Here is a 57,671-nt window from a genome sequence, read left to right on the forward strand (position 1 = left end):
TGGAATACGGTCGCCCCTTGCGTCCGGGTCGTGCAATGCGCACCTTCGGGTGACACACCTTTCTTGCCCCGGTGGCAAGGCGGAACTCTCTGGGCCATGACGCGCAAGGGGGCATCCGTCCGGCAGCGGCGGGTTTCTACGGAATTGCGGGCGTTGCGCTTGGCCAGGGGCCTGAGCTGCGCCGAGGTGGCCACCGCGATCGGCTGCTCGGAGAGCAAGATCAGCCGCATGGAGACCGGGCACCGCGGGCTCTACGCGGACGAGGTGGCGGCGATACTGGGGTTCCTGCGAGCGCCCGCGAGGTTGCGGCAAGACCTGGTCGCGCTGGTGCGGGCCGGAGAGGACCGGAACTGGCACGCCATTCATGGCAAGTTGCCGGGGAATTGGAAGAACCTGATCGACTTCGAGGGCCAGGCAAGTGCTCTGTACAACTATGAGCCACTGGTGATTCCAGGGTTGGCCCAGACGGCGGACTACGCACGCACGGTGATCCGGGGTACCGATGGGTCATTGACCGATGGCGAACTCGATGCGCTGGTGGCCGTCCGGATGAGCAGGCAGATGATCCTGGGCAGAGCTGAAGTCCACTTGCTCATAGATGAGATGGTGCTGCGCCGCTGCTTCGGCGACCCACCGATGATGCGTGCCCAACTGCTGCACTTGGCCGCGATGGCGGATCGAAGGACGGTGACGGTCCAGGTCGTCCCCTTCGACACGATCGCCCACCCCGGTGTCGAAGGTTCGTTCCTCCGGTTGGACTTCGTCGATCAGCCGAGTTTGCTCTACGTGGAGAGCCGGAACACGAGCACTTTCCTCGAAGAGGAGGTCCACCTGGAAGGGGCTAGAGACGCCTGGCAGAAGCTGCTTACCTTGGCGTTGTCACCGGAGGAGTCGGTCGCCCTGATCGCCGGACTGGCCGGCAAGTCGACACCGAGCAAGGAGAACAGCCGATGACTTGGCGGAAGAGCACCTACAGCACGAGCCAGGCCAACTGCGTCGAGATCAGGCACCTCAACGGCACCGTCGCCGTCCGCGACTCCAAGAACCCCGACGGGCCGGTGCTCGTCTTCCCGACGATCGACTGGCGCAGGGTCGTCCGTTAGTCCGACTTGGTCGTCAAACGGGCGTCGCCCTCCTAAACTCACCCTGGTGAGTGACGAGTTGGTGCCGGACCCCAGTCGGATGCGCGCCTCGGACGCCGATCGCGAGAAGGTCGCGCGGCTGCTCCAGCAGGCGCACGGCGAAGGCCGACTGGACCTGCACGAACTGGACGAGCGGTTGGGCGCGGTGTACGCCGCGAAGACCTACGGCGAGTTGGCCCCGCTGACCGCCGACCTCGGGATGCCCACCGCCACGCTGCCGTCGCCCGTGGCGCAGCACCTGCCGAGCAACCGGATCGGCGGGGTCGCGGGCCCGACGACGTCCATCGCCTTCTGGTCGGGCGTCGACCGCAAGGGCGAGTGGGTGGTGCCCGCCACCCACTCCGTGGTCGCGATCATGGGCGGGGTGGCGCTCGACCTGTCCCGCGCGCGGTTCGTGGAGGCCGAGACGACGATCAACGTGTTCGCGCTCTGGGGCGGCGTGGAAATCCGCGTGCCCGAGGACGTGACGGTGCGGGTCGACGGCGCCGGGATCATGGGCGCGTTCGAGGACAACACGCACGACACGCCGACCGTGCCGGGCGGCCCGGTCGTGCGGATCACCGGCGTGGCCCTCATGGCGGGCGTCGAGGTGCGGCGGCCCAAGCGCAAGAAGCTCAAGGGCTCCAAGCACGGCGAAATCGAGGGCTGAACAACCCGCGCACACCCGTCCTGACCTGCGCGGACCCCTTCGCTTAGGCCGCGCCTCCCGGTCCGCCTAGACTCGGCGGCATGGCCTCCACACCGACTGCCGCACCGACTGCGCCGTCGCTGCCGCCGGCGCTCGCGGACGCGGTGCGCGACGACGCGTCGCTGCGCCGCTTCCTGCACGGACTGCCCGGTGTCGACCAGGTCGGGGTGGAGCAGCGCGCGGCCGGCCTGGCCACCCGCAGCATCAAGAAGGCCGCCAAGCTGTGGGCCATCGACACCGCGATCTCGATGGTGGACCTGACGACGCTGGAGGGCGCGGACACGGCGGGCAAGGTCCGGTCGCTGTCGGCCAAGGCCCGCCGGCCCGACCCGGAGCGCCCGGAGGTGCCGACGGTCGCGGCGGTGTGCGTCTACCCGGACATGGTGGCGACCGCGGTCGAGGAGCTGCGCGGCACGGGCATCGGCGTGGCGTCCGTGGCGACCGCGTTCCCGTCCGGGCGGTCGTCGTTGAAGGTGAAGCTGGAGGACACGGCGTTCGCGGTGGACGCGGGCGCGACCGAGATCGACATGGTGATCGACCGGGGCGCGTTCCTGTCCGGCCGGTACGGGCAGGTGTTCGACGAGATCGTGCAGGTCAAGCACGCCTGCGGCGACGCGCACCTGAAGGTCATCCTGGAGACCGGCGAACTCGCCACCTACGACAACGTGCGGCGCGCGTCCTGGCTGGCGCTGCTCGCGGGCGGCGACTTCATCAAGACGTCCACCGGCAAGGTGTCGCCCGCCGCGACGCTGCCGGTGACGCACGTGATGCTCCAGGCCGTGCGCGACTGGCACGCCCGGACCGGGCAGCGGCGCGGGGTGAAGCCCGCCGGCGGCATCCGCAGCACCAAGGACGCGATCAAGTACCTGGTGGCGGTGCACGAGGTGGCCGGCCCGGAGTGGCTGACGCCGGACCTGTTCCGGTTCGGCGCGTCGACGCTGCTCAACGACCTGCTCATGCAGCGGCGCACCCAGTTGGACGGCCACTACAGCGGCCCCGATTACGTGACGGTGGACTGACATGTGGGAATACGCGCCCGCGCCCGAGTCGCGCGATATCGCGAACCTGAAGCCGACCTACCGGATGTTCGTGGACGGCGAGTTCACCGAGGGCTCCGGCGAACCGCTGAAGACGGTCAACCCCGGCACGGAGGAGGTGCTGGCGGAGGTCTCCACCGCCGGGCCCGCCGACGTCGACCGGGCCGTGGCGGCGGCCCGCCGGGCCTACGACGGGGTGTGGGGCCGGATGCCCGGCGCGGAGCGCGCCAAGTACCTGTTCCGCATCGCCCGGCTGGTGCAGGAGCGCGCGCGTGAGCTGGCCGTGCTCGAATCGCTCGACAACGGCAAGCCCATCAAGGAATCGCGCGACGTCGACGTGCCGACGGCGGCGGCCCACTTCTTCTACCACGCGGGCTGGGCGGACAAGCTCGCCTACGCGGGCCACGGGCCGGACCCCCGGCCGCTGGGCGTCGCCGGCCAGGTGATCCCGTGGAACTTCCCGCTGCTGATGGCGGCGTGGAAGATCGCGCCCGCGCTGGCGTGCGGCAACACGGTCGTGCTCAAGCCCGCCGAGACGACGCCGCTGTCGGCGCTGGTGCTGGCGGAGATCATCCAGCAGGCCGACCTGCCGCCGGGCGTGGTGAACGTCCTGCCGGGCGCGGGTGACGTCGGCGCGGCCGTGGTGTCGCACCCCGGCGTGGACAAGGTGGCGTTCACCGGGTCCACCGAGGTCGGCAAGGTCATCCAGCGGCAACTGGCGGGCACCGGCCGGAAGCTCACCCTGGAGCTGGGCGGCAAGGCGGCGAACATCGTGTTCGACGACGCGCCCCTGGACCAGGCGGTCGAGGGCATCGTGAACGGCATCTTCTTCAACCAGGGCCACGTGTGCTGCGCCGGGTCGCGCCTGCTGGTGCAGGAGTCGGTGGCCGACGAGCTGCTGGAGAAGCTGCGGGTGCGGGTGTCGACGCTGCGCGTCGGCGACCCGCTGGACAAGAACACCGACGTGGGCGCGATCAACTCGCGCGAGCAGCTCGCGAAGATCCAGGAGCTGACCGCGTCCGGCGAGGCCGAGGGCGCGCAACGGTGGACGTCGTCGTGCCCGTTGCCGGACAAGGGCTTCTACTTCGCGCCGACGGTGTTCTCCAACGTGTCGCAGGCGATGCGGATCGCGCGCGAGGAGATCTTCGGCCCGGTGCTGTCGGTGCTGACGTTCCGCACGCCCGACGAGGCCGTGGCGAAGGCGAACAACACGCCGTACGGGCTGTCCGCGGGCATCTGGACCGAGAAGGGCTCCCGCATCCTGTGGGCGGCGCAGAAGATGCGCGCCGGCGTGGTGTGGGCGAACACGTTCAACCGATTCGACCCGACCGCGCCGTTCGGCGGGTACCAGGAGTCGGGATTCGGCCGCGAGGGCGGTCGCACGGGGCTGGAGGCGTACCTCGATGTCTGAGCAGTCCGAGCAGTCCGAGCAGGCGACCACCGGCCGGGCCGGGCACCGGGTCGCGGTGGCGAAGACCTACAAGCTCTACGTCGGCGGCGCGTTCCCGCGCTCCGAGTCCGGGCGGTCGTACCCGGTGACGGACGCGCGGGGCGCGTTCCTCGCCAACGCCGCGCAGGGCTCGCGCAAGGACGCGCGGGACGCCGTCGCGGCGGCGCGGAAGGCGTTCGCCGGGTGGTCCGGTGCGACGGCGTACAACCGGGGGCAGGTGCTCTACCGGGTGGCCGAGGTGCTGGAGGGCAGGCGCGACCAGTTCACCGCCGAGGTCGGCGCGGCCGAGGGCGTCGCGGTGGACGAGGCGCGGGCGCTGGTGGACGCGGCGATCGACCGGTGGGTCTGGTACGCCGGGTGGACGGACAAGGTCGCCACCGTGCTGGGCGCGTCGAACCCGGTCGCGGGGCCGTACTTCTCGTTCTCGGTGCCGGAGCCGACCGGGGTGGTCGCGGTGCTCGCGCCGCGGGAGTCGTCGCTGCTCGGGCTGGTCAGCGCGCTCGCGCCGGTGATCGCGACCGGCAACACCGCCGTGGTGGTGGCGTCGCAGGACCGGCCGCTGCCCGCGATCACGCTGTCGGAGGTGTTGGCGACGTCCGACGTGCCGGGCGGGGTGGTCAACGTGCTCACCGGCCGGACGGCGGAGATCGCGCCCTGGCTGGCGACGCACGCGGACGTCAACGCGCTGGACCTGACCGGCGCGCCGGAGTCCCTGCGCGCGGACCTGGAGCGGTCGGCGGCGGGCACCGTGAAGCGGGTGCTGCGGGCGCGGCCGGCGGAGGACTTCACGCGCGAGCCGGACCTGGCGCGGATGCGGGCGTTCCTGGAGTCGAAGACGGTCTGGCACCCGGTCGGGGTGTAGCCGCGGCCCGCGGACGGGGTGCCGGGTCAGCGGCTCCGGGTCGGGGGCTCCGGGTCGGGGGCTCCGGCTCGGAGGCTCCGGGTCAGGGGCTCCGGGTCAGGGGCTGCGGCGCTCCCGCGCGGGCGCGAGGTCGGGTGCGCCCAGGCACTTCGCGGCCTGGGCCGCGCCGGCCGCCAGCGCGGCGGGCACGTCCGCGCCGGCGAGGTGCGCCACCAGGAACCCGGCGAAGAACGCGTCGCCCGCCCCGTTGGTGTCCACGACCCGCTCGACCGGCGCGGCCGGGACGTGGTGCGACCCGCCGGGGACCACCGCCAGCGCGCCCCGTGCGCCGAGGGTCGCCACGGCCGTGCGCGTGCCGTCCGCGACCCGTGCGGCGAGGAACGCGCGCAGGTCGTCCTCGGGCATCCCGTCGTCGTTGAGGAACAGGTGGTCGGCCGCCCGGACGAAGTCCCGGTGGTACTCGGCCACGCCGTCGTAGTCGTGCACGTCGCACCACACCGGGACGCCGGCCCGCCGGGCGGCGGCGAGCAGCGGCCGGGCGTGCTCGGCCAGGTCGACCACGGCGGCGTCGGCGTCGGCGAGCGCGGCGAGGGCCCGGTCGTCGTGCCGCGGTCGCGCCAGGTCGGGCAGTTCGAGGTAGATCGACACCCGGCCGCCGTCCGGCGCCATGAGGTTGAGGTGCTGCTCGCTCGGGCCCGGCACGACCTCGGCGACCAGGTCCACCCCGGCGGCGGTCAGGGCGTCGGTGATCGCGCGCCCCGCCTCGTCGTCGCCGACGACCGTGCGCAGGGTGACGTCCGCGCCGAGGTGGGCGAGGTTGAGCGCCTTGCCCGCCGACGTGCCGCCCAGCGCGGTCCGGTGCCCGCGCGCGAACACCGTGCGCGGGGTCGGCTCGGGCAGGCGGTCCAGGTACACCAGGCGGTTCCACGACGCCGGCCCCGCGACGAACACCTTCGGCATGGGCACAGTGTGCGGCACCGGGGACCGCCCGGCCGGGTCGGCGGTGGCTCGCGCCGCCGACCCGGCCGGGGTTCCGGTCAGCCGCGCGCGGCCGGCGAACCGTCGAGGGAAATGGTGTACCAGCCGATCGGGCCGCAATCCGTCACCCACGGGCACCGTTCTTTCACCACGGCGAACCGGGCGTCGTCGGAGACCGTGGGGTGAATGACGAAAGCGGTCCCCTTGCGCGGTTCGGGGAGCTGGACCTCCACGCCGGTGGACTGGTCCTGGACATGGGCTTTGGATGCCGCGAAGTTCCGCTGGTCGCGGCTCAACCAGTAATAGCCGACCAAACTGCCGGCGCGGTCGACGGAATCCACACCCACGTCCAACGTCCGGCTGTCCTCCTCCCACGTCCGCAGCACCACCGGGGCGGCGCCCGGTCGGGTGGAGACCTTCTTGAGCTGGAACCGGTGTTCGACGGGCCGCACGACGTAGAACAGCCACTGGCCGTCGCCGCTGATCCGGTAGCCCGACCCTTCGGCCAGGGCGCGCCGCTCGCCGGTGGCGGTGTCGAAGAGCGTCGTCCGGAACGGCTGGTCGTGGCTCGCCCGGTAGTAGGACAGGAACCTGGTGCCGCTGTCGTCGGACCTCACCGAGCCGGGGTACCGCCAGCAGCCGCGCGCCCAATCGGTGCACTCCTCCAGCAACTCGGTCGTGCCGGCGTGGATGTCGTGGCGGTTGAGCCTGGTCTCCCCGTACTCGCCGAGGTCGGCCCAGGTCAGCCTGCGGCCGTCGGCGGACAGGGCGATCGACTCGATGAACCACCGCCACGGCAGGGTCGTCACGCGTCGGACGCCGGACGCCAGGTCGCGGTAGAACAGGGACGGCGTCTCGGTGTCGCCGCTGGAGTAGGCGAAGGTGGTGCCGTCCGCTCCGATCGCGGCATAGCGCCAGTCGGCCACCTGCGGGCTGCCGTCCTCCTTGACGCTCACCAGGAACGTCTCACCGGACCTCAGGTCCTTGCGCACCAGGTACATGCCGAGGTTGTACGGCGTCCGGTAGCGCTCGGGGACCATGTTGCTGTGCGTGCGCACCGTGAAAAGCGCATACCGGTTGTCGTTGGACAGCGCGATGAAACCCGCCTCCTGCGAACCCGCGGATTCGCCGACGCCGGTGCTGTCGGTGTCGATCCGGGCGAACCGCTGTCCCGCGTCGGCGGTGTGCGGCGATGCGGCGGCGGCCGGCGCGACGCTTGCCGACGCGATTCCCACCGCGACCGCCGCCACTGCCACGAGGATTTTCCGCAAACTTTTCATCGCGCCTCCTCCGGAGTCGGATCGTGCCTGAAATCGTGCCAGGATTCGACGTCCCGAAAGGGCACACTTACCGACCGGAAACACCCTGCGAACCCGGATGGGAGCAGCACTGCCGACGTTCAGGGCAGTGCGCCGACACCATTCGCGTCAAAGCGATCACCGGGCCGGTGCGCGGGTCAGGCCGGGGTGATCACGGCGGCCAGCAGCGCCCGCAGGTCGTCGACGGAGGCGGCCATGCTCACCCGGCACGCCTCGTTGAACGCGGTCGGGTCGAGGTCGTGGAAGGCGACCCGCCACCCCGCTTCCCGCGCCAACTGGCGGAAGAAGGCCCGCTGCGTGCGCCCGTTGCCCTCCCGGAACGGGTGCAGCGCGTTGACCTCGGCGAAGTAGTGGGTGAACCGGTCCAGGAACGGCTCGCGGGCCACGTCCCGGAGGAACCGCTCCTTGCGCAGCTCCTCGAACAGCCACGCGCCGTAGGGCTCGATCTGCCGCCAGGCGGCGAACATCGCCGACCGGCGGATGTCGACCCGCCGCAGGTCGCCGGCCCACTCGTAGAAGTCGCCGAAGATGTGGCGGTGGAACGCCTGGAGGTGCGCCAGGTCGTACAGGCCGGGCAGGGGCTGCACCGCGAGCTGCTCGACGCGCAGGGTGCTCAGCCGGGTCTCGGCCGCGTCGCACGCGGACTTGTCGGTCAGGCCGAAGCGGTTGCGGAGCACACCGGTGACGGGGTCCGCGTACGGGTCCTCGAAGGTCACGACCGCCGCAGGGCCTCGATCTCCCTGGCGATCGCCTCGTCCATCGACAGCTCGCCCGCCGCGACCGACCGCAGCGTGGCCACCAGGTCGTCCGGCACGTCGCGCCCCTCCAGGCGGGCGCTCCCGACCGCCTCCGCGACCGCCTCGTCGCCGTCGCTGGTCAACCGGCGGAAGTAGCGGGCCATCACCTCGTTGGACAGCGGGGCGCTGCTCGGCTCCGACTCCGCCAGGCCGCCGCGCGCGGCCCGCCACGGCTCCTCGTCGTGGGCCATGTCGCTCAACTCGTGCCGGCTGAACTTGCCGTACCGCTCGACCACGTCCCGCACGACCGAGCGCTCCCGCTCCGACAGCCCGCGCGGGTCGCCCTCCTGCCACGAACAGACCTCGGTCCGGCCGCGGTGGCGGTGGTAGACCTCCGGCACTACCGGACCCCGCCGCCACGCCTCGATCCGGGCGGCGAACATCGGCTCGTCGTACCGGGCCAGGTGCCACGCCTGCGCGTAGTACAGCAGCTTCTGCAACTTCATCGGCGATTCCGGCCCGGTCGCGTCCAGCACCGCCGCGGCCACGTCGTGCACGTCCGCCATACCCGCTCCATTACCGCTGACCTGCGAAAACCCGTGACACCCAGGATACCGGAACCCGGCCGGGAAGTCAGTCGGTCCGCCAACCCAGGCGGCCGTCGGTGGTGACGAGCGGTTCGCAGTGGCCGAGCCTGCCCCGGTGCTCCAGCACCGTCGCGACCTGGTCGAGCATCTCGTCCAGGCTGGTCCACTCGGGCTTGAGCATCTCGCCGCGCTCGCGGTCCCACTCGACCACGCAGCCGCAGAGCACACCGGGGCGCAGGTCGACGGCCAGCGCGTCGCCGCAGCCGTCGAAGGCGATCGGCAGCCACCTCGGGTGGAACCCGGACGTGGGCGTGCCCGCCTCGGAGTCGAGGTCCGCCGGCCAGAACCGCTCCTTGAGCCGCCACGACCGCAGGGCGTTCGACGGGCCCAGCGGCGTGTAGAACGGCGGCAGCACCTCCGCGAACGCCAAGTCGGCGGTGCCGCCGCAGACGGCCCACCACGTGCGGAGGTCGTCGGGCGGCTCCAGCCCGCTCGCGTGCGCCAGCGCCTCGACCGCCGCCCGGTCCTCACTGGGTACGAAGGCCGAGCCGGTCGAGGGGGCGTGGTCCTGGAGCCACGCCACGATCCGTGCCCAATGGCGCAGAACACCCACGCCTCCATGATCACCCGGCGCGGGCGCTCGCGGTACCGCCCATCAGGGGAGGATCTGCGGCAAAGCCCGCACGTCCGGGCCGCCGATGGGGCAGGATCGCCGGAGTCAGGGCACCAGAGGGGGAATGCGGTGGAACGGGGTTTCGGCGTCGACCTCGCCGCGCTGTCGACCTACAGCGGCACGGCGTCCGGTCTCGCCGGCGAGGTGGGCGCGGTCGGCACGTCGACGTTGGCCGGCACCACGTCGCTCGCGGCGGGCAGTTTCGGTCGGCTCGGCGACGAGGTCGGGCTGGGCGCGGCGTTCCAGCAGGCGGCGCAGGCCCAAGTGGACGGAGTCGCGGCGGCTTCCGCCGGGCTGTCGGCGTTCGCCTCGGCCGTGTCGAGGGCGGGCGCGGCCTACGCGGAGCAGGAGGCGCAGCACGGCGCCGACTTCAACCGGGCGTACCGGGTCTAGCGATGGACGTCGCGGGATTCCTGGCCGGCCTCGTCCGGCCGATGAAGGACGACCTGGCCCAGCTGGAGGGCGACACCGGCGGCGCGACGAGCGCGGCGGACGCCTTCGGGCGGGCCTCCTCGGCGCTGACCGGGATCGACGGTCGGCACACCGGCGCGGCCAACGCGGCGCTCGGCACCTGGTACGGCGAGCGCGCGAACGCGTTCCAGCAGCGCGTGGCGGCCTTCTCCGGCGGGGTGGCGACGCTGGCGCGCAACGCGACCACCACCCAGAGCGCCGCGACGACCGCCGTGGGCGCGGTCGAGGGCGGGCGCAAAGCCATCCAGGGCCTGATCGACGACTTCACCGGGTGGGCGGAGCCCCGGCTGGCCGCCGCGGTCGCGGCGGGCGTGTTCGGCGGTCCCGGCGCGGTGCTCGCGGTCGCCGCCGACGTCACCGCCAAGGCGCGCGAGTACGAGGACCGGTCGCGGCGGGAGCTGGACAAGGTCCGCACCGAGCTGACGGCCGTCGTGGCGCGGCTGAAGGGCTTGGAGAAGCCCGACTTCGCGGGTCTCGGCGACCCGCTGGGCGACGATTCCGGTGGCACCACGTCGACTTCGAGCGCCGGCGACGACGGCAGGCGCGATCCCTCGTCGCCCGGCGGGCCCGGCGGCGGTGGCGGCGGTTCCGGCTCCGGTGGCGGCGGTTCCGGTGGCGGCGGCGGTGGTTCGGGCGGCGGTTCGGGCGGCGGGGGTGGCGGCGCTTCCGGGCCCCGGCTGCCGGTCGCGATCCCGCCCCAGCCGGGCACCGGCGTCGGCGTGAACCTGCCGGACGGCAGCACGGCGGAAGCGCCCAACGAGACCGCCGCGCGTGCCGTGCGCAACGCGCTGTCCGCCCTGGGCACCCCGTACGTGTGGGGTGGCGCGAACCCGCCGCAGGGCACGGACTGCTCCGGCCTCACGCAGTGGGCGTACAAGGGCGCGGGGTTCGACATCCCGCGACCGGCGTCGTCGCAGGCGATGGGCGCGTCCGTGCCGCCAAACCAGTTGCTGCCCGGCGACCTCGTGGTGTGGGACGGGCACGTGGCGATGGTGATCGGCAACGGGCAGATGGTGGAGGCGGGCGACCCGGTCCAGGTGAACCCGATCCGCACGGACAACATCGGCATGGGCTTCATGGGCTTCTACCGACCGACGGGCTGAGGGCGTGGACGAGACGACACGGGCGGCCCGGCGGGTCGCGGAGGTAGCGGACCGGGCGTCCGACCTGTTGGCGCGCACCGGGCCGGTGCTCGGGCGGGCGTCCTCTTCGGACGGCGCGGTCACCGTGGTGTGCGCGCCGGGCGCGCCGCCGCGCGAGATCCGCGTCTCGCCCGCGGCGCTGAACATGGGCGCGGACGCGCTGGGCGACGAGATCGTGCGGGTCGCCGCGCGGGCCGCGGCCGACGCGGCGGCGCGGCTGCACCGGTCGCTGGAGCGGGTGGTCGACCCGGCGACGGAGCGGGCGCTGACCGAGATCGGGTTCCCGGCGGGCGGCGACGAGGACGACTTCGGCGATCCGTACCCGAGGTGGTCGCGATGAGCGCGCGGGAGGAGCGGATCGCCGCCGCCGACCGGCTGACCGAGGTGCTGTCGCGGGTCACCGGCACGGCCACGCACCACACCGGGCTGGTGACCGTGACGGCGACGGCGGTGGGCGCGCTGACCTCCGTGCGGCTGCACCCGTCGGCGCTCGCGCACGGCCCGGACGCGGTGGGCGGGCTGGTCGCCGAGACCGCCCGGCTGGCCACCGACGCCGCCGTGCAGACGAGCTACAACGAGGTGGCCAAGGGCCTGGGCGACAGCGTGGCGATGGCCATCGAGGACTTCGCCGGGCCGCCGCCGTACCGGCAGGGGTCGGTCGGCGGGCGCCCCGGCACCGCACCGGACCAGGCCGGTCCGGCGGGGCACCCCGGTCCGGCGGGGCGGTCGACCGCGCCGGGGCGGCCGTTCCCGCCTGGCGGCGCGGCGGGCCGGCCGTTCGCGCCGGGCCGACCGACCGCGCCGGGGCAGCCGTTCCCGCCCGGCGCCGGGCAGCCGTTCCCGCCCGGCGGTCCGGCGGTGCGACCGCCCGTGACCGGTGGCGCGCCGGGGCACCGCCCGCCGCCCGCGACCGCCCGCCCGTGGTCGGCGCAGCCGCCGCAAGCCCCGCAGCGCGCCCGCCCGCCGGTCGACGACGATGACGACGACTACTTCGCGGACCCTTTCCGTGGTCAACGGCGGTAGCCGGAGATCCACCCCGTAGTCTTCCCCCAGCATCGCAAAGGGGCATGGCGTGACCGGGAGGTCGGATGGCACAGGACATCGTCCCGATCGAGCTGGGGCTCACCCAGGGTGATGTCGTCACCCTGTGGGCCCCGCGCTGGCGGGAAGAGGGCGAGGAGTGGGAGGCATTCCTCGGCCACGAGGAGGACCTGTACGCCTTCCCGGACGCCGCGCACCTCGCGGCGTTCGTGCGCAAGGCCGAGGAGCACGACCTGACCGACCACCCCGCGTGGCACGTCGTGCCGGGGCTGTCCGTCGGCGAGCTGTCCCCGGACGACAACCACCAGTTCGACCTGGTTGGCGTGCCGGAGCTGGTCGCCGAGGAGCCCGACACCTGGGTCATCGGCGAACTCGCCGACGTGGTGTCGATCGTGCGCTCGCTGGCCGACGTGTGCGACCTGGAGAAGGTGCACGAGGTGCTGGACTCGGCGGAGGGCTTCGCCCTGCTGCCGCAGGGCACGCTGCCGTTCACCGGGCGCGAGGGCCAGGCGCTGTGGACCGAGATCGCCCAGGTCGTCGCCGACAAGTGGGACGACGTGCTGGACGCGATCGACGAGGTCGTCACCACGCCGGACGTGGACGAGGCGGCGCTGGAGGTCGCGCGCGAGGAGCTGGCCGCCTTCGAGAGCGAGACCGCGGCGGCCTCCGCCGACGACGAGGCCGAGGACGCGGACGACGAGGACGGCGCGGAGCCGGCCGGCTTCTGGGCCGAGGTCGGCATCGACCCCATCAAGATCATCACGGGCGCGGGCGAGTACTACACGCTGCGCTGCTACCTGGACGACCAGCCGCTGTTCCTGGGCCGCAAGGGCCGGATCGACGTGTTCGGCTCGCCGCGCGCGCTGTCCCGGTTCATCGTGGAGGCCGACGACAACGACCTCGCCGAGGTGGCCACCTGGGGCGAGCTGGTGGTCAAGGCGACCGGCGGCGACCTGGAGGTCGAGGTCGACCCGGACAACGTCTACGTGCTCACCGGCCTGGACGAGGACATCGCCGACGGGCCCGACGCCGTCGACCCGGCGCAGCTCGACCTCGCGGTGGAGCTGCTGGAGGACGCCGGCGAGTGGGCGGGCGACGACGCGGTGAAGGTCGCGCTCGACCAGTCCGAGTCGCTGGGCTGGCTGGTGTCCTACGTGCTGAAGCCGAACCCGACGCGGCTCGCGCCCAGCGCGCCGTTCGACGCCGAGGTGGCGGCGTGGCGGACGCTGGTCGCGGCGTTCGAGGACCGGCTGAAGGTCCACTAGCGCCGACGCCGAAGGGGGCGTCCCGGTCCGCCGGGGCGCCCCCTTCCGCCGTGCCGCGGCCTACTCGGCGAGCGCGGCGTAACCCGGCTCGACGACGTCCCGGATCAGGGCGCGGCGCTCGTCCAGCGGCAGGAACGCGGCCTTGGCGGCGTTCACCGTGAAGCGGCGCAGGTCGTCCCAGCCGAACCCGAACCGCTCGACCACGGTCGCGAACTCGCCGGACATGGAGCAGTCGCTCATCAGCCGGTTGTCGGTGTTCACCGTGACCCGGAAGCCGAGCGCGTCCAGGCGCTTGATCGGGTGCTCGGCGAGCGAGGCGACCGCGCCGGTCTGCACGTTGGAGGTCGGGCACATCTCCAGCGCGATCCGCCGGTCCCGCACGTACGCGGCGAGGTGGCCGACCTTGTCGCCCTCGATGTCCTCGGTGAGGCGCACGCCGTGGCCCAGCCGCTCCGCGCCGCAGAACTGCACCGCGCGCCAGATCGACTCGGCGCCGTCCGCCTCGCCCGCGTGGATGGTGAAGTGGGCGTTCTGCTGCCGCAGGTACTCGAACGCGGGCAGCTCGCGGGTCGCCGGGAAGCCCAGCTCCGGACCGGCGATGTCGAACCCGACCACGCCCGCGTCCCGGTAGCGGACCACCAGGTCGGCGATGCGCTGCCAGCCGTCGTTCTGGCGCATCGCGCACAGCAGCGTGCCGACCTTGATCCGGTTGCCCGCGGCGGCCTCGCCCTGGCGGAAGCCCTCCTGCACGGCCTCGACGGCCTGCTCCAGGGTCAGGCCCCGCTCGGTGAACAGCTCCGGCGCGTACCGGACCTCCGCGTACACGACGCCGTCCGCCGCGAGGTCCTGCGCGGCCTCCGACGCGACGCGGACGAGCGCGGCCTCGTCCTGCATGACACCGCAGGTGTGCGCGAAACCCTCCAGGTAGCGCACCAGCGAGCCCGAGTTGGCGTTGTCGCGGAACCAGTTGCCCAGCGCGACCGGGTCGGTGGTGGGCAGGCCCTGGTGGCCGCAGGCTTCGGCGAGTTCGATCACCGTCTGGGGGCGGAGTCCACCGTCGAGGTGGTCGTGCAGCAGCACCTTCGGCGCGCTGCGGATGGCCTCCGGGGAGAGCGGGGTAGGCATGGCCTTCACCGTATACCGGCGACACGCCGGGTCAGGTCCGCAAGTGGATGATCTTGCGGGGTAAGGTCCTCGCGGAGGCGTCCCACGCATCGGAGTACACCCGGTCGGATGGGCCGGGTGCCGTTGTCCACTCGTGATGCGCGACTTTCCGCTACCGCCCACCCCGCAGCCATCACCCGCCCGGCGGATGGTCACCCGGAGCATTCGGGGGTGTCCTCGCCGTTACGTTCGAGTAGGGTCGTTCGGTGTGACCTGAACGGAGTAGAGGCGGGCTCAGGACGGGCGCGGTGCGCCGGGGGGTGGTACGGGCCCGGCCCCCGACGGGATTAGGCTGCCGGAGGTCTCCCCTCCCCTGGACGAAGGCACTCAAGCCGTGAACGAGAACAACAACTCCACGATGTCCTTCGATCGGATGCGCAACATGCTGACGCGCGCCGCGGAGATCCGTGAGAGCGAACAGCAGCAGATCTTCGATGCACTGGACGAGATCCACGCGCGGATGTCCCCGCTGGAGTCGCTGGGTTCCGTTCGCAAGCGTTTGTCCGAGCTGCCCGACCGGACCGAGGTCGGCGCGCTGGCCGAGCGGCTGGAAGAGGCGCTGACCCGACTGGAGGCGCAGGACACCGCGGTCCAGGGCATCGGCCGCGCGGTCGACGGCCTGGTCGACCGGCTCGCCACGCCGTTCGCGCAGCTCGACGGCAGGCTGGACGGCGTCGCCGGCCGGTTCGAGGGCGTGGCCGGGCGGATGGACGGGCTGGAGGACAAGCTCTCCCACATCCACAAGCGGCTGGACGACCTCGAACTGCACCTGGACAAGCAGGACGGCAAGGTCGACGCCGTGCCCGCCGCGGTGACCGCGCCGCTGCGGGAGCGCATCGAGGCGCTGGAGGCCGCCCTGCGCGGTCGCCTCGACGAGGTGGACGAGGGCGTGCACGAGCACCTCGACGGCACCCGCGAGGCGTTGCAGCGGACCGTGTCCGACTCGGCCTCGGCGCTGCACGGCCGCCTGGACGAGACCCGCGACAACCTCACCGCCACGCGCGAGGCGCTGTCCGCGTCGCTGGACGACACCCGCGAGAAGCTGGCCGGCTCGCTCGCCGAGACCCGCGCCGCCCTGGCCGGCTCGCTGGACAGCGCCCGCGACTCGCTGCACGCGGCCCTGGACGACACCCGCGGCACCGTGACCGGCAAGCTGGACGAGACCCGCGAGGCGCTGCACGCGGCCCTCGACGAGACCCGCGACCAGGTCGACGCGACGGACCGCCTGGAGGCGCTGGCGCAGCGCCTGGAGCAGGTCACCTCCCGCCTGGACACCATGACGACCCGGCTGGACGCGGTGGAGGACGACTTCGCCGCCCGCCTCGGCGACCTCACCGGCGTCGTGGAGCAGGGCATCGCGAAGGTGGAGGGCACGCTGGCCTCCCGGCCGGACGCCGACGCGCTGGCGTCCGTGGTGCGCAAGAGCAACCAGGAGTCCGAGCTGCGCATCGGCGGCCAGCTGGACGAGGCGATGGCGACGTTCGCGGAGCTGATCCTCGGCGGCGGCTCGCCCACGCCTCCCCCGCCGCCCACCGCGCTGCCGCGCCCGCAGCGGCGCACGCGGAAGAACGGGCCGAAGGCGAACGACAACCGGAACGTGGACGACGACGACCTGGCCGCCGAAGGCGCCTGACCGAGGTCCCACCGGCCCGGCTCCCTCGCGGGGGCCGGGCTTTTCGCTGCCGCGACCACGCCGCACGGGGTGCGAGCGGGGACCGGCGGGGACCGCACCTCGCGCACCGACCACGCCGCACGGGTGCGGAGCGGCGCCCGGCGGGGACCGCACCTCGCGGGACGGCGCTTCGGGATCACGAACGGACTTCGGCCGCTCAGAACGGCAGCACGCGCGGGTTGGGCGCCCGCGCGGTGCGCCGCGAAGGCAGGCGCCACCCGGACGTCCTGCCCCGTCAACGGGTTGCGCACCAGGGGCAGGTCCGGGCCGGGCGCGGCCGTTCCACCGCTTCCGACCTGTTCCAGGCGGTTCGGCTCAGCCGCGGCCGGCGTCGATGCGGTGGTCAGCCGCGGACGACGTCGATCACCAGCGGCGACCGGGCCGGCGCGGTGCCCCCGATCGCCCACGCGCCGTCCAGCGCGGCCAGCGCGCCGGCGACCGCGTCGGGGGTGTCGGTGCGCAGCTCCAGCAGCGGCTGCCCCCGGACGACCTCGTCGCCCGGCTTGGCCAGGCACAGCACGCCCGCCCCGGCCTGCACCGGGTCCTCCTTGCGCGCCCGCCCCGCGCCCAGCCGCCACGCGGCCACGCCCACGGCGTAGGCGTCCAGCGCGGTGAGCACGCCGTCCTCCTCCGCCACCACGACGTGCCGGTGCGCGCCGACCGGCAGCGGCGCGTCCGGGTCGCCGCCCTGGGCCCGGATCATGCGCGCCCACGTCTCGTACGCCGCGCCGCTCGCGAGCACGGCCGCCGGGTCGGCCTCGAGGCCCGCCCGGTCCAGCATCTCCGCCGCCAGCGCCACGGTCAGCTCCACCACGTCCGCCGGGCCGCCGCCGCGCAGCACGTCGACGGACTCGGCGACCTCCACCGCGTTGCCGACCGCCCGGCCCAGCGGCACGGACATGTCGGTCAGCAGGGCGGACACCGCCAGGCCGTGGTCCGCGCCGATCGACACCAGGGCGCGGGCCAGCTCCCGCGCCCGGTCCTCGGTCTTCATGAACGCGCCGGACCCGACCTTGACGTCCAGCACCAGGGCCGCCGCGCCCTCGGCGACCTTCTTCGACATGATCGAACTCGCGATCAGCGGTATCGACTCGACGGTCCCGGTCACGTCCCGCAGCGCGTAGAGCTTGCGGTCCGCCGGCGCCAGGCCCTCGGTCGCCGCGCACACCACCGCGCCGACGTCGCGCAGCTGCGCGGTGATCTCGTCCACCGACAGCCGCGCCCGCCAGCCGGGGATGGACTCCAGCTTGTCCAGCGTGCCGCCGGTGTGCCCGAGGCCGCGCCCGGAGAGCTGCGGCACGGCCGCGCCGCACGCCGCCACCAGGGGCGCGAGCGGCAGGGTGATCTTGTCGCCCACCCCGCCCGTGGAGTGCTTGTCCACGGTGGGGCGGCCGACGTCCAGCGACAGGGTCTCCCCGGAGCGGACCATCGCGCGCGTCCAGCGGGCCGTCTCGGCGTCGTCCATGCCGTTGAGGAAGATCGCCATCGCGAGCGCCGCCATCTGCTCGTCGGCGACGTCGCCCCTGGTGTAGGCGTCGACCACCCAGTCGATCCGGTCGTCGGACAGCCGGTGGCCGTCCCGCTTGGCCCGGATCACGTCCACGGCGGTGTGGGTCACGGCAGGTCCTCCGCTCCGAAGGCGTCGGGCAGCACCCGGCTCATGGGCAGCACGCCCGACGGCGTGTCGACCAGGCAGTCCGGCCCGCCGAACTCGTACAGCACCTGGCGGCAGCGCCCGCACGGCATCAGCAGCTCTCCCCCGCCGCCGCGGCACGCGACGGCGACGAACCGGCCGCCGCCGGTCAGGCGGAGCTGGCCGGCCATCGTGCACTCGGCGCACAGGCCCACGCCGTACGAGGCGTTCTCGACGTTGCAGCCGACGACGACCCGGCCGTCGTCGCACACCGCCGCCGCGCCGACCCGGAGGCCGGAGTACGGGCAGTACGCGGACTGGGCGGCCTCGACCGCCCGCGCCCGCAGCTCGTCCCAGTCGACCTCAACCACGGCGGTACACCACCCCGTCCGCGGCGGGCGCGCGCAGCCGTTGCGACGCCACCGCGAGCACGATGAGCGTCACGAGGTGCGGCGCGTACGTGGTCAGCTCGCTGGGCACCTCGTCGAGGCTGTAGTACACCGCGTACAGGGCAACCGCCGCGACGATCCCGCCGGCCGCCGCGAACCAGCGCCGGCGCACCAGCTGCCAGACCACGATGACCGCCAGCAGCAGCACCGCGCCGTAGACCAGCGCGAGGAACGTCTTGCCGCCGCTGCGCAACTGGAGGCCGTCCGCGTAGCCGAACAGCGCCGCGCCGCCCAGCAGGCCGCCGGGCCGCCAGTTGCCGAAGATCATCGCCGCCAGGCCGATGAACCCGCGGCCGTTGGTCTGGCCCTCCAGGTAGCCGGGCTGACCGGGGTTGAGCACGAGGGCCGCGCCGCCGATGCCCGCGAGCGCGCCGGACGCGATCACCGCGAGGTACTTGTGCCGGTACACGTGCACGCCCAGCGACTCGGCCGCGACCGGGTTCTCGCCGCACGACCGCAGCCGCAGGCCGAACCGCGTCCGCCACAGCACCAGGTAGCTGCCGACGACCAGCGCGATCGCCAGCATCGTCAGCGGGGACACACCGGTGACCAGGCCGCGCAGGATGCCCGCCACGTCCGACAGCCCCACCCGCTGCTGCGCCTCCAGCTCGCCCAGCCACTCGGACAGGCCGGGCGCGGAGTAGGTGTCGAACTTCGGCACGGCGGGCGACTCGCGCGGGTTGTGCGAGACCGGGAAGAAGATCAGCGTGGACAGGTACTTGGTGAGGCCCGCGCCGAGCAGGTTGATCGCCACGCCGGACACGATGTGGTTGACGCCGAAGGACACCGTCGCGATCGCGTGCAGCAGGCCGCCCAGCGCGCCGAACGCGGCGGCGGCCAGCAGCGCGGCCCACGGGCCCCACTGGTAGCCCGCCCAGGCGGCGCCCCACGTGCCCATGATCATCATGCCTTCGAGGCCGATGTTCACGACGCCCGCGCGCTCCGCCCACAGGCCGCCGAGCGCGGCGAGCAGGATCGGCAGCGCCAGCCGCACGGCGGTCTGGATGGTGCCGGTGGAGGTCAGCTGCGGTACGTCGGTCAGGTACGACGTGGTCGACAGCAGCACGACCGCGCCCGCCACGCCGAGCACGCCGACGAGCCAGCCGGGCACCCGGCGGGCCTTCCGGGGCGGCGGGACGGTGCTGGGTGCCTCCGATGGGTTCATCAGGGAAGTGCTCATGATGCCGCCTCGCCGGCGCCCGCCGGGCGGTCCGCCCCGCGCGCCGTGGTCGTGGGTTCGCCCGGTCCGCTCACGCCGCCACCGCCCCCAGCTGCCTGCCGACCCTGCGCTGCTCGGCGGCCAGCTCGAACCGGCGGACCACCTCGTAGGCGACGACGACCGACAGCACGATCGCACCCTGCATGATCGTCACGATCTCCCTCGGCACGCCGACGTTGTCCAGCGCCAGGCCCGACTTGTCCAGGAACGCCCACAGCAGCGCGCCGAACGCGATGCCGCCGGGGTGGTTGCGGCCCAGCAGGGCGATCGCGATGCCGGAGAACCCGATGCCCGCCGGGAAGTTCAGGTTGTAGGTGTGGTCGCGGCCGAGGATCTCCGGCATCGACACCAGGCCGGCGATGCCGCCGGACAGCAGCATCGCGACCAGCACCATCTTCTTGGCGCTCACCCCGCCCGCGGCGGCGGCCGTGGCCGACTCGCCGGACGCCTTCAGCTCGAAGCCGAACCGGGTGCGGTTCATCATCACCCAGTAGGCGACGCCCAGCAGGGCGGCCAGGAACACCAGGCCGAACACCGTGCCGGAGGAGCCGAACGGGATGCCCGGCACCCAGCCGCTCTCCGGGATCTCGGGGGTGCGGATGTTGTTGCCGCGCAGCTCGCCGAACACGTCCTCGCGGATCAGGTAGGCGGCCAGGCCGAGCGCCAGGCCGTTCATCATGATCGTCGAGATGACCTCGTTCACGCCGCGCGTGACCTTCAGGACCGCCGGGACCGCCGCCCACAGCGCGCCGACCAGCGCCGCCACGACGATGACCGCCAGGGCGTGCAGGCCGGGCGGCAGGGCGATCGAGCCGCCGACCACCGCCGCCACCACGGCCGCCACCCGGTACTGGCCCTCGACGCCGATGTTGAACAGGTTCATCTGGAACCCGATCGCCACCGCGAGCGCCGCGATGTAGTAGGTGCCGGTGCTGTTGACGATGTCGACGGCGGTCGTGCCCTCGCCGACCTGCGACACCATCACGCCGAACGCCTTGAGCGGGTTCGCGCCGGACACCAGCAGCGCGATACCGCACAGCAGCGCGGAGAACAGGATCGCCAGGGCGGGCGGTAGCAGCTTGCCGCGCAGGATTCCCATCACTCGCCTTCCAGTTCCGCGACGGCGGCGCTCGTGGCGCCCGCGCCGGTCATCGCGCTGCCCAGGTCCTCCGGGGTGACCGAGGCCGGGTCCGCGTCGGCGACCAGCCTGCCGCGCAGCATCACCTTGATCGTGTCCGACAGGCCGATCAGCTCGTCCAGGTCGGCGGAGATCAGCAGGACGGCCAGGCCGCGCGCCCTCGCGCGCTTGATCTCGTCCCAGATCAGCGCCTGCGCGCCGACGTCCACGCCGCGCGTCGGGTGGGACGCGATGAGCAGCACCGGGTCGCCGGACAGCTCCCGGCCCACCACCAGCTTCTGCTGGTTGCCGCCGGACAGCGCGGCGGCGGGCACGTCGATACCGGGCGTGCGGACGTCGAACTCGTCGACGATGCGCCGCGTGTCGCGCTTCGCGCCCGCGAGGTCGAGCCACAGCCCCTTCGCCGCGGGTTCGCGGGTCTGGTGGCCGAGGATGCGGTTCACCCACAGCGGCTGCGTCAGCAGCAGGCCCTGGCGGTGGCGGTCCTCCGGCACGTAGCCGATGCCCGCCTCGCGCCGGGCCAGGGTGCCGAGCCGGGACAGGTCGCGGTCGCCCAGCAGCACGCGGCCGTGGTGCGCGCGGCGCATCCCCATGATCGTCTCGACCAGCTCGGTCTGGCCGTTGCCCTCCACGCCCGCGATGCCGACCACCTCGCCGGACCGCACGACCAGGTCGATGCCGTCCAGCACCGGGCGGGTGCCCTCCTCGGCGACCAGGCCGAGGTCCTCGACGCGCAGCACCACCCGGTCGGTGACCGTCGACTCGCGCGTCTCCGGGCTGGGCAGCTCGCTGCCCACCATCATCTCCGCGAGCTGGCGCGAGCTGACCGCCTTCGGGTCGGCGGTGCCGACCGTGGTGCCGCGCCGGATCACCGTCACCGAGTCGGCGATCGCGCGCACCTCGTCCAGCTTGTGCGAGATGAACAGGAACGTGTAGCCCTGCTCCTGCATGGCGCGCAGGGTGGTGAACAGCTCGTCCACCTCCTGCGGCACCAGCACGGCCGTCGGCTCGTCCAGGATGATCACCTTCGCGCCCCGGTAGAGCACCTTCAGGATCTCCACCCGCTGGCGGTCGGCGACGCCGAGCCGCTCGACCAGCACGCCGGGGTCGACGGTGAGGCCGGTCGACTTCGCGAGGCCCTGGATCACCTTGCGCGCCCGGCCGCCGATGCCGTGCAGCGCCTCCGCGCCCAGCACGACGTTCTCCTGCACGGTCAGGTTGTCGGCCAGCATGAAGTGCTGGTGCACCATGCCGATGCCGGCCTTGATGGCGTCCGCCGGGTTCCGGAACCGGACCGGCCTGCCCCCGACCTCGATGGTGCCCTCGTCGGGCTGCTGCATCCCGTAGAGGATCTTCATCAGCGTGGACTTGCCCGCGCCGTTCTCGCCGCACAACGCGTGCACTTCGCCGGCCCGCACGGTGAGGTGGACGTCGCTGTTGGCCACCACGCCGGGGAACCGCTTGGTGATGCCCGACAGGACGACCGCCGGTGCGGCGTCGGCGGCAGGGGTGCTGGTGCTCATATCAGGGCTCCGTCTTGGTGCCGGGGTCGAAACCACGCATTGGGCCTCGCGAGCACGTCTCGCGAGGCCCAATGCGGTGTGGCCGGCTCAGCTGCTCGGCTTGTCCTTGACCTCGATCTTGCCCGCGATGATCTGCGCCTTGTAGCCGTCGAGCACGGCCTTCAGGTCGTCGTCGAGCTTGTCGCCGGAGGTGGAGTAGCCGACGCCGTCCACCTTCAGGTCGAACACCTTCGGGAAGTTCGCGAGGTCGTCCTTGGCGACCGCCTTCACGAAGTCGTACACCGCGACGTCGACGCGCTTGAGCATGGACGAGACGATCACGTCCTTGGACTCCGCGACGGTCGCCTGGTGGTACTGGTCGGAGTCGACGCCGATGGCCTTGACGTTCGCCGACTTGGCGGCCGAGAAGACGCCCTTGCCGGACGCGCCCGCCGCGTGGTAGAGCACGTCGGCGCCGGCCTCGATCTGGCCCTTGGCGGCCTCCTGGCCCTTCGTGGGCTCCTGGAAGCCGGTGAAGTCGCCCGCCGGGGTCAGGTACTTCTTCTCGATCTTGACGTCCGGCGCGGCGGCCTTGGCGCCCTGCTCGAAGCCGGCGTCGAACTTCTGGATCAGCGGGATCTTCACACCGCCGACGAAGCCGACGTGGCAGGTCTTGGACTGGTAGGCGGCGATCACGCCGGCCAGGAAGGAGCCCTGCTCCTCGGCGAACAGCAGCGGCGTCACGTTCGCCGCGCCCTCCACCGCGCCGTCCACGATGGCGAACTTGACGTTCGGGAACTCCGGCGCGACGACCTTCAGCGACTCGGCGTAGGCGAACCCGACGCCGATGATCGGGTTGAAGCCCTCGCTCGCGAGCTGGCGCAGCCGGGTCTGCTTGGCGTCCTCCGCCTCGTTCGGGGCGGCGGTCAGCTCCTTCAGCTCGCGGACGCCGAAGTCGGCCTTCGCCTTGTCCAGGCCGGCGGCGGCGGAGTCGTTGAACGAGGCGTCACCGCGACCGCCGATGTCGTAGGCCAGGCCCACCTTGAGAGCGCTGCCGTCCACCTTCTCGCCGGCCGAGGAGCTGCTGGAGGCCGCGGCGGCGGCCGGCGGCTTGGGCGCCAGCTTGCAACCACCGGAGGCGTTGCCGGTCGAACCGGTGTTGGACCCACCGTTGTCCTTGGCGCAGGCGGCCATCGACAGAACGCTGGTCAGCGCGATCGCGGCCACCGCGATGCCACGCATTCGACGACGCACGGCTCGTCTCCCTCCCTGCTCATCGAGCAGACAAATCCCCGACGGCGTCGTCGGGTTCCGAGTGGCGAACCGTACCCCGTGGTAACGAGGGCCGCGCAGGGACGGGGCCGCACGTGACCGAGATGTGTCGAATCGCGCCACTGTCCGTAATTGCGCAGCGCCCGTTCGCACGCGCCAAGCCCACACCGAAGCCGCCGCATCACCCGGCGTGTCGATCAGGCCCCGCCTCCCGCTTTCCCCTTCGCCCCGCCCACCTCACCCCATTCACCCCGCCCCACCGAGGCCCCGCCGCGCGCCGCCGGAGGCGGCGCGGAAAACATTAGTGGCGCGTTGGGGGCGCGTTGGCGTTGTTGAGTGGACTCCAGGCTGCATCTGTATCCGCCTGGAGGAGGCAGCCTTGGACCCCCGGCAGTGGCTGGACGACTACGAATCGCGCCTGGCCGACCTCAAGCAGAAGTCGGCCGACCTCCAGGAGAACGTGGCCGCCGCGAACGGTCGGGTCACCAGCCAGGACGGCGCGGTCACCGTCACGGTCGGGCCCAACGGCGGCCTGCTCGGCCTCGAACTCGGCCACCGGGCCTGCGACCTGGGCCCGGCCCGGCTCACCGCCCTGATCCTCAGCACCGCCCGCGCCGCGCAGAAGCAGGCCGCCGCGAAGGTGATGGAGGCGTTCGAGCCGATGGGCACGGGCACCGAGGCGATGCGGATGTACATGGACGCCCTGCCGGACGACGAGCCCGACGCGACCGCCGACGACGCCGACGACGCCTACGACCCGGAGCCGGAACCCGAGCCCGAGCCGCCCCGCCCGCCCGCGCGCCCCCCGTTCGCGCCGCAGCAGCCGCAGTACCCGCAGCAGCAGCCGTTCCAGCAGCCCTTCCAGCAGGCCCCCGCACCGCAGCGACCGGCCCGCCCGCCGCGCCGCGACGACGAAGACGACGACGACAACCAGCCGTGGTGAGCTAGAAAGGCCATCCGATGAGCGAGACACCGCTCGCGTCACCTCCCGGTATGGAGATCACCGAGGAGAACAAGCTCAAGGGGACGCTGTTCATCGAGGCGTTCGACGGCTTGATCGACTCGATCAACAAGGACGCCGAGTCCGAGACCGAGCGCGTGCTGGACATCACGTTCAACGCGATCGGCGCGGCGTCCTCGGTGGTGATGTTCGTGACGGACCCGTTCGGCAGCATCCTCGGCGCGGGCATCGGCTGGTTGATCGAGCACGTCTCGTTCATCCGCGAGGGCTTCGACCAGCTGATGGGCGACCCGGAGGACATCCAGCGCAACGTCGACGCCACGAAGAAGCAGGCCGTCGACATGCGGGTGCTCGCCGACGACCACCGGCAGGGCCTCGTCACGTTCGACGGGTGGACCGGTCAGGCGTCCGAGCGGTTCCAGGCCAGCATGGAGGCGATGGGCAAGGAGCTGGACAGCCTGGCCGGCGCGATCGAGACCAAGGCCAAGATCGTCGCCGTCTGCGGGATGCTGGTGCAGGTCCTGCGGGACATCGTGCGCGACATGATCGCCCAGTTCCTCGGCTCCCTCATCGCGGGCGCGCTGACCGCCGCCGCCCTGTCGATCCCCACCTTCGGCGCGTCCATCGCGGCGTTCATCGGGTTCGCGGTCGGCAAGGGCATCGCGCTGGCCACCAACGTCGCCGCCCGCATCGCGCGCCTCGTACCCGCGCTGGGCAGGCAGCTCGGGCGGCTCGACGAGCTGGACGGCGTGATCAAGAAGATCAAGGACGGCTGGGACCGGTTCGAGAACATCGCCGACGTCGGCGAGATCGGCTGGGAGGGCTACAAGGCCCAGAACGAGGTCGACAAGGACATCGAGAAGGGCCGCAAGGAGGACGACGAGAAGGACAAGCTCGACAAGGCCGACCAGGACGCCAAGGCCGCGAACCAGAAGTACTCGGACGCGAAGGACGACGAGAAGAAGGAAGCCGACGAGCTGAAGTCGGCCAACGAGAAGCTCAGCGAGAAGTCCGACCGGGCGGCCGAGGCGAACAAGCGGGCCAACGAGGCGGCCGAGGAGGTCAACCGCGCGGCCAGGTCCGGCGACCAGGCGGCGTTCGACCGGGCGAACGCCAAGTTCGAGGCCGCGAAGGCGGAGGCCGAGGCGGCGCGCGCCGAGGCGGCCAGGGCGGCCGACGCCGCGGCCAAGGAGGCGCGGGACCTCGCCGAGGCGTCGAAGCGGTCGAACCAGGCGCTGGCCGACACGAAGCCGAGCGACGAGGCCCAGCAGAAGGCGTACGACGAGTACAAGCAGAACAACCCCGGCGGGCAGCAGGACCCGGCGCGGTCGGCCGCCGAGAGCGACCTGTCCGCCAAGAACAACGCCGCCAAGGAAGCCAACGCCAGGTACGAGCAGGCCAACGCCGCCTTCACGGAGGCCAACGCCAAGGCCGCCGAGGCCAACGCGCGGGCGTTCGCGTCGGGCAGCGAGTCCGACATCGCGGCGGCCAAGCGCGCCGCGGAGGCCGCGGAAGCGGCGGGCAAGCGGGCCGACGAAGCGGCGTCGGCGGCCCGGAACGCGGGCGACTCGGCCAAGCGGTCCTACGAGGACTACCAGTCGAAGTACTCCGGCACCGGCCAGAACACCCAGAGCAAGTCACCCACGGCCCAGGTCTGACCCTCCCGGAAAGAGCTGCTCATGGCCCCCAAGAACCCTGGTGGGAATCCGGGCTCCGCCACCCCTCCCCCGCCGCCACCACCGCCGCCCGTCGGCGGGCCGACGAGCGGCGGGCCGACGGGTTCCTCCGGGTTCGGCATGAGCAGCACCGCGATGGAGAACCTCCAGAGCAAGGCCGGTGACTTCCAGTCGCGGCTGAACGCCATCTCGAACGGTCTCCGCGGCCTGCACCTGGGCCCCAACGCGCTGGGGCCGATCGGGTTGTTCGCGGTCCCGCCGCTGAACAACTCGACCACCAACTCGGTCTCCCAGGTGGAACGGGCCGCCACGACGTTCGGGAACGTGCAGGCGGGGTTGAAGGCGACCCACCAGACGCACGTCCTGACGGACCGGAACAGCCACCAGGAGTTCACCAGGATCAACCCGGACTCGAACGCCCAGCGCCCGCCCGGCCAACCCGGCGGCGGGCCCTCGGGCGGGCCGAAGACGGGCGGGCCGAAGGTCGCCGAGGTCCAGGGGCCGAAGGGCGGTGGCGGGCCGAACGCGCCCGGCGGGCCGAAGGGTCCCGGCGGGCCGGCGGTCGCGCCGCCGAAGGGGCCGAAGGGCGGCGCGGGCACCGGGCCGTCCGGCGCGCCCAAGGGTGCCGGCGGGCCGTCCGTCGGGCCCATCACCGGGCCGCAGGGCGGAGCGGGCACCACACCCGGCAGTGGACCCAAGGGCACCGGCGGACCCGGTGTCGGGCCGATCACCCCGCCCAAGGGCGGAGCGGGCACCACACTCGGCAGTGGACCCAAGGGCACCGGCGGACCGGGCGTCGGGCCGATCACCCCGCCCAAGGGCGGGGCAGGCGCGGTGCCCGGCGGCGGGTCCAAGGGCACCGGCGGCCCCGGTGTCGGACCCGTCACCCCGCCCAAGGGCGGGACGGGTGCCGTGCCGGGCATTCCCAAGGGAGTGCCGGGCGGTCCCGGCGTCGGGCCGATCACCGGGCCGCAGGGCGGGGCCGGTGGCGTGCCGGGCACCGGCGCTCCGGGCGTCCAGCCGCCCGCCGGGGCCGGTCAGCCGGCCGGGGGCAGGGGCGGCGTGCCGGGCGGCGTCCCCGGCGGTGTGCCGGGCGGCGTCCCCGGCGGTGTGCCGGGAGGCGTGCCGGGCGGGGTGCCCGGTGGCACGCCGGGTGGCACGCCGTTGGCACCCGGTGCGAAGACCGCGGTGGGCGGTGCCGGCGCGGTGGCACCGCCGGTCGGCGGCGCGCCGTCGTCGCCGAGCACCGGCTCGACGCCCCCGGCCGCCGGTGCGCCGATGGGCGGCGGCGCGCCGGGCGCGCCCGGTGGCGCGGCGGCGGACCGGTCCAGCAAGTACACCGGCGGACCGGGCAAGGGCGTCTTCGACGCGCCCGCGCCGCCGACCGGCAACGGCTCGATCACCAAAGCGCCCACGGGCACGGCGTCCACACCGCCGCCCGCGCCGAAGGCGACCCTCGACGGCACGACCCAGCCCAAGGCGACCCCGCCCGGCGGCGGCGCGAACCCGCCCAAGCCCGGACCACTCGGCGACGGCCCGACCTCGCCCAAGCCCGGACCGCTCGGCGACAACCCGCCCACGTCCAAGCCCGGACCGCTCGGCGACGGCCCCTCCACGCCGAAGACCGGCGCCACCCCGGTGAGCCCCTCCGCGCCCCCGGCCACCACGCCGAAGGCCGACCCACCGCCGGCGCAGCACCCCACGACGTCCGCGACGGGCAGAACCCCGACACCCGCCGCGACGCCGCCGGGAGGTGTGCCGCCCGTCGGCACACCTCCAGTCGGCGCTCCCCCGGTCGGCGCGCCGCCCTCGGCCACGCCCGGCGGCCACGACCGGTCGAGCAGGCACGGTGCGGACCCCGCCAAGGGGGTCTTCGACGCGCCCGCGCCCAAGACCGCCGACGGCACGATCAGCAAGGCGCCCGCGTCCTCACCCTCGACACCACCGCCCGCGCCCACGCCGACCGGCCCCGTCACCGCGAACCCGGCCACGCCCACACCGGCCACCGGCGGCCCGCCCGGAGCGAACCCGCGCGGCGCCAAGTCCGCCACCGGCGGCACCGACGCCGCACCCGCCGTGGTCACCCCTCCCCTCACGCCCACGCCGGCCGTCCACCTGCCCAACGCGCCCAAGAGCACGGGCAAGCCCAAGTTCGGCATCAGGAACCCGTTCTCGTCCGGCGGCAAGGCCAACCCGAAGCCGGACAACGACATCGAGCTGGGCCCGGTCGGCAACCCGGAGGCGAGCACCAGCACGGCACCCGCACCGGTCACCACCGACACGGCGGTCGCACCGGCCCCGCAGCACACGGTCGAAACCCCGACCGAGGCCACGACCAGCGAAATCACCACCGAGACCAACACCGAGACCAACACCGCGACCGACACCGCCGCGAACGCCAACCCCGGCGGGAACCCCGGCGCGAACCCGAACCCCAACCCCGCGCCCGACGTCCTGCCCTCCCTGCCCCGCCTACCCGACTTCCTCCGCAAGGGCCAGGCGCTCGGCACCGCCGCGGTCACCGGCGTCGACGGCGCGGCGCAGGTCCAGACCTCCATCCAGGACCTGTTCCCCCGCGGCACCACCGTCCCCCAGGCCGACCTGGACCGCATCGGCGCGGCGCTCACCGGGAACCTGGAGACGTTCGTCGGCGGTGGCCGCAAGTTCCCGATCAGGGTCGGCAACAAGTGGTTCGAGGTGAACGTCGAGGCGAAGCTCGGCCCACCCGCCAACCCCGACACCGCGATCACCCCGAACGTCCCGACGAAGGTCGACTTCACCGCCAACAGCACCGCCACCGCGACCACGACGACGACCCTGTCCACCAACGGCGAGATCGGGGTCGGCGCCACCGCCGGCCAGCTCGTCGGCGCGTACGGCTCGCTGGGCGTCAAGGTCGGCCTCGCCCGGCCGGCGGTGTCGACCAGCGTCCAGACCGCCGCGCAGGACCAGCGGGCGATCCGGGCGGGCGGCCGGTCGACCACCGTCACGCTCCCCGTCACGTTCGACCTCTCGCTGACCGACGCCAACGCGCCGAACGCCGAACCGCGCAGGCCGGACACCCCGCCGACCGGGACCGCCACGCTCCAGATCCCCAACGAGCTGGTCGAGCTGTCCGACCCCGGCCCGGTGCAGAACGAGCCGAACGCCGCGCTGGTCGCCAAGATCGAGCACCACGGTCCCGAGGCGGTCACGATCGACCGGCCCGGCGAGGCGTTCGACCAGGTCGCCGCGCTGCTGCCGCCGTCGGTCACCAAGATCGGCGCACCGGGCCGGACCGCGTTGCAGGACTTCCTGAGCCCGACGACGATCCGCGACAACTTCGGCGCGCTGCTCAACGGCTGGGTGACCTCGCCGAACCTGACCAGCCCCAACGCGTCCTACGCGGGCGCGGTCCAGATGAAGGCCACGCCCACGAGCGTGCGGCTGGTCGGCACCAACAGCGGCTCGCAGCTCCGCCTGCACGACATCGCCACGACCAGCACCGGCGCGACGGCGAACACCAAGAGCGGGTTCGACGTCACGGCGGGCCTCGGGTACGGCGCGAACCCGCCCGCCGGGCTCACCGGGGCGATCGGCGCGGTCGGCGGGTACGGCGCGAAGGTCACCGAGACGACGAACGCGGGCACCAACGTCGGCAACCGGGCAGGCGTCCAGGTCAAGAGCGACATCGGCCTGTACGAGGTGAAGGCGGACCTGGAGGTCCGCACCGCCAACGGCAAGGTCGAGAACATCCCGGTGACGACGTACGTGCGCGTCGGCCTGCCCGAGGCGCAGTTGCAGAAGCTCCCGACGCCGGAGGGCACCACCGACGTCGGGCCGAGCACCGCGGGCACCAAAGTCGCGCCGCCGTACCTGGCCGCGGCGCTGGCGGCGGGCAACGTCAAGGTGGGCGAGTTCGCGAACTCGCACCAGGTGCAGCAGCAGGTCGAGGCGCAGCTCAAGCAGCTCCCCGGGTTCGGCGACTTCCTGCCGGACTGGGACGACGAGGCGGGTTCCCCGGTCGTCGGCAAGGGACCCAAGAACTTCGCCGACGTGGTGGCGAAGCTGGACAACCAGCGCAAGCTGGACTCCGAGCTGTCGCCGACCGCCCTGCGGGCGAAGATGGACAGCCTGCTCGGGCCGGGCATCGACGTCCAGCTCAAGCACCAGGGCCGCTTCACCAACGACTTCGTCAACATCAACGTCAAGGCCACGCTGTCCCAGGAGGCGCACCTCGGGCAGGTCGCCGACCACAACGTGCGCGGCTGGGCGGGCAGCGGTCCCCGGCTGGACAGCTCGACCACCACGCAGAAGGGCTGGAACGCCGGCGTCGAGGGCAAGCTCGGCGGCAAGGGCGACGTCGGCGCCGCGACCGTCGTCCCGGTGGGCACCGCCGGTGTCAAGTACAGCAGCAACACCGCGGTGAAGACGACCGCCGGCCCGGCGGTGAACAGCTCGGGCTTGAACGCGGGCGGCGCGAACGCCCAGGTCTTCAAGTACGACGCCAAGTTCGACATCGAGATCACGCGGTTCAGCCGGAACCGGGCGTGGGTCAAGCGGATCACCGTCGGCTCGCCGCACCTCCAGGTGCCGACGCCGCAGGTGGTCGCCAAGACCGGCCCGCTGCCCGAGGGCAACCCCGGCGGGATCAAGCAGATCCCGGACATCTCCGGTGACGTGCACCTGTGGGCGTCGGACAGCTCCACGATCGACAAGGCCAAGCTGACCGACGAGAGGGCGGCCGAACTCCGCCCGCGACCGCCGGTCGACGTGCCGAACGTCGCGCAGCCGAAGAGCCTCAAGGACTGGTTCACCGGCGGCACGCCCACGCCCGCGCCGGAGATCCTGCACGTCGAGGCGTTCGCGAACACGCACGCGGTCAAGCAGAAGGCGATCGAAACGCTGAACCGGGCGGCGGGCGGCGACTCGTCGCTGTCCGTGCCGGGCACCCCCGCGCGCAACCAGATCGACCGGATGTTCAGCCCGGAGGCCATGAAGGCCAACCTGACCAGGATGGTCGAGACCGGTGTGCAGGAGGGCGGCCTGAAGTACGGCCGCCGGATCGCCGACCGGACCGGCGCGATCGGGGTCAAGGTCGACCTGGGCACGCCCGAGCTGGTGTCGGTCGCGGACAAGACCAGCACCGAGAACACCACGAGCGGCGGGTTCAAGGCCGCGGACAGCCAGGCGGACGGCAGGTCGTGGGAGGCGCAGGTCGGCGTCAACGTGCCCACGCGGCCGGTGGCGAACCCGACCGGTCAGGGCGGCGTCGGCGTCACCGGCAAGAAGACGCTGTGGTCCAAGACCGAAACGTCCGGGGCGGAGGTCGCGGGCAACGTCGACCGCGTCAAGAACACGCCCTCGGGCGTCCGCACGGTGCTTTTGCGGTTCAACCCGACGGTCACGGTGGTGGCGGAGAGCCGCGCCGGCAACACCGCGCACAAGGGCGCGCCGTCGACCGTCGCGGGCGCGGTGCACCTGCCGGGCGGACTGTTCGTGCGGGTCAGCGAGCAGACGGCGATTGACCTGGGCGCACTGGTGGACCCGTCCGCCACGCCCTCGCCCACGCCGCCCACCGAGCCGCCCTCGACCGGCCAGGGCACGCCCGACCCGGACGCGATCACCCCCGCGCCCGAGCAGAACACCACCGACCCGGACGCGATCACCCCCGCCCCGGAGCAGCCGAGCGCACCACCCGCCCCCGGCTCGCAGGCGCGGTTCCAGCCGCCCAGCACGTTCGACCCGGCCAAGCCCGGCTCGATGGGCCTCGGCATGATCGAGACGATGCCGCCCGAGCTGTCGCAGCTCGTGCCGAACCTGCTGACCGACCTGAAGAACGCCGAGCTGGACCTCGTGCCGGACTCGGTGCTGGACGACTCGATGAACAGCCTCCAGCGCCTGCTCGACCTCGGGTCGCCGACCAGCGTCAAGTCCCTGATGGACAGCGCCCTCGACGGCGGCGTCCCGCTGCTGGTGCACAAGCCCGGCACGTTCGGCAAGGACTCCTACCAGGTCACGCTGAAGGCGCGCATCGACGGCGCGCCGAAGTTCACCGGCGTGGCCAACGACGGCATCGACGTCGAGCACATCATCGCGGGCAGCACCAAGTCGTCGACCGGCGCGGGCCGGTCCAGCGGCTGGGGCCTGGGCCTCAAGGTCCCCGGCGCGGGGCTGCCGAACAGCGCCGACCAGAACCTGTCCGGTGTGGCGGCGGGTGCCTCCGTCGCCGTCAACACCAGCCAGTCCACCACCACGAACGTCACCGACGCCACCGCGAGCCAGGTCGGGCACAAGCGGGTCGGCGGCGGGCCGGTGGCGAAGTTCGACGTGCCCATGACGTTCGACCTGGTGGTCGAGAAGGGCACCGGGGGCAGGCCGCTCGCGCAGGGGTCCGTCACCGGCAACGTGGGCGTGCGGCTGCACGCGGACAACCTGAAGATCGCACCCGACGCACCACCGGCCGACCGGAACCCCGCCACCCCGAGCCCGGCCGGCCCGAACCCGACCGACGCCACCGCGAACGCCGGGGGCTCCACCACCGCGAGCCCGGCCACCGACACACCCGCCACCGACACACCCGCCACCGACGCCACGACCACCCCGAGCCCGGCCACCGACGCCCCGGCGACCACCCCGCCCGCAGAGACCGGCCCCACCACGCGCCCCAAGACCGACGCCACCGACGCCGCGATCCAGGAGTGGCGGCAGGCGGGCAACCCGGTGTCGCTGCCGCCGTCCGCGTCGGTGGAGACCTTCCGCGGCGCGAAGGAGCTGCGCAGTGCCGTGATCACGGCACTGCGGGAGGCGGACGCGAAGACCGGCCTGACGCACAAGGGCACCGGCTCGCTCAACGCCCTGTACTCCGCGCTCAGCTCGGAGACGCTCCAGCCGCACCTGCCGGGCATGACCGCCGGCCCGCTGAGCGTCCCCGGCCTGCACGAGGCGAACCTGACCACGGGCAAGCACGCCGACGTCAAGGTGTACGCGAAGCTGGTCAACCCGAGGCTCGCCGGGTTGAGCCTGGGCGTGAAGCTGGAGAACCCGTCCAGCACCACCACCTCGACCACCAGCGACACCAAGAAGTCCGAGAGCAACGACGTCGTCGTGGGCGGCGTCACGGGCGCCTTCAAGTCCGAGACGCCCGGCACGACGTTCAGCACGCCCGGCATCGAGTTCAAGCACGGCGGCGAGGTCGCCGACACCGAAACCGTTGGCACGCAGCACAACCAGGTCAACGACCTCAAGCGGGACGGGCTGACCGGCCTGGTCGAGTTCGACGTCGAGTACCGGATCGTCGCGGACCTGGGCAAGGGCCGGATCGGCGTGGTCGACCTGCCGGTGCCGGGTTCCGCGCAGGTGCGGGTGCCCGAGGCGCAGGCGCTCGACCTGCTGGGCACGCAGGTCGCCCCGGACGCGAGGACCGGGCTGGACACGCGCTTCAAGGACCTGGCCACCGCGCAGAAGGACGTCAAGTCGGCCGCCGACGCCTGGCGGCAGGCGGAAGTCGCCATCGACGCCGCGCGGCACCGGGCGCAGGACGCCGTGCTGGAGATCCCGGCCGACCGCCGCCAGGCCGACGCCGACCTCAGGACCGCGCAGGACACCTTCCTCGCCGCGGTCACCGACCTCGACACCGCGCTGAGGAAGCTGGACGAGCTGACCGCCGAGGTCGGCGACGCCGAGGTCGCGGTCACCGACGCCGCCGCCGGGCTCGACGGCGCGAACGCGGACCTCGACCTCGCCGAACAGCACCGGGACGCGGCGGCGAGCGCGCTCGACGCGGCGCAGCGGGACGCCGACGCGGCCACGCAGGACCTCAAGGACCTGGTCGCCGACATCGACACGGCCACCAAGGACGTCGAGGCCGCTCAGCAGGCCGTGCGGGACGCCGAGCAGGCGCTGGACGCGCCGACCACCGACACCCCGGCGGAGCCCGACGGACAGGCCCGAACCGAGACACCCCAGTCCCAGCTCCAGTCCCAGTCCCAGCCGGCACCCGACCCGGCCCGGCAGGCGCGGCTCGACCAGGCCAGGCAGTCCCTGGAGCAGAAGCAGGGCGCGCTGAAGGACCTGCGCGCGCAGGTGCCCGGAGCCGCCGGCAAGCTGGCGGACACCGACGCCGGGGTGGAGTCCGCGCGCGACGAGCTGACCGCCGCCGACCACGCGCTGACCGACGCGCGGAACCGGGTCGACGAGCAGAACCGGCGGCACGCCGAAGCGCTCGCCGAGCTGGAGGCCAAGCGCCGGGAGCTGGCGGACCACCAGGCGACCGTCCAGCCGGCCAGGGACGCGTTCGGGCAGGCGCAGCAGGGCCTGGACGCCGCGAACGCCGCCAAGGCCGAGGTCGAGGGCCGGGCGCGGCGCGTGGCGGAGGAGCTGCGGGCCGCGCTGCCCGGCCTGCGCGCCGACGTCGACGCCAGGAAGCAGGCGTGGTTCGACGCCAAGTCGGCGGTCGACCAGCGGATCGGGGCCTTCAACACCGAGTTCGCGCCGCCGCCGAACCCACCGCGGAACCCCGACCCGACCACCACACCGCAACCCGCGCCACAATCCCAACCCGCACCGCAGGTCCAACCCGCACCGCAGTCCCAACCCGCGCCACAGGTCCAGCCCACCGCCACCCCGCCGGCGGCCCCGGCCACCGCGACGAACCCGGCCGCGCCACCGACCGCGACCACCCCACCGCCCCCGGCCACCCCACCGCCCCCGACCACCCCACCGCCCCCGACCACGCCGCCGAGTGCCGACACGGACAACACCACCCCCTCGACCACACCCCGGCAGCCCGACATCACGCGGCACGGCCCGCACCCCGTGCTGGACGACCCGAAGTGGCGGCACAGCACGGCGTCGACCGCGCCCTGGTTCGCCCCCGACGCCCCGGCCTCCCCCGACGCCATCACCAAGGCACGCGCGAACGCACCCGTCACCTCCCGCGTGCGGGGCGAGGACAGCGGCGTGATGTCGGACTCGGTGGTGACACCGGGCCGGATCGTGCTGAACCGCTGGACCAGCCCCATCGCCTACGACGTCCGCGACCTGGACGTGAACGGCGTCCGGGTCAAGGACTTCACGGTCAAGCTGCACCTCGACCCGAACGGCAACGCCGACCCCAAGCAGTTGGACGACCTCAAGAAGCGCACGGCCCAGGGCGTCCAGGCGTTCTTCAACCAGGGCAACCGGTTGGCCACCGGGCCGCAGTTCCACGTCACGGTGGAGTTCACCGACGCCGCCGACGCGCACAGCACCATCACCGTCGGCGAGCCGGACGGTCGCGCGAACCAGTTGAACTGGCCGGTGGACACCGACCCGAACCGGCTCGCGCACGAGGTCGGGCACTTCCTCGGGCTGCACGACGAGTACTTCGAGCCGGACCAGGTCAAGCCCGTGCTCCAGCACCAGCCGGGCAAGGGCCGGGTCGTCGCGGACGACGGGCTCATGACCGACGGCATCGACCAGGGCACCGCCTCCCTCAAGCCGCGGAACCTGGTGCTCATCGAGAACCGGTTCAACACGCTGGGCTCGGTCAACCCGCAGCCCACCCAGTCCACAATGGACGGAGGAGCGCACGTGCCGAACGCGCCGCGCTTCGTCGAGCGCGTCCGGTCCTGGATGAACCCGACCACACCGGCCGGAACACCCCAGCCGCAGGCACCGGCACCGGCCACCGACACCCCGGCCACGGTCACCCCCGCCACCGACCACACCGCCACCGACAACCCGGCCACCGACCACACCACGACCGACGACAACCCCGCCACCGACAGCCCGGCCACCGACGACACCGCGACCACCACCCCGCCGAGCGTGCTGCCGAACGTCTCCCTCCCCGCGTTCTTCCAGGAGAACAAGGCGCTGGGCACCATCGCGGTCAAGGACGTCAAGGGCGTGGACCACCTGGTCGAGTCGATCACGGGGATGCTGCCGAAGGCGGACGGCGTGACGCCGGTGGGCGTCGACCGCATCGGCCGGCAGGCCACCGCGAACCTCGAATCGTTCCTCGGCGACGGCCGCACGTTCCAGGTCCAGGTCGGCAAGCTCTGGTACGACGCCACCGTCAAGGCCGAGTTCGGCCAGGTCACCGCGCCCGGCGCCGCGTCGCCCGCCAAGGTCGACAGCCGGGTCGACAGCGGCGCGACCACGTCCTCCACGACGGCGCTGACCACGGGCAACGACCTGTCCCTCAGCGCGACCGCGAGCCAGGGCGCGGGCGTCTACGCCACGGCCGGCGTGAAGGCGCCGCTCTCGACGCCGGCCACCTCGGTGAGCACCACCTCGTCCGCCGTGGACGACCGGGAGGTCCGGGGCGGCAACTCCTCCACCAAGCACGAGGTCCCGGTCACCTGGACCGTCACCCTCACCGACGCGCAGGGCGTCACGAGCGCTCCCCAGCAGGTCGCGCCCAACCCGGACGACCCGTTCACCGCGACCCTCCAGGTACCCGACGACCTGCACCGGCTCACCCACACCGACAACGACTTCGGCACGGCGACCGACCTGCGGGACACCGGGTCGCTGGTGGAGTTCCTGGTGCCCGAGGCGGTCGTGGACGTCGACGCCGACGCGTTGTTCCAGGCCGTCGCGGCGGGCGTGCACCCCTCGGTGACCAAGCCGGGCGCGGACGGCCGCACCGAGCTGAGGGACTTCCTCAGCGGCACCAACATCCGCGACAACCTGCACGTGATGTTCCAGAACTGGGTCACCTCGCCCAACCTGGCGAGCCCGTCGGCAAGCTACGGCGCGGCCGTGCAGATGCGGGCGCACCTGGTGGACGCGCAGCTCGTCGGCGTGCACGACAGCGCCCAGTTCCGGATGCACGACACGGCCACCACGAACACCGGCGTCACCTCGTCCACCAGCAAGGGCGTCGAGCTGAGCGGGGCGATCGGCGGCGGTGTCGGCACGCCGGGGCCGAAGGTGGTGACCGGCGGCGTCACCGGATCCGTCTCCCGGAAGACCACCGAGACGTCGGCCGCGGGCACCACCGCGGTCAACCGGGCCGGCATGCAGGTCGGCGGCAACACCGGCCTGTACAGGGTGGGCATCGAGGTCGAGGTGCGCACGCCGTTCGCGCCACCGGCGCAAGCGGACGGCTCCGCCACACCGGGCCCACGCGAGACGACAGTTAAGCGTATGGTGTACGCGTACGTGCGGGTGGGCCTGCCGGAAGCCGCCGCGCACGGCCTGCCCGTGCCGCCCGGCACGCAGGCCGACATCGTCAAGCCGGGCACGGCGGACACCCGCGTCGAGCCGCCCTACCTGACCTCGGGCGTGGCCGCGGGCAACGTCCGGGTCGGCAAGTTCACCCACGCCGCGGACGTGCAGGCGCAGGTGGAGAACGCCCTCAAGGCCCTGCCGGGCTTCGGCGGCTTCCTGCCGGAGTGGTCGGCGACGGGCAAGCCGATCTCCAGCGGCAAGAACTTCGCCGACGTCGCGGAGCAGCTCGACAACCAGCGCAAGCTCGACGCCGAGCTGTCGCCGACGGCGCTGCGGGCGGAAATGGACAGCCTGCTCGGCCCCGGTGTGCAGGTGCAGCTCAAGCGCCGCGGCCTGGTGCACAACCACTTCGTCAACGTCACCGTCCGGGCGAAGCTGAAGCCCGCCAAGCACCTCGGCGAGGCGGACAACCGCCAGGTGCGCGGCCTGTCGTCGGCCGCGCCGAAGCTGGAGAGCGCCACCACGACGTCGAAGGGCAAGAGCGTCGGGTTCGAGTTCCGCGGCGGGCCGAACATCCGGCCCACCGGCTCCAGCCTGACGCCCACCCTCACCCTGGGCGTGAAGCAGTCGACCACGTCGTCGGTGAAGACGACCGCCGGCCCGACCGTGAACGACGTCGCGCTCAACGTCGGCGACGCCAAGGCCCAGGTGTTCGCGCACGACGTCGAGTTCGAGATCGAGATCACCGAGTTCACCCGCGAGCGCTCGTGGGTGCAGCGGGTGGTGCCGGGCGCGCCCCAGCTCCAGGTGCCGGACGCCAGGACGGTGGCGCGGACCGCGCCGGACGACACGCACACCACGAACGACACGGACACCCGGAACGACGCGCCCGCGCCCGCGACCGGGAAGAAGGCGCCGCTCACCATCCCGCGCATCCGGGGCGAGGTGCACCTGTGGGTGCCGGACGGCTCGACGCTCCCGGTCGGCTCGAAGGACTTCACGCCCAAGCCGCCGCAGGACGTCGCCGTGCCCCCGACGACGATCGGCTCGCTGCTGAAGAAGGCCGGCCCCGGCGTCCCGACGACCGCACCGGCTGCGACCGGCACGAACCCCGCGACCAACCCCACGACGCCCGCCACGGACAACGCGACCACCGCCACGAACCCCGCCACGGACAACGCGGCACCCGACCACGCCGCACCCGACCACGCCGCACCCGACCACGCCGCACCCGACCACGCCGCACCTGACCACGCGGCACCCGAGAACACCGCCCCGGACACCGACACCGACCCACCGGCCGAGTTCCCCGTCACCAGCCACCCGACCTCCTACGACTGGCTGCACGTGGAGGCCGTGGCGCACGCGGAAGCGTTGCGGGACAAGGCCATCGCCCTGCTGGACGAGGCGGCGGGCAAGGACTCGTCGCTGACCGTGCCCGGCACGGTGTCGCGCAACCGGATCGACCGGCTGTTCAGCCCCGAGAGCCTGAAGGCCAACCTGCGCAGGATGTACGAGAACGGCCTGGTCGAGGACGGCCTGCGGTACGACCGCCGGGTCACCGACCGGACCGGCGCGATCGGCCTCAAGGTCGAGTTCGGCAAGGCGACGCTGGTGTCCATCTCGGACACCACGCCGACCGAGGTCTGGACCGGCGGCGGGTTCAAGGCGGCCGAGACCGACACCGACGGCAAGTCCACGGAGTTCAACGCCGCCTTCGGTTTCACCGGCAAGCCGACGGGCAACGCGCCGCAGGGCGGCGGCGCGTTCACCGCCAACGCCAAGTGGACGCCGTGGTCGGAGTCGTCCGCCAAGACCACCGAGGTCGGCGGCAACGTCGACCGCAAGCTGGTCCGGCCGGCCGGTGAGCGGACCGTCCTGGTGCAGCTCGACGCCACGTTCACGGTGGTCGGCGAGACCCGCTCCGGCAACGCCGTCGTGCCCGGCACGCCGCACGCCAAGGCGGCGGGGCTCAAGCTGGAGGGCGGCGTGTTCGTCCGGGTCAGCGAGCAGATGGCGCGGGAGATGGGCCTGCTGCCGGACGCCGGCGTCACGCCCGCGCCGATGCCCGACCGGATGGCGCCGCCGAAGCGGCTCACGCCGGACCAGCCCAGTTCCCTCGGCCTCAGCCTGGTCGAGGACGTGCCGGACATGTCCGAGGTGGTCGCCGACCTCGTCCGGCAGGTGAACGCCGACACGAAGGGCAGGGTCGGGCCCGGCCTGATCCCCGGATCGGTGCTCAAGGACTCGATGCGCAACCTGCGGCGGCTGGCCGACTTCAGCTCGCCGACCAGCGTGAAGGCCCTCATCGACAGCGCGATGGACGGCGGTGTTCCGCTGCTGCTGCGCCAGCCGGGCACGCTGTTCGGCAACGACACCTACCAGGTGACGCTGAGGGCGAAGGCAGGCGACCCGGAGTTCCTGGGCGCGGTCAACGACGGTTACGACATCGAGCACATCCTCACCGGCTCCACCAAGAACACCGAGTCGGCGACCGAGGGCTCGTCGTGGGGCGTCGGCGGCAAGGCGGTCGGCCTGCACCTGCCGGACGTGAAGGACGGCGGGTCGCCCTCGGTCGGCGGTTCCGCCGGCGCGTCCCTGGGCCACGGGAAGAGCAAGACCACCACCGACACCACCGCCCAGCAGTTCGGCCACAAGCACACCGCCACCGGTCCCGCCGTGCGCTACCGCGTGCCGATCGGGTTCGAGCTGGTGGTCGAGAAGGGGACGCGGAAGGTCGCCGAGGCGACCAGCCAGGCGAAGTCGCCCATGACCGTGCGGCTGCACGCCGACAACGTGCGGGTCGAGACCGACGACACCGGCAACCACCGGCCGTACCAGGAGCCGACGCCCCGGCTCCGCCGGGCCCCGGAGGACGCGGCGACGTGGCAGCAACCCGTCCCACCCACCCCGGACACCCCGACCACGCCCACCACCCCGGACACGCCCGACGCCCCGGCAGCCGCCACCACCCAGGCCACGCCCACCGACCAGACCACCCCCACCACCCAGACCACCCCCACCACCCAGACCACCCCCACCAACCCGGCGACGCCCACCACCCCCGCCCCACCCGCGAACGCCACCCCGGCCCCGAACACCACCCCACCCGCCAGGCCGGTGGCCGTGCCCGCCGGCGCGTCCGTCGAGGGGATGCGCGGGACGGACGCGGTGCGCAACGCGGCCATCACGGCGCTCACCGAAGCGGGCGCGCGCAAGGGCCTCACCGGCAAGGGCACCGGGTCGCTCAACGCGCTGCTGTCCACGCTCAGCTCGGAGACGCTCCAGTCCATGCTCCCCGGCATGACGACCGCGCCCCTGGAGGTGCCGGGCCTGCACGAGGCGGCGCTGGTCAACGCGCAGCACGCGAACCTCAAGGTGTACGCGCGGCTGCTGGAACCCAGGCTCGACGCGCTCAGCGACGGCGTGAAGCTGGAGAACCCCACGTCGACCACGCGGACCACCGGCGCGGAGGTCAAGCAGACCGAGTCCGGCGACGTGACGGTCGGCGCGCCCGCCTTCGGCTACAACAAGAAGGCGGTGGACGGCCAGGGCGTCGAGGACCTGCCGCGCTCGGTCAACTTCTCGTCCACCGGCGTGGAGCTGAAGCACTCCGCCGAGGACGCGACCACCGATGCCGGCCAGCCCACCAGCGGCACCGCGAAGAACCTCAAGCCGTCCGGGCGCACCGCGCTGGTCGAGTTCGACGTCGAGTACCGGTTCGTCGCCGAGGTCGACGGCAAGGAGGTCGTCTACGACCTGAGGGTGCCCCGATCGGTGGACCTGCGGATGCCGGTGAGCGACCTGGAGTCGGTGCTCGGCCACCCCCTCGACCCCGACCTGGCCACCGCGCAGAGCGGCGTGCAGGCGGCCGCGAAGACGTGGCGGGACGCGCAGGTCCTCGCCGACCGGGCCCGGCACGGCGTCCAGCGGCTGCTGATCGACCAGGTCGAGGCGAAGCAGGACGTCGCCCGCCTGCGCGACCGCGAGGCAGCGGCGCACGGTGCCGCGCAGGCCCGGCGGGCCGAAGCCGACGCCGCCCGCGGCGGGTACGAGGCCATCCGGGCCGAGTACCCGCAGCTGCACGAGTCACCCGGCCGGATCGAGGCGCTGGACGAGGCCCGCGCGCAGGTCGAGGGCTTGGTGCCGGAGATGGAGGGGGCGGCACGCGACACGGCGGCCGCCGTCGAGGCGCTGGAGACCGAGTTCGCCGACCTCACCGAGCAGGGCGACCGGCTCCGCGCGGAGCTGGAGCGGCTCACCGCCACGGCGGCCGGCACGCCTGCCCCGACCATCCGGGTCACCGCCCTGACCGACCGGCTGAACCAGGTCACGACGCGGACCACCGCCATCGCCGACGAGCTGGTCGACCGGCGGCAGGCCGCCGCCGAGGCCGCCGCGGAACTGGCCGAGGCGCGCCGGGACCTGCGGGAGTACGCGGACGAGTCGGCCCGGCTCACCGCCGAGCTGGAGGCGCTGCGAGCCGTCGCGGAGCCGCGCCTGGACCAGGCGCGCACCGAGTGGCAGCAGGCCGAGGGCCGGGCCGCGCAGGCGAACGACCTGCTGGCGGACGTACGACAGGAACTGACCGAGGCCCGCGCGGTCGACACCGGCCTGCCCGCGCGGATCGAGGAGGCCAGAGCGGACCTGCGCGACAAGCAGGCCGCGGCCGACCAGGCGCAACGCGCGTGGTGGGAGGCGAAGAAGCAGGTCGACCGCCTGATCTCGGAACAGGGCAACCCCCACACCCCACCCGCACCCGCACCCGCACCCGCACCCGCACCCGACATCACCCCACCGACGGACACCCCACCGGCCGACACACCACCGGCCGACTCACCACCAGCGGACACCCCACCGGCCGACACACCACCAGCGGACACGCCACCCCCTCCGCCACCCCCGGCCGGCCCCACACCCCCGGTCATCACCGTGACCACCCCCGACGGCATCACCACGACCGCCACCCCGGACGCCGACCGGAACGACGCCGAACGCGACCCGGCCATCCGACAGGCACGGGACCTCGCCGACGAGCGCGACCGGCCGGTGAACCGCGAACAGGCCGAACTCCAGCGCCGCGCGCAGGAACCGGTGAACGACCAGCGGGCGCGGCGGCAGCAGCTGATCGACCAGTTGTCCCGCACCCAGGAGCAGGAGCGCAGGCAGGTCGAGGCCGAGATCCGCGACCGGCTCAACCGCGCGCCGGGCTCGTTCGACCCGAACCAGGCGTGGCAACGGCTGCTCGCCGACCAAGCCGCGGCGCACCAGGCGTTCGTGCGGCAGATCGACCTCGACCAGCAGGCCGGGCGCAGCGGCCCGCTCACGCCCCCACCGGCCGCCTACCGGGAAGTCCACGCCTACCTGACCGCCCACCCCGGCACGCAGGCCACCGTCACCGTCACCCGCACCGACGGCACCAGCCACATGGTCAACGCGTGGCACAACGGCCGATCCGTCACCTTCTACAACCCCCAGACCAACACCCCGGCCCTCTTGGAACCCGCCCCCGCAAACGTCACCTTCCAGGCCCCCTCAATCCCCCACCGTCCATCCCGGAACGTGACCCACAACACACCCACCTGAGCAACAAAAACCCCATTCAGGTGAATTGATCCAGCCCTCCGGACCCGCACCGCGAGGCCGCGTCGGCCTGTCACGCCTCATTTCCCGCCGATCACGCTTTTCCGATCGGCGGGAAATCAGGCGCGATGGGCCGACTTCCGGGCGGCCGAGCCGCCGAGGCGAAGCCGAGGCAATTCAACACTGTTCTGTCGCTCACAGACGGCGGCGGCCGTTGGGTCGCGCGCAGCGCGCAGGTCTAGCATCCCAGAGTCAAGGTCCCCTCAGCACAGGGAACCAGTCCACCACTGACGCTGGAGGCCGTTGCGCATGGCCGGCACCACCGCAACCGAGCGGTCGGGCACCTCCCGAGGAGGCGGCACGCTCTACCGTGGCGATCTGGGCATGTGGTCCTGGGTCGCCCACCGCATCACCGGTGTGTTGACGTTCTTCTTCCTGTTCGCGCACGTCCTGGACACCGCCCTGGTGCGGGTGTCGCCGGACGCGTACGACAAGGTCATCGAGACCTACAAGAACCCGATCGTCAACCTGTTCGAGGTCGGCCTCGTCGGCGCGGTGCTCTACCACGCGCTCAACGGCATCCGCGTGATGCTCGTCGACTTCTGGGCCAAGGGCACCAAGTACCAGCGCCAGATGCTCTGGGCGATCCTCGCGGTCTGGGTGCTCGTGATGATTCCGGGCGCCTACTTCATGCTGGTCCGCACGGTGTCCGACATGTTCGGGGGTCACTGACCATGAGCGAGCTGACGCTCGACAAGCCGCGTTCGCCCCGCCGCCCCGCCGCGCGCCGCAGCAACGGCGAGCTGTACAGCTGGCTGTTCATGCGCATCTCCGGCGTGGCGCTGGTGGTGCTCGTGCTGGGCCACCTGTTCATCATGAACATCCTCGACGGCGGTGTGCACCGCATCAACTTCGGGTTCGTCGCGGGCCGCTGGGCCTCGCCGTTCTGGCAGTTCTGGGACCTGGCGATGCTGTGGCTGGCGCAGATCCACGGCGGGAACGGCCTGCGCACGGTCATCAACGACTACGCCCGCAAGGACGCCACCCGGTTCTGGCTCAAGGTGCTGCTCTACGCGTCGATGGTGCTGATCGTGTCCCTCGGCACCTACGTGATCTTCACCTTCGACCCGAACATCACCGACTGATCGCCGCGGGGAGTACCTCGAAATGCAGTTCCACAAGTACGACGTCGTGATCATCGGCGCCGGCGGCGCCGGGATGCGCGCGGCGATCGAGTCCGGCCAGCGCGCCCGCACGGCGGTCCTCACCAAGCTCTACCCGACGCGTTCCCACACGGGCGCCGCGCAGGGCGGCATGTGCGCCGCGCTGGCGAACGTGGAGGAGGACAACTGGGAGTGGCACACCTTCGACACGATCAAGGGCGGCGACTACCTGGTCGACCAGGACGCCGCCGAGATCATGGCGAAGGAGGCCATCGACGCGGTCCTCGACCTGGAGAAGATGGGCCTGCCGTTCAACCGCACGCCCGAGGGCAAGATCGACCAGCGGCGGTTCGGCGGGCACACCCGCAACCACGGTGAGGCGGCCGTGCGCCGCGCGTGCTACGCGGCCGACCGCACCGGCCACATGATCCTCCAGACGCTGTACCAGAACTGCGTCAAGCACGGCATCGAGTTCTTCAACGAGTTCTACGTGCTCGACATCTGCCTGACCGAGACGGCGGACGGCCCGGTCTGCACGGGCGCGGTGGCGTACGAGCTGGCGACCGGCGAGATCCACGTCTTCCAGGCGAAGTCCGTGGTGTTCGCGACCGGCGGTTTCGGCAAGGTCTTCAAGACCACGTCGAACGCCCACACGCTGACCGGCGACGGCATGGGCATCGTGTTCCGGAAGGGCCTGCCGCTGGAGGACATGGAGTTCTACCAGTTCCACCCGACCGGTCTCGCGGGCCTGGGCATCCTCCTCACCGAGGGCGCCCGCGGCGAGGGCGCGATCCTGCGCAACGCGTCCGGCGAGCGGTTCATGGAGCGGTACGCGCCCACCATCAAGGACCTCGCGCCGCGCGACATCGTGGCCCGGTCGATGGCGCTGGAGGTGCTGGAGGGCCGCGGTGCGGGTCCGAACAAGGACTACGTGCTGCTGGACTGCACGCACCTGGGCGCCGAGGTGCTGGAGACGAAGCTCCCGGACATCACCGAGTTCGCCCGCACGTACCTGGCGGTCGACCCGGTGAAGGAGCCGGTGCCGGTCTACCCGACGGCGCACTACGCGATGGGCGGCATCCCGACCAACGTGCACGGCGAGGTGCTGCGGGACAACGACCACGTCGTGCCCGGCCTGTACGCGGCGGGCGAGTGCGCGTGCGTCTCGGTGCACGGCGCGAACCGCCTGGGCACGAACTCGCTGCTGGACATCAACGTGTTCGGCCGCCGCGCGGGCATCGCCGCCGCCGAGTACGCCAACGCGCACGAGCACGTCGAGCTGCCGGAGAACCCGGCCGCGCAGGTCGAGGCGCAGGTCGCGCTGGTGCTGTCGGAGCACGGCGAGGAGCGCGTGGCGGACATCCGCACCGAGCTCCAGGCCACGATGGACGCGAACGCGTCGGTGTACCGCACGGAGGACACGCTGAAGCAGGCCCTGCACGACGTGCAGGCGCTGAAGGAGCGCTACCAGCGGATCACCGTGCAGGACAAGGGGAAGCGGTTCAACACCGACCTCCTGGAAGCCGTGGAGCTGGGCTTCCTGCTGGAGCTGGCCGAGGTCCTGGTCGTCGGCGCGCTGGCGCGCAAGGAGTCCCGCGGCGGGCACGCCCGCGAGGACTACCCGAACCGCGACGACACGAACTTCATGCGCCACAGCATGTACTACAAGCAGGGTGAGGGCCTGTCGGCGGACATCCGCCTGGACTACAAGCCCGTGACGTTCACCCGGTACCAGCCGATGGAGCGCAAGTACTGATGACCGCTACCGCTGAAGTTTCCACGGGCTCGCGCGGCGCGCAGCCGCCGGTGCCGGACGGCGCGATCACCGTCACCCTGAAGGTCCGCCGGTTCAACCCGGAGGTCGACGACGAGCCGCGCTGGGACTCGTTCGAGATCCCGGCCCTGCCGTCGGACCGCGTCCTGAACCTGCTGCACTACGTGAAGTGGTACCTGGACGGGACGCTGACGTTCCGCCGCTCGTGCGCGCACGGCATCTGCGGGTCGGACGCGATGCGGATCAACGGCGTGAACCGCCTGGCGTGCAAGGTGCTGTTGAAGGACCTGCTGGCGGGCGGCGGCAAGCAGACCACGATCACCATCGAGCCCATCAAGGGCCTGCCGGTGAACAAGGACCTGCTGGTCGACATGGAGCCGTTCTTCGAGGCGTTCCGGGCGGTCAAGCCGTACCTGATCACCTACGGCAACGAGCCGACCCGTGAGCGGGTGCAGTCGGTGGCGGACCGCGAGCGGTTCGACGACACCACGAAGTGCATCCTGTGCGCCTGCTGCACCACGTCGTGCCCGGTGTACTGGACCGAGGGGTCGTACTTCGGCCCGGCGGCCATCGTCAACGCCCACCGCTTCATCTTCGACTCGCGCGACGAGGGCGCGGAGGAGCGGCTGGACATCCTCAACGACGTGGACGGCGTGTGGCGCTGCCGGACGACGTTCAACTGCACCGACGCCTGCCCGCGCGGCATCCAGGTCACCAAGGCGATCCAGGAAGTGAAGCGCGCGCTGCTGTTCAAGCGCGTCTGAGCCGAGCACGACGAGAGGGGCGGGGCCACCGGGCCCCGCCCCTTTGTCGTCGTCGCCAGAAAACCACTCGCACCACCAAAAGCGGTAAGCGTACACCAGACGCCAATGATATGCGTACGGCATACGCCAACTAACGATAAGCGTACAACATACGCCAACTGTAGGCGTACGACGTACTCCAACGACGGACACGGCGGAAGCGAGGCCGCGCCGGGCTGTTCCGGCTGCCGCGCCGCCGGATTGAGCAACCTGAAACCATCCGGCCTGCCGCGCCGCCGGGCTGAGCAACCTGAAACCATCCGGCCTGCCGCGCCGCCGGGCTGAGCGACCTGGACCACACGAGCGGCCACCGCGCCCCCGCGCCGCCACCCAAGCGACCTCAACCACCCAAGCGGCCACCCCAGGCCGCCACGCCGCCACCCAAGCGACCTCAACCACCCAAGCGGCCACCCCAGGCCGCCACGCCGCCACCCAGGCGACCCCAACCACACAAGCGGCCACCCGCCCCGCCGCGCCCACCCCGCCGCGCCCAGGCCGCCGCGCCGCCACCCAAGTGACTGAACCGCGCGGTGGCTATCCGGGCTGTTGCGTCGCCGACTGGGCCGCCTGCGCCGCCTGCGCCGCGCGTGCGGCCCGCGCCGCCTTCGCCCGCCGCGTCCGCAGGTACATCACCAGCGCCAGCACCACGCCGAGCCCGGCCACGGCCGTGATGGGCCCGCCCACGGTGCCGAACGCCGTGGACATGGCGGCGTTGCGGGTGTCCGTGGTCTCCGCCACCTCGCCCACGGCCGCGCTGGTAGGCGTCGGCTTGGGCTCGACGGTCTTCTTCTTCGTCTGCGGCGCGCCGTCGACCAACCGGCCGACCGGCTCGCCCGCGGGCAGCTCGAACCCGTAGTCCAGCAGGTTCGCGGCCTGCTCGGTCATCCGCAGGGGCTGCTGCTGCCCCCGCAGCAGCACCACGACCAGCCGGCGACCGTTCCGCTCGGCCGCGCCGACGTAGGTGTGCTGGGCGTCGTCGGTGAACCCGGACTTGCCGCCCAGCGCGCCCTCGTAGCTGGTGAGCAGCTTGTTGTCGTTGATCACCGGCACCGTGCCGACCCCGCTGGCGGCGGGGAAGTCGATGCGCTGGGTCACCACGGCCTTGGCGAAGTCCGGGTACTTCATGGCCGCCCGGAAGATCAGCGCCACGTCGTAGGCCGACGTGCTGGTGCCCGGCGCGTCCAGCCCGGACGGCGTCACCGCGCGGGTGTCCAGCGCGCCGAGTTCGATCGCCAGCGCGTTCATCTTGCGGATCGCGCTCGGTAGGCCGCCCAGCCGCCGCGCGAGGGCGTGGGCCACGTCGTTGCCCGACGCCATCACGAGGGCCTGGAGCAACTGCTCCACGGTGTACTCGGCGCCGTTGCGCAGGCCGACGCACGTGCACTCCTGCGCGATGTCGTCCTCGGTGGCGACGACGGTCGCGTCCGGCGCCAGCTCCTTCGCGACGACCATCGCCAGCAGCACCTTGATCACCGACGCGGGCCGCTGGCGGCCGTGCGGGTCGTAGGCGGCCAGCACGGCACCCGAGTCCATGTCGGCGAGCAACCAGCTCCGGGCCGTGATGTCGTCGGGCAACCGCTGGGCGTTGGCGGGCAGCACCAAGCCGCACTCGCCGAGCCGGTCACCGCCCACGGGGTTCTCGGGCACCTCCAGCGGCGAGGGCGGCTTCGCGCCGGGTGGCACCTGTTCGGACGTGTCGACCGCCGGGGGTGGTGACACCCGGTTATCGCACGGGGCGGGCTGCGCCCGCGCCGCCGAGGCACCGAACACTGCGGTGGCCATCAGCGTGCAGGCAGCCAGCACCAGGGCAACGGGTCGTCGGGACGCGGGGGAAGGCACCCGTCCAGGCTATCCACCCCGGTTGAGTGACGTGCACCCGCCACGTCCGATACTGCATCCGTGAAGCTCTCCCGTGGCATGTCCGTGTTCCTGGTGGCCTTCGGGGTGTGGTCCTGGGTGATCTGGCCGACCTTCCTGCGCAACATCTGGAAGGACCCCCGCTCGTGGGACGCCGGCCCGACCGCGTTCTTCACCGTGCACCTGGTGCTCGTCGTCGCGTCCCTCACGTTCGGCACGGTCATCGGCGTGCTGGGCGTCCGCGGCCTGCGGGCACTCCGACGCAAGTAACCACCACACCCTTTGGAGGCTCCGCCGTGGAGTTCGTGCGCCTGTTGCTGGTGTTCCTGCACCTGCTCGGGATGGGAATGCTCGTCGCCATGTTCTTCGTCCAGATGCGGGTGGGCAAGGACGGCCCGCTGAACAAGGGCTGGCTGCACGGCGCCGGGCTCCAGCTGCTGACCGGCGTGGCGCTGGTCGCGCTGGCACCGCTCACCGACAAGGAGTACGACCACTTCAAGATCGGCGTGAAGCTGCTGGTGCTGGTGGTGATCGCGGTCCTGGTCGCGGCGAACGTGAACCGGCAGAAGGTCGCGTCCTGGCTGACGCCCGCGCTCGCCGGGCTGGTGGTCCTCAACGTGGGTGTCGCCGTCTTCTGGACGTAGGCCGCCCGCGCGAGCGGCGACATCGCGACGACCCGCGCGAACCTCCGACATCGCGACCCGCGCGAACCGCCGACGTCGCGGGCGCACGGCCGGGCGCGGCCACGTCAACGCCCGCGGCGCGACCTCCCGGACGTGCCCCGGAACAGCGCGCCCAGCAGCACCCCCGCGCCGACCAGGCCGGCGGCGGCGCGGGGGCTCGGCGCACGCCGCACCTCCACGACGGGGCGGATCACGGCGGGCGGCGGGGGCGCGGGCAGGTCCTTGAGCACGTTCTCCCGCGCGGTGGCCGTCCACGCCGTGATGAACAGCAGGAACTGCGCCACCAGGTTCGCGAACACCAGCACGCCGATCACCGGACCGAACGCCGCGCCGGCGGGCGAGGACGTGACCACTGACAGGTAGATCGTCCCGACCAGCTTGAGCAGCTCGAACCCGATGGACGCGGCGGCGGCGCCCTTCACCGCGCTGCGCCACCCCACGGGCCTGCGCGGCAACTTGGCCAGCACCCACAGGAACACCAGCCAGTTCGCCACCAGCGCCAGCGCGATCGTGCCGACCTTCAGCACCGCCTCGGCCCACCGCACGCCGTCCAGGCCGACGAACTCCAGCACCAGGTGCGCGAACCCGCTGCCGACGGCGGTCAGGCCGAACGACACCACCAGCGCGAGGCCCAGGCTCAGCAGCGCCAGCAGGTCCTTCAGCGCCGTCTTCAGGAACGGCAGGTCCTCCTTGGCGTGGCCCCACTGCGCGGTCAGCGCGTCACGCAGGTTGCTCATCCACCCCAGGCCCGAGTACGCCGCGCCGAGCAGGCCGAACACGCCGACCGTGCCCTTGGACTCGACGGCCTGCTTGACGACGTCGTTGATGGTGTCGCCCAGGGTGCCCGGCACGGCGTCGGCGATGCCCTCCTTCAGCTCGTCCAGCAGCTCGGGCTGCGAGGAGAGCACGAAACCGGCGATGGCGAACCCGATCATCAGCATCGGGACCAGCGACAGGACGCTGAAGTAGGTGACGGCCGCGGCGTAGTGCGCGCCGTACTGCTCGCTGTAGCGCTGGGCGGCGCGCAGCAGGTGGTCCAGCCAGCGGCGTTCGCGGCGCAGCCGGTCGAGCTTCGACTCCTCGGCGTCCGCCCGGTCCGGCCCGGTCCGGGCCGCTTCGGCCGCACTGGGCCCCGCCCGTCCGGCATCCGCGCGACCCGCGCCCGCCCGGTCCGGCCCGCGCCGGTCCGTTCCGCCTTGATCCGTTCCGCGCCGGTCCGAACCCGCCCGGCTCGACCCCGACCCGCCTGCGCCCGACCCGCCTGCGCCCGACCCACCTGCGTCCGACCCGCTCGCGCCCGACCGACCGGCTCGACCCGCGCGACGCGAGCCCGCTCGGGCCGGTTCGATCCGGACCGGTGCCGGGCGCGCCGGCACCGCTCCTCGCGCGGACCCTGGCACCCGCGCCGACTTCGGCTCCTCCGCCACGGGAGAACGTTAAGCGGAAGGGTGATCAACCGCCACTCGGCGGGGTGATCAGCGGGCGGGCAGGAAACCCACGCGGTCGTACACCCGCGCCAGCGTCCGCCCGGCCACGTCCCGCGCCCGCTCCGCGCCGCGGGCGAGGACCTTGTCCAGCTCCGCCGGGTCGGCCAGGTACTGCCGGACGCGGTCCTGCACGGGCGTCACGAACTCGGTGAACACCTCGCCGAGGTCCTTCTTCAGGTCCCCGTAGCCCTTGCCCTCGTACGCCGCCACCAGGTCGTCGACGGTCCGCCCGGTCAGCGCCGAGTAGATCACCAGCAGGTTGCTGACACCGGCCTTGGCGGCCGGGTCGTAGGTGATCTCGCGCCCGGTGTCGGTGACCGCCGACCGGATCTTCTTCGCGGCCCGCTTCGGGTCCTCCAGCAGCTCCACCACACCGGAGGGGACGGACTTGCTCATCTTGGACGTCGGGTCCTGGAGGTCGTAGATCTTGGCGGTGTCCTTCGGGATGTACGCCTCGGGCAGCCGGAACGTCCTGCCGTACCGGCTGTTGAACCGCTGCGCCAGGTCTCGGGTCAGCTCCAGGTGCTGCCGCTGGTCCTCGCCGACGGGCACGTGGTGCGCCTGGTACAGCAGGATGTCCGCGGCCTGGAGGATCGGGTAGGTGAACAGGCCGACGCCGACCTGCGCCTCCTGGCGCGCCGACTTGTCCTTGAACTGCGTCATCCGGCCGGCCTCGCCGAACCCGGTCAGGCACTGGAGCACCCAGCTGAGCTGGGCGTGCTCGGGCACGTGGCTCTGCACGAACAGCGTGGCGTGGTCCGGGTCGATGCCGAGCGCGAGCAGCTGCGCCGCCGAAACGCGGGTGTTCTGCCGCAGCGTCTTGGGGTCCTGCTCGACCGTGATGGCGTGCAGGTCGACCACGCAGTAGAACGCGTCGTGGGTGTCCTGGAGGGTCACCCACTGCCGCAGCGCGCCGAGGTAGTTGCCGAGGTGGAACGAGCCGGCCGTCGGCTGGATGCCGGACAGGACGCGCGGCCGGGCCACCGGCGCGTCCGAACCCGCGCCACCGGGACCCGCTGCCCCGGAACCCGCGCCGGCGGCGTCCCCGGAACCCGCGCCGGCGGCCGCGGCGCTCCCGGCGGGGGAACCCGCGCCCCCGGTGCCGACGGCCTCGGCGTCACCCGCGGCGGCGCGCCCGGAATCCACGGCGGAATCCACGGCGGTGTTCAGGGCGGAGTTCTCAGCGGAGTTCTCAGGAGCCACGGCGCGATTGTCCCAGGCGGATCAGACGCCCGTGGGAGCGGGCCGGGTCGCGGGCTGCGCGGCGGGCAGCGCGGCGGCGGCCTCCGACAGCGCGACGGCCGCCCCGGACAGGGCACCCGCCTCCGGCTGGGCGCCCGCCACCGCGCCGTCGGCCTTGGCGCGCTCCACGGCGGCCCGGCGGCGGCGGACCAGGCCCGCGACCAGGCCGACCGCGCCGAACGCCACGGCGGCCACGCCGACCGGCGTGTTGACCGACGACGCGCCGAGCGCGCCGGCGCTGGTGCCCGCACTCGCCACACCTGTCGCGGTCAGGGACGACACCGCACCCACGACCACACCCAGTGCTGCACTGCGACCGCGCACTGCCCAGCCTCCTCACCAACACCGCGTCACCGCTGCGGGTGAACACCGTTGACGGACGGCCGCGAACCTACCGAAGCTGTTGGGCTCCGGTGCGGAGTTCGGTGGAACGCGGCCGGCGGCAGACTAGCCGCGCGCGGTCGGGAGCCGGCCCCCGGGGTGCGGTCCAGAGGTGTCGATTCGCCCATATGTCGTAGTGCGCTGCCGCGCCGGCCGACCCGCCAGCGCGGCCGTGTCGTGCAGCTGCCGGACGGTCCGGGCGGAGCCGTGCTCCGAGCCGGCCATGCGGCTGATGGTCTCCTCCATGAGGGTGCCGCCGAGGTCGTTCGCGCCGCCCCTGAGCACCTCGGCGGTGCCCTCGTCGCCGAGCTTGACCCAGGAGCACTGGACGTTGTCGACGCGCCCGTGCAGCGCCAGCCGCGCGAACGCGTGCACGGCGCGGTTGTCGCGCCGCGTCGGGCCCGGCCGGGCCACGCCCGCGAGGTAGATCGGCGCGTTGCGGTGGACGAACGGCAGGCCGACGAACTCGGTGAGCCCGCCGGTGCGGTCCTGGAGCCGGGCGAGGGCCCGGAAGTGGCCCAGCCAGTGGCCGGGGTGGTCGACGTGGCCGTACATCATCGTGGACGAGGACCGCAGGCCGACCTCGTGCGCGGTGGCCACCACCTCCAGCCAGGTGGCGGCGGGCAGCTTGCCCTTGGTGAGCACCCACCGGACGTCGTCGTCCAGGATCTCCGCGGCCGTGCCGGGGATGGTGTCGAGGCCGGCCGCCTTCAGCTCGGTCAGCCACTCGCGCACGCTCACCCCGGCCTTCGCGGCGGCGCTGACGATCTCCATCGGGCTGAACGCGTGGACGTGCATCCCCGGCAGCGCGGCCTTGATCGCCCGCACCACGTCGGCGTAGTAGGTGACCGGCAGCTTGGGGTCGATGCCGCCCTGCATGCACACCTCGGTCGCGCCGGCGTCCCACGCCTCCCGCGCGCGGTCGACGACCTCGTCGACGCCGAGCCGGAACGCGTCGGCGTCCCGCTCCCGCTGGGCGAAGGCGCAGAAGCGGCAGCCGACGTAGCAGACGTTCGAGAAGTTGATGTTGCGGTTGACGACGTAGGTGACGTCGTCGCCGACCACGTCCGCGCGCAGCTCGTCGGCCAGGCGGGTCATGGTCTCCAGCGCCTCGCCGTCGGCGGTGAGCAGCGCCATCGCCGCGTCGGTGTCCGCGAGCAGCGCCGCCGGGTCGTCGGCGGCCAGGCGGAGCGCGCGGGCGGTGTCCTCGGGCAGCCGTTCGACGGCCTTCGGGACGCGCAGCGAGGCCCAGTCGCCGTAGACGGAGTCGAAGTCGCCGCGCCGATCCGCCGCGCGGCCCTCGGTGTCGATCGCGGTGTGCAGGTCGGCGCGGCCGTAGGTGTCCAGGCCGCCGTCCGGCTCCTGCCACTCGCGGCCGACCACCGGCGCGTCGGCGTCGGCCAGCCCGTCCGGCCCGGCCAGGGCCCGCACGTGGGCGGTCAGGCGGGTGTCGACCCACTGGCCCGCCGGCGCCCGGACGTAGCGCGGGTACACCGCCAGGCGCTCGCGCAGCTCGTACCCGGCGGACGCGGTGCGCGCGGCCAGCGTCTCGACCTGCGGCCAGGGCCGCTCCGGGTTGACGTGGTCCGGCGTGACCGGCGAGACGCCGCCCCAGTCGTCGATGCCCGCCCGCAGCATCAGGTCGAACTCGTCGCCGACCAGGTTGGGCGGCGCCTGCACGCTGGTCGAGGGCGGCAGCACCAGCCGGGCGACGGCGATCGTGGCCGCCAGCTCGCGCAGGTCGGCGTCGGGCATCCCGCGCATCGCGGTGTCCGGCTTGGCGCGGAAGTTCTGGATGATCACCTCCTGGACGTGCCCGTACTGGCGCGCGACACCGCGCAGGGCCAGCAGGCTCTCGGCGCGCTCGGTGATCGTCTCGCCGATGCCGATCAGGATGCCGGTGGTGAACGGGACGTTCACCCGGCCCGCGTCGGTGAGCACCCGCAGCCGGACGGCGGGCTCCTTGTCCGGGCTGCCGTAGTGCGGGCCGCCGCGCTCGCTCCACAGCCGCTCGGCGGTGGTCTCCAGCATCATGCCCATGCTGGCCGCGACCGGCCGCAGCCGCTGCAACTCCTCCCAGCTCAGCACGCCGGGGTTGAGGTGCGGCAGCAGGCCGGTCTCCTCCAGCACCGCGATGGCGCAGGCGCGGACGTAGTCCAGCGTCGACGAGTGGCCGCGGGCCTCCAGCCACTCCCGCGCCTGCGGCCACCGCTCCTCCGGGCGGTCACCCAGGGTGAACAGCGCCTCCTTGCAGCCCTGCGCGGCGGCCTGCCGGGCGATGTCGAGCACCTCGTCGCGCTCCAGGAAGGGCGCGGGCAGCCGGTGCGGCACCGTCGCGAACGTGCAGTAGTGGCACCGGTCCCGGCACAGCCTGGTCAGCGGGATGAACGCGTTGCGGCTGTAGGTCACGACGCCGGGGCGGCCCTCGGCGCGCAGGTGGGCGTCGCGCACCCGGCCGGCGGCGGCCAGCAGGGCGTCCAGGTCGTCACCGCGCGCGTGCAGCAGCACCGACGCCTCGGTCACGTCCAACACCGCGCCGTCGGCGGCGCGGCGGAGCGCCCGCCTCGTCGCCGCCGGGGTCGGCGCGGGCTCCGGCGGGGTGATCGAGATGTCCACGGCCACGTCAACGACAGTAGGCGGCCAGAATTCCACTCCCGCGCCGGGAGTGAGATGTCGCACGATCAGGTGCGCAGCGGTGAGTGCCCCGGCACCAGCAGCTCGGTGTTCCGGTCGGTCGGCGCGCCGACCGCGTTCGCGTCGGCGTGGGGGTCGTTGAACGCGAACTCGCGGGCGAGCGAGGCCAGGCCGCGCGGCGTGCGGTCGTCGTAGTCGACGGAGTACGGCGCGTCGCCCTCGACCAGGGTGGTGAACAGCGACAGCGTGCCGTCGCCGTTGTCGGCCAGCTCGATGACCCTGGCGTGCTGCGGGTGGTCGACGTGGGCGGCGGTGTTGATCTCCCAGAAGCCGCGGTCGCCGGTGCCGTGCGGCACGATCCGGTTCTCGTGGGTGTGCCCGTTGACCCAGGCGACGACGTTCGGGAAGCGCTGGAGGAGGGCGACGAGGGCGTTGCCGTCCAGGCGGGGGTCGAGGGGGCGGCGGCGGTCGGGGAGGACGTTGCCCATCGTCCGGCTGGTGTGGTGGCTGAACAGGATGAACAGCTCGTCGGTGACGGATTGCGCCTGCCGCTTGCCGAACACGTCGTAGTAGCGGGAGCTGTTGCGGCGCAACACCTTCTCCAGCCAGAGGTACTGGTGCAGGCCGATGGAGCCGTCGGCGGCCCCGGCGGTGGTCGTGGTGTCCAGGCTGATCCCGGTGACGCCGGGCGCGATGCGGAAGGTGTAGAAGACGTCGACGCCGTCGGCGTTGTCCGGGGTGAACCCGTGGCCGACGGGGCCGGGGCCGGTGTTGCGCGGGTCCAGGTGGGCGCGGACGAACTCGGCGGTGGTGAACGGCCTGCGCCGCGCGTCGGGCGTGACGGTGCGGGCGAACCCGCGGCCGGCGGCCAGGACCGCCGCCGCGTCGGCCGCCTGGGCGGGGTCGGCCATGGCGCGGGCGACGCGGGCGGCGTCGGGGCCGGGGAAGCCCATCACCTTGGTGCGGCCCGTGTAGAGGGCGTCGATGAACGGGATGCCGTCGGGCAGCGTGCCGACCACGCTGTCGTCGTGGTTGCCGAACGTGCAGTACCACGGGATGCGCAGGCCGGGGCTGTCGAACGGGCGGATGGCGGCGTCCAGCAGGCCGGGCAGCCGGGGGAAGCCCTTGGCCCGGTAGTCGTCGGTGGCGGTGCCGTCGGGGTTCCAGTAGATCGGGACGCCCGAGTTCTGCACGCCCTCGTACCGGCTGGGGTCGCCGGTGTTGGCGGTGATCCGGCCGCCGTTGAGGACGGTGAGGAACCAGTCCAGCTCGACCTGCTCGTGGTTGTCGGTGTTGTCGCCGGTGGTCATCATGAAGTCGATCGGGCGTCCGGTGAACGGCCCGCCGGGCAGCGCGTTGACCTTGCGGACGAGTGCGGCGGACGTGTGCTGGGCAAGCGTTTCGTGCGCCCGGAACGCACCGCCGCCGAGCAGCGGGTGGGTGTACTCGAAGCGGGCGGGGCTCTGCGCGTCGACCATGTGCATGTCGGTGAACTGCACGAAGCACGCCAGCGGGCGGCGGTGGTCGACGCGGCTCGCGGCGGGCGGGGCGAGGTCGCCGCGCACCACCAGCGGCCACCCCGGCCCGGCGGTGAGCCGGCGGTACCCGGTGCCGCCGAGGGGCACGGCCGCGCCGTCCAACGTGGTGCCGGTGCCTGCGGCGAAGGCGGGCGACCCGCCACCACCCCACAGGGCCACCGCACCGGCGGCCCCGGCCGCCTGGAAGAAACGCCGCCGGCTGATCCCCACCATCGACCGCTCCTCACCTCGATTGGTGAAAGACTTTCACGACCGGTGGTGCGGGTCACGAACACGACGTGAAGTGCGGCCGAACGAGCGAAGACGATCACCCAAGCGACTTGAGCGCGCGCCACGCCCCTCTTCGGACGAACACCTGCCGGCAGCCCCACTCGACCGGGCGCGGAGACCACCCCTGCTCTCCGACTCGCGACCGGGCGCTCAATCGCCGTAGACGACCGTCACGGGAGCGTGGTCCGACCAGCGCTCGGCATAAGTCGCCGCGCGCTCGACCACCGCGCTCATCGCCACCGCCGCCAACCCCTCGGTCGCCACCTGGAAGTCGATCCGCCACCCGGAATCGTTGTCGAACGCCTTCCCCCGGTAGGACCACCACGTGTAAGGCCCGACCACCTCAGGGTGCAGGGAACGCACCACGTCCACGTACCCGGAGTCGTGGTCGAACCGCTCGCCGTCCACAGGTATGCGCGAGGACTACACCGCGTAGAGCGTTTCCCTGGTCGCCATGACCCGCTCCCGGCGGTACGGGTTGCGGATGCTCGAACCGCTCACGAGGTCGACCGGCCGACCGAAGATCCGCTCCAGCCCTTCCTTCAGGGCGAAGTAGCTGCCGAAGTAGTCGAAGCCCGGACCGGCGTCGAACTCCACGAGGACGTCCACGTCGCTGGACGCCACGTCGAACGAGTCACCGACAGCGGACCCGAACACGTCGAGCCGCCGGACGCCCGATACCCGGCACAGCTCCTCGACCTCGGACCGCTTGGCCGCGATGACCTCGTGCACGGACGTCACCTCCCGGTCACGACTGTGCCCGATCACCGGCCCCCGGCCAGTCGAAGCTCACCGTCACGGGAGCGTGGTCCGACCAGCGCTCGGCATAAGTCGCCGCGCGCTCGACCACCGCGCTCGTCGCCACCGCCGCCAACCCCTCGGTCGCCACCTGGTAGTCGATCCGCCACCCGGAATCGTTGTCGAACGCCTTCCCCCGGTAGGACCACCACGTGTAAGGCCCGACCACCTCAGGGTGCAGGGAACGCACCACGTCCACGTACCCGGACGAGAACACCTCCGACAGCCACGCCCGTTCCGA

At 72.8% G+C, this 57,671-nt stretch carries 42 protein-coding genes and 1 pseudogene (1 of these 43 only partly in view); 22 read left to right on the forward strand and 21 right to left on the reverse strand.

The genetic code is table 11. The features are described from left to right. Nucleotides 1–96: 96 nt before the first annotated feature. The 6 genes from C8E97_RS31385 (at nt 97) to C8E97_RS31410 (ending at nt 5,179) form a co-directional block, all read left to right on the forward strand. Nucleotides 97–954 (forward strand): helix-turn-helix domain-containing protein, encoded by an 858-nt coding sequence (locus tag C8E97_RS31385; RefSeq protein WP_121009384.1) that lies wholly within the window; start codon nt 97–99, stop codon nt 952–954. Then, nucleotides 951–1,103: a DUF397 domain-containing protein gene (locus C8E97_RS31390; protein WP_121009387.1), complete on the forward strand. Its 153-nt coding sequence runs from the start codon at nt 951–953 to the stop codon at nt 1,101–1,103. The genes C8E97_RS31385 and C8E97_RS31390 overlap by 4 nt, the downstream gene beginning before the upstream one ends. Nucleotides 1,104–1,149: 46 nt before the next feature. Beyond that, nucleotides 1,150–1,791 (forward strand): DUF1707 SHOCT-like domain-containing protein, encoded by a 642-nt coding sequence (locus C8E97_RS31395; RefSeq protein ID WP_121009390.1) that lies wholly within the window; start codon nt 1,150–1,152, stop codon nt 1,789–1,791. A gap of 80 nt (nt 1,792–1,871) precedes the next feature. Then, complete coding sequence (gene deoC, locus C8E97_RS31400; RefSeq protein ID WP_121009393.1) at nt 1,872–2,849, forward strand: deoxyribose-phosphate aldolase; 978 nt, start codon at nt 1,872–1,874, stop codon at nt 2,847–2,849. 1 nt (nt 2,850) lies between these two features. Then, on the forward strand, nt 2,851–4,278 hold the full coding sequence (locus C8E97_RS31405; RefSeq protein ID WP_121009396.1) for an aldehyde dehydrogenase family protein: 1,428 nt from the start codon (nt 2,851–2,853) through the stop codon (nt 4,276–4,278). Next, the gene (locus C8E97_RS31410; protein ID WP_121009399.1) at nt 4,271–5,179 is read left to right on the forward strand and encodes an aldehyde dehydrogenase family protein; all 909 of its coding nucleotides are present in this window, start codon (nt 4,271–4,273) and stop codon (nt 5,177–5,179) included. Before C8E97_RS31405 ends, C8E97_RS31410 begins: the two co-directional genes overlap by 8 nt. A 96-nt stretch (nt 5,180–5,275) precedes the next feature. On the opposite strand, the gene C8E97_RS31415 is transcribed toward C8E97_RS31410, so the two are convergent. Beyond that, a complete protein-coding gene (locus C8E97_RS31415) occupies nt 5,276–6,139 on the reverse strand; it encodes a carbohydrate kinase family protein (RefSeq protein ID WP_121012802.1) in 864 nt (287 codons plus the stop codon). 77 nt (nt 6,140–6,216) lie between these two features. After that, a complete protein-coding gene (locus C8E97_RS31420; RefSeq protein ID WP_147455281.1) occupies nt 6,217–7,215 on the reverse strand; it encodes a TolB-like translocation protein in 999 nt (332 codons plus the stop codon). On the opposite strand from C8E97_RS31420, the gene C8E97_RS34185 reads away from it, so the two are divergent. Continuing rightward, on the forward strand, nt 7,208–7,468 hold the full coding sequence (locus tag C8E97_RS34185) for a hypothetical protein (protein WP_147455282.1): 261 nt from the start codon (nt 7,208–7,210) through the stop codon (nt 7,466–7,468). The genes C8E97_RS31420 and C8E97_RS34185 overlap by 8 nt on opposite strands. Nucleotides 7,469–7,613: 145 nt before the next feature. Here the strand turns inward: C8E97_RS34185 and C8E97_RS31425 are convergent, their stop codons facing one another. From C8E97_RS31425 to C8E97_RS31435, 3 genes are all read right to left on the reverse strand, one after another. After that, complete coding sequence (locus tag C8E97_RS31425; RefSeq protein WP_121009405.1) at nt 7,614–8,192, reverse strand: Fic/DOC family protein; 579 nt, start codon at nt 8,190–8,192, stop codon at nt 7,614–7,616. Then, nucleotides 8,189–8,779: a type II toxin-antitoxin system antitoxin SocA domain-containing protein gene (locus C8E97_RS31430; RefSeq protein ID WP_121009408.1), complete on the reverse strand. Its 591-nt coding sequence runs from the start codon at nt 8,777–8,779 to the stop codon at nt 8,189–8,191. Before C8E97_RS31430 ends, C8E97_RS31425 begins: the two co-directional genes overlap by 4 nt. 67 nt (nt 8,780–8,846) lie before the next feature. Beyond that, nucleotides 8,847–9,413, reverse strand: a complete 567-nt coding sequence (locus tag C8E97_RS31435; protein ID WP_121009411.1) for an SMI1/KNR4 family protein — start codon at nt 9,411–9,413, stop codon at nt 8,847–8,849. A gap of 129 nt (nt 9,414–9,542) precedes the next feature. Between C8E97_RS31435 and C8E97_RS31440 the strand changes: the two genes are divergently transcribed. From C8E97_RS31440 to C8E97_RS31460, 5 genes are all read left to right on the forward strand, one after another. Further along, the gene (locus C8E97_RS31440) at nt 9,543–9,866 is read left to right on the forward strand and encodes a hypothetical protein (protein ID WP_121009415.1); all 324 of its coding nucleotides are present in this window, start codon (nt 9,543–9,545) and stop codon (nt 9,864–9,866) included. A gap of 2 nt (nt 9,867–9,868) precedes the next feature. Continuing rightward, a complete protein-coding gene (locus tag C8E97_RS31445; protein WP_121009418.1) occupies nt 9,869–11,047 on the forward strand; it encodes a C40 family peptidase in 1,179 nt (392 codons plus the stop codon). A gap of 4 nt (nt 11,048–11,051) precedes the next feature. Then, nucleotides 11,052–11,426, forward strand: a complete 375-nt coding sequence (locus C8E97_RS31450) for a hypothetical protein (protein WP_246019284.1) — start codon at nt 11,052–11,054, stop codon at nt 11,424–11,426. Then, nucleotides 11,423–12,109: a YbaB/EbfC family nucleoid-associated protein gene (locus tag C8E97_RS31455; protein ID WP_147455283.1), complete on the forward strand. Its 687-nt coding sequence runs from the start codon at nt 11,423–11,425 to the stop codon at nt 12,107–12,109. Before C8E97_RS31450 ends, C8E97_RS31455 begins: the two co-directional genes overlap by 4 nt. Before the next feature lie 65 nt (nt 12,110–12,174). Next, complete coding sequence (locus C8E97_RS31460) at nt 12,175–13,392, forward strand: primosomal protein (protein ID WP_121009424.1); 1,218 nt, start codon at nt 12,175–12,177, stop codon at nt 13,390–13,392. A 60-nt stretch (nt 13,393–13,452) separates the two neighbouring features. Here the strand turns inward: C8E97_RS31460 and C8E97_RS31465 are convergent, their stop codons facing one another. After that, nucleotides 13,453–14,517 carry an adenosine deaminase gene (locus tag C8E97_RS31465; RefSeq protein ID WP_121012806.1) on the reverse strand — a complete coding sequence of 355 codons (1,065 nt, stop codon included), beginning with the start codon at nt 14,515–14,517 and terminating at the stop codon, nt 13,453–13,455. 412 nt (nt 14,518–14,929) lie between these two features. Here C8E97_RS31465 and C8E97_RS31470 point away from each other — a divergent pair, with 412 nt between their 5' ends. Then, nucleotides 14,930–16,189, forward strand: a complete 1,260-nt coding sequence (locus C8E97_RS31470) for an apolipoprotein A-IV repeat region-like domain-containing protein (RefSeq protein WP_425470686.1) — start codon at nt 14,930–14,932, stop codon at nt 16,187–16,189. Between the two features lie 382 nt (nt 16,190–16,571). Here C8E97_RS31470 and C8E97_RS31475 read toward each other — a convergent pair whose 3' ends face one another. From C8E97_RS31475 to C8E97_RS31500, 6 genes are all read right to left on the reverse strand, one after another. After that, the gene (locus tag C8E97_RS31475) at nt 16,572–17,846 is read right to left on the reverse strand and encodes a thymidine phosphorylase (RefSeq protein ID WP_121009427.1); all 1,275 of its coding nucleotides are present in this window, start codon (nt 17,844–17,846) and stop codon (nt 16,572–16,574) included. Beyond that, nucleotides 17,843–18,232, reverse strand: a complete 390-nt coding sequence (locus C8E97_RS31480; RefSeq protein ID WP_121009430.1) for a cytidine deaminase — start codon at nt 18,230–18,232, stop codon at nt 17,843–17,845. The genes C8E97_RS31475 and C8E97_RS31480 overlap by 4 nt, the downstream gene beginning before the upstream one ends. Continuing rightward, entirely contained in the window at nt 18,225–19,490 is a 1,266-nt protein-coding gene (locus C8E97_RS31485) for an ABC transporter permease (RefSeq protein ID WP_121009433.1), read from the reverse strand. Before C8E97_RS31485 ends, C8E97_RS31480 begins: the two co-directional genes overlap by 8 nt. Before the next feature lie 70 nt (nt 19,491–19,560). Beyond that, the gene (locus tag C8E97_RS31490; protein WP_121009436.1) at nt 19,561–20,628 is read right to left on the reverse strand and encodes an ABC transporter permease; all 1,068 of its coding nucleotides are present in this window, start codon (nt 20,626–20,628) and stop codon (nt 19,561–19,563) included. Then, complete coding sequence (locus tag C8E97_RS31495) at nt 20,628–22,190, reverse strand: ABC transporter ATP-binding protein (RefSeq protein WP_121009440.1); 1,563 nt, start codon at nt 22,188–22,190, stop codon at nt 20,628–20,630. Before C8E97_RS31495 ends, C8E97_RS31490 begins: the two co-directional genes overlap by 1 nt. 87 nt (nt 22,191–22,277) lie before the next feature. Next, a complete protein-coding gene (locus tag C8E97_RS31500) occupies nt 22,278–23,411 on the reverse strand; it encodes a BMP family lipoprotein (protein ID WP_121009443.1) in 1,134 nt (377 codons plus the stop codon). Nucleotides 23,412–23,820: 409 nt separating this feature from the next. On the opposite strand from C8E97_RS31500, the gene C8E97_RS31505 reads away from it, so the two are divergent. The 7 genes from C8E97_RS31505 to C8E97_RS31535 all read left to right on the forward strand — a co-directional run bounded on the left by C8E97_RS31505 (nt 23,821) and on the right by C8E97_RS31535 (nt 46,501). Further along, entirely contained in the window at nt 23,821–24,384 is a 564-nt protein-coding gene (locus tag C8E97_RS31505) for a YbaB/EbfC family nucleoid-associated protein (protein WP_121009446.1), read from the forward strand. Nucleotides 24,385–24,401: 17 nt separating this feature from the next. Next, nucleotides 24,402–26,060 carry a hypothetical protein gene (locus tag C8E97_RS31510; protein ID WP_147455284.1) on the forward strand — a complete coding sequence of 553 codons (1,659 nt, stop codon included), beginning with the start codon at nt 24,402–24,404 and terminating at the stop codon, nt 26,058–26,060. Between the two features lie 138 nt (nt 26,061–26,198). After that, a complete protein-coding gene (locus tag C8E97_RS31515) occupies nt 26,199–42,803 on the forward strand; it encodes a hypothetical protein (protein ID WP_121009452.1) in 16,605 nt (5,534 codons plus the stop codon). Nucleotides 42,804–43,109: 306 nt separating this feature from the next. Next, the gene (sdhC, locus tag C8E97_RS31520) at nt 43,110–43,532 is read left to right on the forward strand and encodes a succinate dehydrogenase, cytochrome b556 subunit (RefSeq protein ID WP_121009455.1); all 423 of its coding nucleotides are present in this window, start codon (nt 43,110–43,112) and stop codon (nt 43,530–43,532) included. Between the two features lie 2 nt (nt 43,533–43,534). Then, nucleotides 43,535–43,945, forward strand: coding sequence for a succinate dehydrogenase hydrophobic membrane anchor subunit (locus tag C8E97_RS31525; RefSeq protein WP_121009458.1), 411 nt, complete (start codon nt 43,535–43,537; stop codon nt 43,943–43,945). Between the two features lie 22 nt (nt 43,946–43,967). Next, nucleotides 43,968–45,719: a succinate dehydrogenase flavoprotein subunit gene (sdhA, locus tag C8E97_RS31530; protein WP_121009461.1), complete on the forward strand. Its 1,752-nt coding sequence runs from the start codon at nt 43,968–43,970 to the stop codon at nt 45,717–45,719. Beyond that, on the forward strand, nt 45,719–46,501 hold the full coding sequence (locus tag C8E97_RS31535; RefSeq protein WP_121009464.1) for a succinate dehydrogenase iron-sulfur subunit: 783 nt from the start codon (nt 45,719–45,721) through the stop codon (nt 46,499–46,501). Before sdhA ends, C8E97_RS31535 begins: the two co-directional genes overlap by 1 nt. A gap of 573 nt (nt 46,502–47,074) precedes the next feature. Here the strand turns inward: C8E97_RS31535 and C8E97_RS31540 are convergent. Continuing rightward, the gene (locus C8E97_RS31540) at nt 47,075–48,379 is read right to left on the reverse strand and encodes a D-alanyl-D-alanine carboxypeptidase family protein (RefSeq protein WP_121009467.1); all 1,305 of its coding nucleotides are present in this window, start codon (nt 48,377–48,379) and stop codon (nt 47,075–47,077) included. A 60-nt stretch (nt 48,380–48,439) separates the two neighbouring features. Here C8E97_RS31540 and C8E97_RS31545 point away from each other — a divergent pair, with 60 nt between their 5' ends. Next, the gene (locus tag C8E97_RS31545) at nt 48,440–48,667 is read left to right on the forward strand and encodes an SCO4848 family membrane protein (protein WP_121009470.1); all 228 of its coding nucleotides are present in this window, start codon (nt 48,440–48,442) and stop codon (nt 48,665–48,667) included. 26 nt (nt 48,668–48,693) lie between these two features. Next, on the forward strand, nt 48,694–49,041 hold the full coding sequence (locus C8E97_RS31550) for a hypothetical protein (RefSeq protein WP_121009473.1): 348 nt from the start codon (nt 48,694–48,696) through the stop codon (nt 49,039–49,041). Between the two features lie 104 nt (nt 49,042–49,145). Here C8E97_RS31550 and yhjD read toward each other — a convergent pair whose 3' ends face one another. The 8 genes and pseudogenes from yhjD to C8E97_RS31590 form a co-directional block, all read right to left on the reverse strand. Continuing rightward, nucleotides 49,146–50,141: an inner membrane protein YhjD gene (gene yhjD / locus C8E97_RS31555; protein WP_121012810.1), complete on the reverse strand. Its 996-nt coding sequence runs from the start codon at nt 50,139–50,141 to the stop codon at nt 49,146–49,148. A 414-nt stretch (nt 50,142–50,555) separates the two neighbouring features. After that, the gene (gene trpS, locus C8E97_RS31560) at nt 50,556–51,551 is read right to left on the reverse strand and encodes a tryptophan--tRNA ligase (RefSeq protein ID WP_121012812.1); all 996 of its coding nucleotides are present in this window, start codon (nt 51,549–51,551) and stop codon (nt 50,556–50,558) included. 240 nt (nt 51,552–51,791) lie between these two features. Further along, nucleotides 51,792–52,133 (reverse strand): hypothetical protein, encoded by a 342-nt coding sequence (locus C8E97_RS31565; protein WP_147455285.1) that lies wholly within the window; start codon nt 52,131–52,133, stop codon nt 51,792–51,794. A gap of 123 nt (nt 52,134–52,256) precedes the next feature. Further along, entirely contained in the window at nt 52,257–54,812 is a 2,556-nt protein-coding gene (locus C8E97_RS31570; protein WP_121009479.1) for a bifunctional FO biosynthesis protein CofGH, read from the reverse strand. Between the two features lie 59 nt (nt 54,813–54,871). Continuing rightward, on the reverse strand, nt 54,872–56,575 hold the full coding sequence (locus C8E97_RS31575; RefSeq protein WP_121009482.1) for a TIGR03767 family metallophosphoesterase: 1,704 nt from the start codon (nt 56,573–56,575) through the stop codon (nt 54,872–54,874). A gap of 207 nt (nt 56,576–56,782) precedes the next feature. Beyond that, nucleotides 56,783–57,013, reverse strand: a pseudogene (locus C8E97_RS31580) (exodeoxyribonuclease III); the annotation flags it as partial. 42 nt (nt 57,014–57,055) lie between these two features. After that, nucleotides 57,056–57,364, reverse strand: coding sequence for a nucleotidyltransferase family protein (locus tag C8E97_RS31585; RefSeq protein ID WP_121012814.1), 309 nt, complete (start codon nt 57,362–57,364; stop codon nt 57,056–57,058). Nucleotides 57,365–57,380: 16 nt separating this feature from the next. Then, a protein-coding gene (locus tag C8E97_RS31590) for an exodeoxyribonuclease III (protein WP_121009485.1) crosses the window boundary here: on the reverse strand, nt 57,381–57,671 show its 3' portion. Its footprint extends 531 nt past the window's final position; only the last 291 of its 822 coding nucleotides appear in the window; the start codon falls outside the window, past its right edge; its stop codon occupies nt 57,381–57,383.

Origin of the sequence: Saccharothrix australiensis, from assembly GCF_003634935.1 — a bacterium.
Taxonomy (GTDB): domain Bacteria; phylum Actinomycetota; class Actinomycetes; order Mycobacteriales; family Pseudonocardiaceae; genus Actinosynnema; species Actinosynnema australiense.

What these genes read in the sequence shown, in the direction of transcription:
- C8E97_RS31525 (WP_121009458.1), top strand. Translation starts at nt 43,535, where the DNA reads ATGAGCGAGCTGACGCTCGACAAGCCGCGTTCGCCCCGCCGCCCCGCC.
- C8E97_RS31575 (WP_121009482.1), bottom strand. Translation starts at nt 56,575, where the DNA reads ATGGTGGGGATCAGCCGGCGGCGTTTCTTCCAGGCGGCCGGGGCCGCC.
- C8E97_RS31415 (WP_121012802.1), bottom strand. Translation starts at nt 6,139, where the DNA reads ATGCCGAAGGTGTTCGTCGCGGGGCCGGCGTCGTGGAACCGCCTGGTG.
- C8E97_RS31410 (WP_121009399.1), top strand. Translation starts at nt 4,271, where the DNA reads ATGTCTGAGCAGTCCGAGCAGTCCGAGCAGGCGACCACCGGCCGGGCC.
- C8E97_RS31390 (WP_121009387.1), top strand. Translation starts at nt 951, where the DNA reads ATGACTTGGCGGAAGAGCACCTACAGCACGAGCCAGGCCAACTGCGTC.
- C8E97_RS31485 (WP_121009433.1), bottom strand. Translation starts at nt 19,490, where the DNA reads ATGAGCACTTCCCTGATGAACCCATCGGAGGCACCCAGCACCGTCCCG.
- C8E97_RS31460 (WP_121009424.1), top strand. Translation starts at nt 12,175, where the DNA reads ATGGCACAGGACATCGTCCCGATCGAGCTGGGGCTCACCCAGGGTGAT.
- C8E97_RS31405 (WP_121009396.1), top strand. Translation starts at nt 2,851, where the DNA reads ATGTGGGAATACGCGCCCGCGCCCGAGTCGCGCGATATCGCGAACCTG.
- C8E97_RS31490 (WP_121009436.1), bottom strand. Translation starts at nt 20,628, where the DNA reads ATGGGAATCCTGCGCGGCAAGCTGCTACCGCCCGCCCTGGCGATCCTG.
- sdhC (WP_121009455.1), top strand. Translation starts at nt 43,110, where the DNA reads ATGGCCGGCACCACCGCAACCGAGCGGTCGGGCACCTCCCGAGGAGGC.
- C8E97_RS31385 (WP_121009384.1), top strand. Translation starts at nt 97, where the DNA reads ATGACGCGCAAGGGGGCATCCGTCCGGCAGCGGCGGGTTTCTACGGAA.
- C8E97_RS31445 (WP_121009418.1), top strand. Translation starts at nt 9,869, where the DNA reads ATGGACGTCGCGGGATTCCTGGCCGGCCTCGTCCGGCCGATGAAGGAC.
- C8E97_RS31465 (WP_121012806.1), bottom strand. Translation starts at nt 14,517, where the DNA reads ATGCCTACCCCGCTCTCCCCGGAGGCCATCCGCAGCGCGCCGAAGGTG.
- C8E97_RS31500 (WP_121009443.1), bottom strand. Translation starts at nt 23,411, where the DNA reads ATGCGTGGCATCGCGGTGGCCGCGATCGCGCTGACCAGCGTTCTGTCG.
- C8E97_RS31455 (WP_147455283.1), top strand. Translation starts at nt 11,423, where the DNA reads ATGAGCGCGCGGGAGGAGCGGATCGCCGCCGCCGACCGGCTGACCGAG.
- C8E97_RS31470 (WP_425470686.1), top strand. Translation starts at nt 14,930, where the DNA reads ATGCGCAACATGCTGACGCGCGCCGCGGAGATCCGTGAGAGCGAACAG.
- sdhA (WP_121009461.1), top strand. Translation starts at nt 43,968, where the DNA reads ATGCAGTTCCACAAGTACGACGTCGTGATCATCGGCGCCGGCGGCGCC.
- C8E97_RS31430 (WP_121009408.1), bottom strand. Translation starts at nt 8,779, where the DNA reads ATGGCGGACGTGCACGACGTGGCCGCGGCGGTGCTGGACGCGACCGGG.
- C8E97_RS31510 (WP_147455284.1), top strand. Translation starts at nt 24,402, where the DNA reads ATGAGCGAGACACCGCTCGCGTCACCTCCCGGTATGGAGATCACCGAG.
- C8E97_RS31535 (WP_121009464.1), top strand. Translation starts at nt 45,719, where the DNA reads ATGACCGCTACCGCTGAAGTTTCCACGGGCTCGCGCGGCGCGCAGCCG.
- deoC (WP_121009393.1), top strand. Translation starts at nt 1,872, where the DNA reads ATGGCCTCCACACCGACTGCCGCACCGACTGCGCCGTCGCTGCCGCCG.
- C8E97_RS31515 (WP_121009452.1), top strand. Translation starts at nt 26,199, where the DNA reads ATGAGCAGCACCGCGATGGAGAACCTCCAGAGCAAGGCCGGTGACTTC.
- C8E97_RS31495 (WP_121009440.1), bottom strand. Translation starts at nt 22,190, where the DNA reads ATGAGCACCAGCACCCCTGCCGCCGACGCCGCACCGGCGGTCGTCCTG.